A 57671-nucleotide genomic window follows, 5' to 3' on the forward strand; every position below is an offset into this window, starting at 1 on the left:
CGGACACGATCATCGCGATGACCGAGCTGTGGCGCATCGAGGATGAGGTCCGCGGTCGGGATGCCGGCAGCCGTTCCATCCTGCGTCAGGAAAAATCTGCAACCATCGTCTCCGAACTCTTTGATCTTTGGGAGAAGGAGCTGGGCAAGGTCTCTGGCAAGTCCAAGACCGCCGAAGCAATCCGTTACGCGCTCACCCGGCGCGAAGCACTGGAGCGTTTCCTGACGGACGGCCGGATCGAAATTGACTCCAATATCGTCGAGCGCGCGATCAGGCCCCAAACAATTACGAGAAAGAACAGTCTATTCGCCGGCAGCGAGGGCGGTGGACGGACTTGGGCGACGCTGGCCACGCTTCTCCAGACGGCCAAAATGAACAACGTCGATCCGCTCGACTGGCTTTCCCAGACCTTGACCCGCATCGCGAAAGGCTGGCCAGTATCCGAGCTCGAGGCACTTATGCCATGGAACTTCAAGCCTGACGCCATCGGCTAACCGCTTACTCTGGGTCTCCACCCGGCTGCGCTGGTTATAGCCGGTGGATTTCTGCCAAGGCCATCCGGCCCTTGTTTTCGCGATTTCGGCGATATGGCGGTCCCGTACCGTTGGATTGAACGGCCGATTGCGGACTTTCAACGGCCGATTGCGGACTTTCAACTGCTGTCTTGGGAGGCGGGATAATGATCTCCACGATCTCGCCGAAGCGCGTCTCCAGAAGATCACGGGTCGGCGCTCCGTCATAGGCGCCATCACCGATAAACTTGGCAACTGGGCCATCAATCTGATCCAGAAGACCTGGCAAAGCGGTCGGATCGCCAACATCATCCGTGGTTAGATCCGCGCAGACAATCTCACCGCTAGCAAGATCAAGGCCAATGTGAAGCTTGCGCCATCTTTTACGTTTCACCTTGATTGTGTGCTTGTTTTCCAGCCACTCGCCCTCACCGAAGACTTTTAACCCCGTGCTATCGACCACCAGATAAACAGGACCGGACGCTCTGGCTCCGGACTTTGTCGACGGCAACGCCAGCCCTTTGCTCCGGCGCGACAGGGTGGAGAAGTCAGGCACGGCAATATCGAACTCCATCAGCGCCGCAACGCAGGCTTTCATTATAGGCCGCCCAATTCGTCACCTTAAACTTCTGCTTGGCTATCTTGTCCCGTCGGTCTGAACTTATGCGACATCATCAAAACCCCGATCAGGAGACTGAAAACCAAAGCCCAATATCAGTCGCCGGTAATCCGCGCAACAACGCCCCGCCTGACCCACCGTTGCCATATCCTCGAAACCGGAAATGACAGCTTGCGCTTCAAAGCCAGCTCGGCGGCGGCCGCACAGAAGAGAGGAGAAAAGGCCAATGCCTTGACCAAAGCCTGATCAGAAAACCATACTCAGAAGTGACTCACTTTTCGGTGGAAAAACCGGCTCAGTTCCGCGTGGAAACCAACACGCGGCAATGCTTCGAGCCAAAAGTTTAGTCGAGGCTTTAAGCAAGCTTCTCATTCATAGCATGGATGTGTTTAATCCACACAATCAATTTTACCAATCGTCCGATATAGTCCATAGGGCAGCCGCGGGTGAGGTTCCGGTAAGTTTATCGGTTTTCTAGGTCACCTCGCAAACGAGCCTGAACATCTTCCGATGTGAGCAGCAATTTGACCGAGCCTTCTCGCGGGGCTCTTGGCTTGTCGAAATTAGGCATGATGGAAAGGAATAAAATGGCTGATCAACTTTAGAAATTATCAGTGCGATCCGAAAACGGGGAGAGAGGGCCTGGCGCAGGTCACGACATCACGGATCAGGGTAGTCAGAACTACGTGCGGCCAGAACACCGGGTACGGAGAGGTTCCTGCGACCAGACTAAGCCACGAGTTCTAGGTGGCTAGGGAAATCTGAACAGCTAGGATAAGGGGAATTTCTGCCGACTTAGATGTCCGGGACAGGAGATAGCATAACAAGACGACCGCGCCGGAACCCTGGCCCCAGCTTCTACACCCCCAAGACAGCTTTTTACGTCTTTATTGGGCCGACGAGGACTACCCAATGTTGATTTCGACGACTAGCAAACAATGACCGAGAAAGGAAAAGCTCGGTCGACGACGAACTAAGGTTCATTGGCTCGGAGCAGGTCTCAAAGTGAGAGGTTGAGGAAAATCGAAGTTGAACGACCTTCCCGATTTATACTGATGCGGAAAGAGGCTTCTATGCAGCGGATTTTAGTGATCGAAGATCAGGATTTAATGCGTTTGGCGCTGATCCAGGAACTAAAGGACCGTCTCATTGGTAGCGTTCTTCTTGGGGCTCCGACATTAGAAATTGCTAAGACTCTGCTGAAGTCGGGGGACTTTAACCTCGTTCTCATTGACCCCGGCTTGCCAGGCGTAAATCCAACGTCACAAGTCGACAGACTTTCGGTTATCAGGCAGGTCGTTGATGCGTCCCCTTCAGCGATCCACGTGGTGATCACTGGATTGGATTCGCTTGCCGAAGCTAACCACTGCCGTCGGTATGGTGTGGCTGGATACGTCAGCAAGATCGGACTGATCAGCGGACTTCTGGCTGAGGTGCTGCAGGAAATTTCTCAAAATGGGTTCTCCATTCAAATATGGGACAAGGAGCAATTGGCGGTTGATTTTCACTATTCCGGGCTTACGGGCCGCGAGCAGGAAACGTTAAATGCGATGCGCCGCCGTGAGCGTGGAGCCAAGCGAAAGGACGTTTACGAACAGATCAGCGAACGGATTGGGGTCGACCCCGCTTCAATTGAAAAATACTACAAGCAGGCTCGGGCCAAGCTGCTCCGGCGAGGCCTATCGCCCGACGGAGTGTAGGCATCGTAAACTTAACGGATGAAAGGCCAGCGAAAGACGCCATCCGCAGATATCTTTCATGCTCGGGCAATTTTCACCCACAGGCTCATCGCCGCCGTGCACAGTTCGCGATGGTGGCCGGAGGAGATGTCGTGGCGCGGGATTTGAAATAGGTTGGCGATTCGGATCATGGATGCAGACGAAGCGTTGTAGATGTCGCTGTGACTTGAAGCGCTTCATGATCCGCTCTCGCCCCCGGACTGGCTGGTGAGAATTCTCTGCCCGATTATTCAACCCTTTGTGGAAGCGATCCTCTACACCCGGCATGATCTCTGGCTTTGCTGCGCCGTAACACCCCAGCTTGTCGGTGATCATCACACGCGGCGACCGTCCCTGGCCCTTCAAGAGCTTGCGCATCAGGCGCATGGCGGCCTTTGCATCGCGGCGGCTTTGCACGAGAACCTCCAAGACGAAACCGTCCTGATCAACTGCGCGCCACAGCCAATGCTTCTTGCCGCGGATTGAAACAACGGCTTCATCGAGAAGCCATATGTGGACGGCCCCTCCTTGCAAGAACTCTTTGATGATTTGATCGGATCTCTTGCGTTCATATGTCGGGCCTTTTGTTGCGCTCACACATGAACGCTGGCCAAGATGGGTTCCGCGACGGGGGTCCCAAACACTTGATCGGGCGATGTCACGTTGTCGGCAACTTAACGGGTGGGGGATAATACGGTTGAGATGACCTCATCGATGCCGATACCGATGAAGCCGCCCCTTCGTTCCGAGATGATTGCGCCCCTTGATTCCGGGATGATCTCCCCCCCTTTTTAGTGGGGTCTGCAGGCAGTAATTGTTGTCAGTTCGTTCAAGTACGGTGTCAAGCTTTTCGAGGCAGATTTCGTCGTAGGCTTTCGCCGCTGAGTTCGATGCGGTGGGCATTGTGGACGAGGCGATCCAGGATGGCATCGGCGCAGGTGGGTCCCCGATGACGCCGTGCCAGGCCGATACGGGGAGCTGGCTGGTAATGATCGTGGAGCGACGGCCATAGCGGTCCTCGAGGATTTCCAGCAGATCGTGACGGGCTGGTTCGTTGAGCGCCCCAGTCGTCCAAGATCAGGACTTGAACATGGCCGAGTGTGCGTTGCAGTCGGGCATACCTGCCGTCGCCACGAGCGAGCACAAGTTGGGCAAACAGCCTTGGGACGCGCTGATAGAGAACGGAACGATCGTCTCGGCAAGCCTTGTGACCGAGAGCGCAAGCTAACCAACTTTTCCCGACACCTGAGGGTCCGCAAATGGCCAGATTGTCATGAGCGCTGATCCAGTCGCCGCCGAGCAGCTTCATGAAGAGCGCGCGATCGAGGCCGCGCTCGCTGCGGTAATCGACGTCCTCCGGCGTCGCCTGGTGACGCAGCTTGGCGAACCGGAAGCGTGCAGCAAGCTTGCGATCGTAGCGGGAACTTCATTCCCGTTCGAGCAGCAGTCCCAGCCACTCGGGGTGCGAGAGATGTTCGGCTTCGCCGTTGGTGACGAGCTCCCCAAAGGCCTTTGCCATGCCGGCCAGGCCCATGGAATTGAGTTTATCGAGTGTTGGATGGGCAACATTCTTCGTTCTCCTTAGTGATAATAGCGAGGTCCACGGATGTTTTCGTGATGGATAGGCTCATGCGAGGCTGGTCCATAGGTGGAGGCAGCTCGATCGAGATGATTGTCGAGAATGGAGCGTACTGAACCGTAGGTCCGGGCCCCGATCTCCAACGCACGGCTGCAAGCGGCATTCACTCTGTCGCGGCCAAAGCCTTTGTTCAGGCGGATAATTCCCTGCAGGCTCGAAAGCCCTGCTCCGGGTGCGGCCTATCGGCGAGGATCTTCTCGCACAGCAACGCAACCTCCGCCCGATGGAAGAAGCCTCAAGTTGAATGCGTTCGATCGTATTGGCGGTGATGCGCGCCTCGACCTGCTCGCGAGCGAAGCGGCAGGGGACAGAGTAATAGTGCCGCTCGATCTCGACGTGGTAATCCAACCCGGCACGCCGGATACGCCATTCCGCAAAGACATAGCGTTCCACAGGCAATAGCCTTAAAGCGCGGGTCGGTCGAGCTCTTCGAACAATTGGCGGCGCGTGATGCCAACCCGGCGAAGAACACGCTTGTCGTTAAGATCATGCAGCAAATCGGCGATCGCCGCATTGACCTCGCCCAAACTGTAGAAGGTGCGATGGCGAAGGCGGCCTTGTCGCGAGGACGGCGTGGCCGCGTCGGCAGAACGGCACTGCCATAGTGCGCTGCCATTGCACAATACGTCCTGTTGACCTGGGGATCGAAGTGGCACGCCTTGATGATCGCCACCTTGGCATTGTCGGGAACCAGCAACGCTGGCGCACCACCGAAGAACTCCAGCGCCTGAACATGGCATTCGACCCAGTCGGGAAGCGTCTCGGTCCAGCGCGCCTGCGCGAACGAAAGGCTGGATGCTCCCAGGACCGCGACAAATAAATGGGCCTGTCGTGTCTTGCCGGACAATCGGTCGACTACGACGGTAACGGTATCGCCCGCATAATCGACGAACAGCTTATCGCCGGCCGCATGATCCTGCCGCATCGTCACCGGCAGCTTCAACGCCCAGCCCCGGTACAGGTCACAGTAGCGACTGTAACGATAGCCATCCGGATGATGACCGATGTATTCATCCCATAGGATCTGCAGCGTCATATGCTTGCGCTTCAGCTCGCGATGAACCTGCGCCCAATCCGGCTCCGGAGCGCGACGGTGCCCAATCTTCGTCCCGGCCGCCCTGTAGAGCGCCGCCTCCAGGACGGCATCGCTGACCTCGTCACCCAGAGGCCACGACAGCCCGGCTACCGCCGCACGCCGTAGCGTCTCGCGCACCGTCGAGGGCGCAGTTCCAACCCGCACCGCAATCGACTTGTGCCCAAGTCCTTGCTCAAAGCGATATCTCAATATCTCGCGGACACGCCGCATCTCCAGTCTCTCCGCAGGAATCCCGTTCCTTCCTCTTCGACGTCAAAGGAAGAAACTTCACACCTGCAGACCACCCTTGCCAGATGCCTCAAAGGGGGCGGCATCATCTCGGAACAAGGGGGCGACTATTTCTCGGAATTGGGGGGCGACATCATTTCGGAATCAGGGGGCGGATTGCCTCGGAATTTGCACTCATCGACCACCAGCTACAAGAACCACCGATTTCCACCGCAGATTATCGCCCGTGCGGTCTGGCTGTATTTCCGGTTCCCGTTGAGCCTGCGGCTGGTCGAGGGAATGTTGCTGGAGCGCGGTATCGTCGTCTCTTACGAAACGATACGGCGATGGGGCCGCAAATTCGGGGCAGCCTACGTCAAGCAGCTGCCTAGAAAGAAGCCGTTGCGGAAAGATATCTGGCATCTGGACGAGGTCGTGATTTCCATAGGCGGCCGAAAGCATTGGCTGTGGCGCGCCGTTGACCAGGAGGGCTACGTTCTCGACGAGATCGTCCAGACCCGCCGCGATACCAAGGCTGCCAAGCGATTGCTGGTCAGGCTGCTGAAGAAGCAAGGTCTGTCGCCGAAGGCGCATCGTCACCGACAAACTGCGCTCATACGGCGCGGCAAAACGGGATGTAATGCCCGGCGTCGAACATCGATCGCACAAGGGCCTTAACAATCGCGCAGAGAATTCTAACGTGCCGCTTCGAAAACGAGAGCGGATGATGCAGGGCTTTCGATCCGTCGGAGGTTTGCAACGTTTCATCTCGGTCTTTTTCAGCAGTCCGAAATCTTTTCGTCGTGCCGCACCAGAGACACTCAACCCTAGCCACCCATATTCATCGGATCGCCATGGCGCAGTGGAAAGCCGTGACCGCTGCAATTGCATGAGTTTACCGACAAGCGACTTTACGGCCGTTGATCAAACAACGTGACATCGCCCCTACAGCCCTTGCCGGAAAGCACGGCCATCACGCGCGAGCTAGACCATTCATCGGGACACCGGCCCTCTGGCCAACGACCAACTAGCGCTGTGGTGGTTAGAATAGGGATGATTGCACCCCTTTTATCAAACATGAGATACGTGCATCATCTATTCTTAACACTGTGGCACGTACATCATTGCGAAAGAACGATCGTGAAAACGCTGAATCTTGCATCGATTGACTTGAACCTTTTAGTGGCATTGGAAGCCCTATTAGAATACCGGAACGTCACACATGCGGGCCACCACGTCGGCAGGAGTCAACCGGGGATGAGTCGGGCGTTGGCGACGCTTCGGAGCATTTTCAATGACGAGCTATTAGTTCGAGCCTCAACCGGCTACGTGCTTACCCCTCGCGGTCAAAGACTGGCCAAAAGACTACCAGCGGCGATGAACAACATTCGGGACATGATGACTGAAGGCAATCTCCCCACAATGGAATGGGGACCGAAAACAATCGTGGCGATGCCTGATCACCAAACGCTTGTTTTGTTACCGCACCTCCTGCAGCGGGCGCCTCACCTCGAAATCGCCCCCCATTCACTCTTCAGTGGCTTACTCGAGGGACTTGAGCAAGGCGATTTCGATTTAGCAGTTGGGCAAATCTCCTCCGCTCCGCCCGGCTATTTGCGGCGCAGCCTCTATACTGACCAGCTCGTGTATTTGCTACGACACGACCACCCGGCTTTGGCGCAGGATTGGACAGTTGAGAGCTTGAAGGCGTTGCGTCACGCTGGCACTAACTCCGACCTCCCTATACGAGACGGCCGAATTTATGACGAACTGCCATACGTGGACTTACCGGATCAGAATCCGACGCGGTTTTCGCATGTACTAACGGCCGCGATGGTGGCGGCCACGAGCGATTTGGCCTTGGCGGTGCCACGCCGGGCTGCGGCACGTATTTCCGAGATGCTGCCGCTCACGGCTGTTGACCCACCCGTGGAACACAAACCCTACGAGCTAATGTTGATTTGGCACGAGCGGTGTCATCGCGACCCTAGGCATCAATGGCTGCGCAGCGAGTTTGTCGCAGCGGCCGCGGCGGGAGCGACCTGAGACGAGCACGACGTCGCCAGCAGCAGATGTTCGCCGCGAGTGAACGGCTATCGCGAGCGAGATGAATCATTTCGAGTAACTTGATTCAGGGAGCTCCTAACAGCGAAGGTGTTGACTATGAAGGCACGCGTCCGAAGGTCACCGGAATCTCTTTTGCAACGGCTGGCTAGCTTTTATGTGCGCTTACCCGTTACGGCAGGCCTGCGTCTGGGCGGTCCCGCCGGTGGTGTCGCGAACCCTAAAAGGTTACTCAGCTCCGCAATCGCACTTTATGTCGTATTGGTGATGGCACTTTCACTGAGTTGCTGGTCAACTATTCGACTCGAATACTACCGAATTGAAACCCGACAATCATTTAATAAGGCTTTTGAAGCGGCGATTACTTCAGAAGAAACCCGCTTGAGCATCACCCGGGTTGCCGGTTGGCTTCGTCTAGCCAGCAAGACCAGTCAAATGGTGCCGGAGTACGGCCACGAAGTAGAATCTGCCGTCAACAATATCGATCTACTGCAAACCTTCGAATTCCTGAGAGGGAAGAACAGCAACCTATTAGTCCGAACGCGCGAACTCATAAAGACGCACCTTAGTCCAATCGGATTGAAAGGCGGAGACTATGATCAAGCGCTCCGTTACGCGGATCAAATTGACAGAAATTTGACAGGAATTTACGGTTCGGCGGTCGAACACCGCAGGAACTTGGTAGAGAAGGCACAAGGTGCGCGCAGCACGGAATGTAGCTTTCTTGTATTCGGATCATGTCTAGTTTTAGTCATTGTTGGCATTAATACGATTGTTCAACACCGCGAATTTGCCGCGCGCCGCGATGACTACGTTCGTTCCTTTGCATTGCTTCACGCGCACATGACCCGATCACGAGTTACTTCGCTTCGATTATTTCTGGACCGCCTTGGTGACCAACGTTCAGCTCTACCCGAAATGCTTCGGGCTGCGCTAGACGCGGTGAACGAACTCGAACGAATCAACAATGCGCTCGTGCGGATCGTTGCTTCTGAACGAGACCCCCGAACACAGGCGCTCGGCAAACTCCTTCATCGGATAGGCAGTACACCCACCAGCAATATTCGGTTGGAAATCGAAAACGATGCACAATTCCTACAAGTTCCTGGCGTTCAAGTTCACTTGATCGTCGAAGAGCTCGTTAATAACGCTATAACTGCAGTTAGCGGAAAGAAAGACGCGCAAATAACGATCCATGCGCGTCTCCTCAAGCGACGCTACTCGTTCGCCCGCAGGATCCTAATTCAAATCTCGGACACCGGCAGAGGCATGACGTCAGACGAGATGCGCAAAGCCGCAATGCCATTCTTTTCAACCGGCGCGGGCTCGCGCATTGGCCTGGGGTTAACAAGTTGCATCAAAATGGTGAACGCCATGAGTGGCGACATCAGAATCACTTCGTCGCCGGGGGTCGGCACCGTCGTCAGTGTCCTGTTGCCGGTTCTGAAAACCACACACCTCCCTGAATGAACTGGGTAATCCCCCCGTTTTTAGCGGGGCTCTGCAGTAGAATTCACGCAGCCATTTTCAATTTCTGTGCGGGTGTGATGCCGCCGATGCCCATATTGGGCCGTTCGTTGTTGTAGGTCCATAGCCACTGTGTGGCGAATTTCTGTGCCTCCTCGATGCTTTCGATGATGTTCTGGTCGAGCCATTCATGGCGGACGGTGCGGTTATAGCGCTCGACATAGGCATTCTGTTGCGGCTTTCCGGGCTGGATGTGGTTCAAGGCAATCCCTTGTTTCTCGGCCCATTCCATGAGCTTGCCGCTGACATATTCCGGGCCGTTGTCCACCCGAATGGCGTATGGTTTGCCTCGCCATTCGATGATCTGGTTCAGACTGCGGATCACGCGTTCAGACGGTAGCGAAAAGTCCACCTCGATGCCGAGCCCCTCGCGGTTGAAGTCATCCAGCACATTCAGCAGCCGAAACTGCCTGCCGTCCTCCAGGCGGTCTGCCATGAAGTCCATCGACCAGACCATGTTCGGTTGATCCGGGACGATCAGCGTATCGGGTTTGTCCCGCTTCAAGCGCTTTCTTGGCTTGATCCGCAGGTTCAATTCCAGCTCGCGGTATATCCGGTAGACCCGTTTGTGATTCCACAGATGCCCCCGGACATTGCGCAGGTAAAGGAAGCACAGGCCGAAGCCCCAGCTCTTCTTTGCTCGCGTCAGCCCGATGAGGAGATCGGCGATCTGTTCGTTCTCCTCGTTCAGCTTGGTGCTGTAACGATAGCAGGTCTCGCTGACCTCGAAGGTGCGGCAGGCGAGCGCAATGCTCACCCCGCGCAACGCCACTGCTTTCCCGGCCATCTCCCGGCGTTGAGATGGCCGCGTCACTTTTTTCCCAGAGCCTCTTTGAGCAGTTCGGCCTGCATGCTCATCTCCGCATACATCTTCTTCAGTCGACGGTTCTCGTCTTCCAGAGCCTTCATCTGACTGATCATCGATGCGTCCATGCCCCCATACTTGGCCCGCCATTTGTAAAATGAGGCCGTGCTCATCCCGTGCTCCCGGCATAGCTCGGGTACAGGGACACCACCTTCTGCCTGGCGCAGGATGGCCATTATCTGTGGTTCGCTAAATCTGCTCGTCTCATCGAAATCTCCTCGATCATAAAGCCGGAGAAAATTCCACTTTTGAAGCCCATTAATTGGCGGGGGGATTACCATTATCATGGAATACCAATCTTGCATGACGGCCAGAGACGAATCGGCCGTATCATACCCATGATAGATACCTAATGGCGAAGGAGAGACCGCGATGCGCAATACAGGTTGGGAATCGTCCGACGAATCGTCCGACTCTAGTCCCGAACAAAATCTCGAGGCTGATACTTGGATCAGGAATTTGAGAGGGGAAGATGTGGCGCAGCAGCTGAGCGACCTCCATTTAGGCCGTGGTGCAATTCGGCGTACGTCCATGGGTGGGTCGATGCGCATGCCGGTGCAGCCTTCCCTGCGAGACAACAACATCAGCGGCGCGCGCCACAGCACAGACCAGTCTTACGAAGCCTCGAGCCGCTCGCGGTCCGGGCTTTCGACCTCCTCGCAGGAGGAGCCGATAACCCGACAGCCGAAAAAAAAAGGATTCTTTGCAGCAGCCGCACATAAAGTGAAGAAGGCCTTCGCTCAAAGGAGCGGCAAGAAATCGTCGAAGGACTGGACGCGGGAGCCGGAAACGGTCGTTGAGACGACGTTTCGCGTCGATCATGCCAAGAAGCAGCCTGCGGGCTCTGCCGACGACCAGCGCCTCATTGATGAGGCGGTCGCGACGGCAACGGGGAATGATTATGCGGAGAGCTACATCGCAACTAATCGGTCCGCTCTTCGCAGATTATCCGGCGAGCTCAACTCTCGCGGATCCAGTCTAACTCAACTTAGTGACCAACAGCTGCGCGCATATGTTGACGCCGAGCTCGAGGGGGGTGCTTATTATAAAAAAGCGCTGAGAATGCTTCAGAACCACAGAGATACCCTTCCGTTGGAGGAACGGTATCAGCCAATGGATCAAGCGCCACCGCCGACGCGCACGGGAGCAGTGCGTCGTCCCTCTCCTGAAGACCTGGCCCTCATAAATAAGGCAATGGAGACGGCGCGCGGAAGGTTAGCCCCGGTGACCATTTCCCAGTATGCTACGCCTCTTCGCAGGTTAGCTGAGGCGCTCCGGTATTGCGGCCAGAGCCTTACCGGAATCGAGAACGCGACGAGGCTGAAAAACCGTGTTGCGGAGTTGGGCCTGGATAGCCCCGAAATGGCCGGCGGGTTGCGCATGCTTGAGTCACACCGCGAGGCCCAGCGGACGCAAAATTCGCAGGATGTAGGCGGAAGCCTTCAACCTTTTCCGTGGCAGGTCGTAGTTCCCCGGAGCCAGATAGATCCGTCGTCAGAGGTCCCGGCGATCGCGCCATACTCGAACACCTTCGGTTGGCCAGACGGTTCGCAGCAGAACTGGCAGGAGGATGTGGCGGCAGGGTTCTTAGGCTACGCGCCACCCCCGCCCCAGATAGATCCGTCATCGGACGGTTGGCAGCAGAACTGGCACTTTAACCCGCCCTTAACGCCGGAGTTCGGCTTGACGCAGAACGAGCTACCTCCACCGACACCAGAAGAACGCCCCTGGGACAATACGCGTCAGTCATCGGACGGTTGGCAGCAGAACTGGCACTTTGCCCCGCCCTTAACGCCGGAGTTCGGCTTGACGCAGAACGAGCTACACCCTCCGACACCGGAAGAACGCCCCTGGGACGCGGCCAATATTCCGGATTTCGGCTCTGTCGTCGGCCGTTGGCAGCACGGCCGCCAGCCTGCCCCGGACGTTCTAACCAACGCTCTAATTGCACACGGCCTCATGCCAGCCTGGAACTCACAGACACACTTGTTGATCAACCACGAGCTTTACACGGCCGAGCTGCAGTGGGACGGAGGTGTTTTTCTCACCCATCAATCCGGAGCTTGGCTCGGCGACAGAGATTGGCTGCACGACCGGCACATCGAAAGGGATTTCATTCGCCTAAGGGGTGAGTTGCAGAGAAACCACCCGCATCTCGCCGCTCGGACGACGCTGGTGGATCCCGCGGTAGTGCAACTTATGCAGACGGACCAGTTAAGGGCGTTCCAGTACATGGTCCGCGGCCAACCCGGTACCGCGCAGGAGGGTGCCGAGGATGCAGCCGACTTCGTGTTCATTCCAGTGACTGACGCCCAGGGTGGTGATCCCAATCAGCGCGGCACCCACTGGTCGCTGCTACTCCTTGATCGCCGCGATCGAAACAGCCCGATTGCCTATCACTACGACTCCGCCGACGACTACAACGCCGACGCTGCCGAACGGGTCGCAAGGGGGGTGGGAGCCAGGGTGATCCGAATGGGGATGGCCCAGCAGCCGAACAATCATGATTGCGGCGTCTTTTTGCTGGAGGCGGCGCGGGCGCTGATTGGACAATTGACACGAGGACAGCCCCCGCGGGACCTCGACAACCTCGTCGCCGATCGGCGAGCACTCCAGGCCCGATTAAGGGACTTTTAAAGGGCGAAGGGATCGAGGTTTGGGCGGCTGGGGCTTTGGTGCATGAATGGTTTCTGAACGGTTCGGCGATAGGCAAACAGGATCGCAATCAGCTTGATCCGAGTGCCATGCCGTACAAACACAACGCCAATCGTCGTCATCACATCGCAAAGATGAACTTCAGGGTGACGAATTGGCCGGAGTACGAGGCAGGCCTGCGTCGGCGTGGACAGTCTTACACTGTGGATGACGCCGGAAGCATTGGCCGGATGGCATGCACGACGGCGAAAAACGCGAGGTGGTCAACCCCGTAATTCCGATCTTGCCATCGAAACGGCCCTGACCCTGGGCTGTGTGTTCGGAATGCGGCTGCGCCAGACCGAAGGGCTCATGAATTCGGTGTTCGATCTTATGGGACTTGAGATACCCGTCCCCGATCATACGACGCTGAGCCGTCGGGCACAAACGTGGAAGCTGCCGGCCCAACGAAACCCGCCTCTGCCGGACGGCCCGCTGCATGTGCTGGTCGACAGCACGGGGTTAAAGGTGTACGGCGCCGGGCAATGGCTTGAGGAGAAACATGGCGCCAGATCACGCCGCAACTGGCGCAAATTCCATCTGGCAGTGGATGCCAATAGTGGCGAGATCATTGCCCATAGGCTGACCGATCAGGGCACGGATGATCCTTCCCAGGTGGAGCCGTTGCTCAGCCAGATCGACGGCGAGATTGACCAGTCACCGCCGACGGAGCCTATGATGGCAAGCCAACCTATCAGACGGTCCTGCAGCACAGCGCAACCGCGAACGTCGTCATTCCACCGCGTTCGACGGCGGTGGAAAGCAATGGTGATACAGGGCCACCTGATCAAAGAGACAAGCACATAGCGGCGATCGCAAAAGACGGTCGGCTGCAATGGCAGGCGGCCACCGGCTACGGCAAGCGTCCACTGATCGAAACCGCCATCGGGCGATACAAGGGGGGCTGATCGGGCGACGTGTGCGGGCTCGTTCGTTCGCCACCCAGCAGACAGAGGTCGCCATCGGTTGCATCGTCCTCAACCGCATGCTGGCATGTGGACGCCCGGAGTCTGTCCGGCGTCAAGTCAGGCAGGCATAATACCAACATGCGTTGATCAAAACCGATGGGCCCACTGGCGCAGTCCAATAGACATTATGAGCTTCGGCGTGACGTGCCATCCGGCTTGATCGAGGATGAGGACCGCGTGAGCGCCGTCATCGACTGCCTGGCTGATTTCCAGCAAATTCATGGCGTCGGTATCGCAACAGGGCAATACGAGGCCCGCGCCCTTACCTTGCTTGGGGCAGATGGCACCGAAAATGTACGCCCACATCGTCCGTTGATCCAATGGCGCTGAAGGTCGGGTACCACGGCGAGCCCATCGGCGGGTGATCTTGTTTTTCTGACCTATGCGCGCTTCGTCGGCCCACCAGAGTTCGATCTCGGTATTCTTCGGGAGGCTGTTTCTGATGGCTGCCAATGCGGCAGGGAACTCTTTTTAAAAGCGTCCACTTCGAGTTCATTCTGGGCGTAGTGGCGCGGCCGGGCAGACAGCTTGGCAAAGCCGAGAGCCTTCAATTCACGACCAACCGTGGTCTCGTCCATCGAGATCCGGAATTCCTGGAAGATCCACCTTGCGCCGCCACCGAACGACACCGTCGATAGCCGGGATCGGACCACGCTCTACAATCTTGGCCAAGGCCTGGCGCTCATCAACATTCAGCTTGGGCCGATTGCCAGGAGCCTTGCCGTTGAGGACCCCGGCAAACGCGTGTTCATTGAAACGAACGACCCAGTCGCGAACAATCTGCAAGGTCACGCCCCCGATCCGGGCCGCATCTGTACGCGAGCCACCGTCATAAATTTCCGCCAACGCCAAAAGCCGCCGCGCTTGAGCGGCATCCCTGGTCCCTTTCGCGAACTGCCGCAGAGCAGGACCATCAAAATCATCGCGCAATGCAATCGCCGAACCCATTGCAAATCTCCCGTTTGCTCGATTTTCACCGATTCGGGAATCCCAAAAGAATCGCACTCTGCGCTCGCTGGTATAACCGACAACATCAAAGGCCGATATGCGTTCGATTCATATCCGCTCACCAACGCCATTCCCAATACGACGGCGATCTCGCGGGAGCTCCTCCCGCTTCCGGCAAGCCGAAGCATTTGTCTTAATTGTCTCATGGTCAGCCTTCTCTTTGCCGGCATCAAAATGTCCTCGTTCATCGCGAGGTGATTGATGCCAAAGTTGCTGACCCAAGGGATATCTTCGGTGCCGACAACTGGCCGGTTTTTGATTGGAATGGCGGCCGGCTTCAGGTCGGAATCCGCACCACATCTAGAGCGTTCTGAGGGCACCAGCCCTAGATAGGCCATCAATTGCCGCGGGTTTGTGAAGCGGCTCAGATCGCCGAGTTCGGCAATTATCGTCGCCGCCGTCACCAGAGCCATGCCAGGTAACGATTGCAGTGCGACCACCACTGGGGCCAATGACCAGTCGCCCAGCATGGTCTCGATCTGCTTCGTCAGCCGATCTCGCCGCTCAGTGGCTGCGTCGATCGTGGCGATGTGATCCTCAAGCACGATATTGTGGATTGGCTGCTCAAAGCGAAGACCGGGCAACCAACGTCGATGCATCTGTGTCCAGGCTGGGCGGCCGTAGTGAAAGCCGTGTCGGAGTAGAAATCCGCTGAGCTGCTGTCGGGCCTGACGCAGGCTGCGGACCGCGGCAAGCCGTGCCCTTACCAAATCACGCATCGCCTCATGAGCGGCATCGGGTATCCAGTCAATTCCCCGGCGCGATGTAATCTCGCCAAATTGTTGGCGTCGCGGCGGTCCGTCTTGATACGATCGCCGGGTTTTTTGGGATCAACGACGGCGCAACGACCACCAGTCGTGCCCGGCATCCGATAGCTGTCGCTGGATACCGTAGCCGCACGGACCTGCTTCGTAGCAGAACTTTAAGGCTCGACCCGGCTGAACCAACTTGGTCAGCAGGCGCGACAGAGCCGCAGGGGTGTTGGTGATTTGGCCAAATGCACGCACGTCACCACGCTCACCGCCATCAGCAAGCGCTACCGCGATCGTATCTTTGTGAACATCCAAACCAACATATATGATAGTCTCGTTCATGCCGTCTCCTATGCATGAGGCTCTGTGCGAGGTTAACTTACGCAACCCTCGATACCTGCATATTGTGAGACGGGTCACCTGGTCCCCAGGCGAACATTTAGTCTAGCTGTTCAAATTTCCCGAGCCACCTCTGTCGGGTCATGCCTTTGCAGAAAATCCGAGCTGAATGCGCTTAGCGCGCAGGATTGCCTTAAGGACATCGATTCCAAACTTGAGGCTTTCTGCTTCAGCATCGATGGAGATACCTATCGTGGCGGTGCCCTTGGCTTCATTGAGCGCGACCTCCTCTAAATCATCAAACCACTTCTGACCTTTACCTTCTTGAATTTTCGATAAGTTCTCAATCGCCACCCAAAGTGCCGATTGAACTGCTATGAGGGCGGCGCCGAGGTTTTGTTCATTTGCGCCGGAGATAGACACGATAGGTTCTTTTCGGTATTTCATGGTGTTCCCTACATAGGATGGAAATTGGCCGAGCTGGCCCCTCAGCAACAGTGTTGTTGGGGCTGGTTCCATGTTTTTAAGAATAATGTTGCTCACGATGATGAGCTTTCGCATGGCGGCGACGATGGCAACCTTGGGCGGCGCGCCCGCGTCGCGCAGCCTTTTGTGGAAGGTCTTGATAGCCGGGTTGCAACGGATGGCCGAGAGCGTAGCCATATAGAGGGTCGCATCGGACGGTGCGCGGCCGCCGGCGATATGGCGTTGTCCACGCCATGTGCCGCTGTCGTGAGCGATGGGGGCGACGCCGACGAGGGCGGCGAGCTTCTTGTCGTCGATGGCGCCGAGTTCGGGCAGTTCGGCGATGAGCACGGCGGCACTGACCTCGCCGATGCCCGGCACGGTCAGCAGCAGATTGCGGCGTGCGGCCATGTCGGGCTCGGCCTCGATGGCGAGCGCGATGGCGGCATCGACGCGGGCGAGCTGAGCCTTGAGGGCGGCGAGGGTCTCGCCAATCAGCGCTGCGACGGCCTCAGGCGCATGCTCGAGGCGGTTCTTCTCGGCGACCGCCATGTCGATGAGTTGGCGACGGCGGGTGACAAGCGCAGCAAGCGCGATGCGGCCGTCGTCGATATGGGGGATCTGTGCCGGCCGCATCGCTCTGGCGAAGTGGAGCGTGACGCGGGCGTCGACCTGATCGGTCTTGGCCAAACGACCGCTGGCCCTGGCGAAGTCGCGCACCTGGCGGGGATTGACGACGGCGACGGCAATACCGGCGGCCATAAGCGTTCTGACGATTGCCATCTCGTAACCGCCGGTCGCCTCGACGACGACAAGCTCTGCGCCGGCCACTGCCGCAGTGAGTGCGACACAGCCTGGCGCATTGTTGTCGAAGCGGACAACGGCGCGTTTGCCCTCAACGGCAACGTCGAGATGGGCCTTCGAGACATCGATACCGACCATGAAAGATTGCTGGATATGCATGACTGCTCCTCCTTGCAACGCGGGCTCGAAGCCCAACCAACCGTTCGAGCGAAGACATGGCGACGGAGATGCTTGCTGAGGCACGAGTTCAAGACCCAGGATGACACGCATCTCCGCCGCGCAGCCCCTTAATACAGCAACGGCAACGTACAAGGTTGAGGTCGGTTTAAGCATGCGCGCCATCGACGAAAGGGGCGCGCTGCGGTGTGGGCCATGGTTGCAATCTGGGCCATCGGTCATGGCGCCGTGCTCGAAGACGACGGGCGGGTATCCCGCGCTTAAACGCTGGGGCGTACTCATGTCCCCATCACCCGACTCTGGCTGGCGGCGATGATGGGCGGACCGCCAGGGATCTGTTCTGCCGAGAGGCATAGAGCGGTAACTGGATTAATGAGGACGGGCTGACCATTGACCCGTATGCGCGTGGCGGCGGCGATCCAGCGTGTTGTCACACAGGGCTGCGGTTTGCCGTCTGGAAGCGTGAAGGCGCAGCCGGCCACCAGTCCTTGGTCAGTCAAGACCGCCACGGGCATGTACGAGACGGAGACGCGCGGCGAGGTAGTTTTTACCACAGTGAGGATGCCGCCGTGCGGGCAGCTCGCGATGGTACCTGTGTGAAGGACGGTACCAGGCATCAGGTCACCACAAGCGCTTCGTTGTTGATCATAACCGAGGGACCCAATATCTGAACCGAGGCTCCCTGGCTGTTCGTGAGAGTGATTCCGGCGGCGCCGATTTCGATGACTTGCGTACCGGTTGCGGCCTTCACTGAGAGTCGAATTTTGTCAGGGCTCAGTTCGATCCTGCTGCCGAGTGCCGCCGCAGCTGACGTCAGGAGGTATTGATTCTCGACCTCGATGGCATAGATATTCCCGACCTTGACGTTATGATCTTTCTGCGCTTTTAGAAAGACTTCCTCAAAACCTTGTCTATCCTCGAACCGCAGTTCGTTGTAATCTGCAATTGTGCCGCGATCGGTGTGCGTTCGGAAAGTGGAGCGGGTCTGGTTGGCCGGCAAGACCTCGGGCGGCAGGTTGGAGCCGTTGTAGACAACCCCGGTCACGAGTGGACGGTCAGGGTCGCCATGGACGAAATCCACCACAACCTCTTGACCTATCCTTGGAATTAGCAGGCAGCCGAAGCCCTTGCCCGCCCAGTTTTGGGCTACCCTGATCCAGCAGGAGCTACTTTCGTCCTTGTTGCCCTGGCGATCCCAGAAAAATTGGACCTTGATCCGGCCGAACTGATCTGTGGCGATTGTCTCACCCTTCGAGCCCACCACGACCGCCGTCTGCGGCCCCTTGATAATGGGCACCGGCGTGAGGCGCGGCGGGCGGTACTGGGTGCTCGCAGAGATGATCTCGACCTTACCACGATAGAGAAAGCGCTCAAGATCGCGGCCGGCGACCCCTCTCGACGGATCGTCTCCAACATCCCCCAGAACCATGAATTCGTTTGCAATCGCCAAAAAGCGCTGAGTGGCCTTCGGGCGCACACCCCCTTCGCCGTAATTAAAAGGATTGGCCGCCTTGAAGATGGATCCTGTTGTGATCTGGCGAGCCGTAGTCTCAATGCTCGCGCGATAGTAATTACACGCGAGTTCTTCCGCGCGGATCGCGGCGTAGAAATCGCCATCCCCTTTTTGCTTGTAATCTCCGGGATAGTTGAATGTCTCTTTCAATGTTGGGGAAACGACTGAAGTCAGGGACTCCGATGCCATGACAGGGGCGCCAGAACGGTTGATACCGGCATTCATTGCGGGTGGAATGCCTCCTATCCGCACGGATGGGAGGTGCGCGATAGCAGTGAGCTCTGCCATCGGCTTCTCATAATCATAGTCCTTGAGAACGACCTTGGAAGGCTGCAGTGACACGACTTCGCTCCAGTCCAAGATTAAATCATCATGATGAAGGTTTCGGGCTGGCCTAAGATTTGGATGGGTCTCCACGGTCTCAGGCATGCATGTCGCGTGGCTCGAAAGGTTGTCGACAAGAACCAGATCATGTACGTTCGCCCCGTGTTCAAAATAGTAGTATATGCCGTCCTGCTCCATTAAGCGGCTGACAAAGTTCAAATCCGACTCGCCATACTGCACGCAAAAGCTACGCCGAGGAAACCGCCCGACTGTACGGTTCTTGAAATTTTGTTTGTGTTCTTGAAGGATGGACGTAATGATTTCGATGCTGGTCTTGTTCTGGAAAATCCGACTGTTAGTACGATAGTCGAGTAAGAAGAGCGAGGGACGTACCTCTGCAACGTAGTTTAGGTGCTCGGTGGCGTGCAGCCCGAGATATTCGAACCGAGTGATTACGCCGTTGAAAAAGCGCGTTGCCGCGTCCTTCAGCTTAAGGCCGACCGTCAGGGGTTGGCCAGGAACTTTGGCGAAATTCTGAATCGGAGTCGGGGCGGCGAGCATGACTTTGTAAAGGAAGGGTTGCGACAGGCGTTCGGTGCCTTTGAGCCAGCGAATAGTGACATCTCCCGGTTGGAATGCGGCCGATGTAATCGCGACAAATCGATTGTGCTTCAGAAGATTTTTGATTTTAGACTGGGCCATAATGGATTTCCGCTAGTTTTGCTGCTAGAGCGCCGCAGCGCTTCGTTCACTTGGCTGAAGAGACACGGCCGGAGCCGCAGATGAAAATATGAAAGGCGGCACGAGGGACTTCGTTGATGAGCCCCGCCGATTGGCCTCCACCGCCGCCGCCGTTCAGTTGCGTTGACTTGATAATCCCCAGGGCGCCAACCTATCTTATGCTGCAGCACCTTCGTTCCTTGATGAAGAAGGTGGATTTCGGGTTTGAGATAACTGCAGTTGGCGGCTGATGGTGAGTTGGGTGCGGGGGAGGTCCAACAGGGTCAGCAACTTGTTCGGCAATTGGCCAACGGGCATATGCTATTGCGGCGGCAAGACTAGGGGCGATATGTTTTGGCCGGACCGCGCCATATGGATGGCGCTCTCGCAACGAAACCGTCCGCATCCTGTTCTTCTGATCACGCGGTACCGTTATCGGTGGGCTGTAGGTGCTCACTGGCGTCAAGGTCTTAATAGTCTTAGTAAAGGTCGCTCGCCCTGCGAGAATGCCTTGGTCAACGCCACGATTTGGTATAGTCCGCCACAAATCTTGCTTGGCCGTGCTATTGAGCGGTTCGGGCTTCAATTCAAAATAAGTTGAATAGTGCGCCCCGCTAAATGTTGTCGCACTTTTGACTGTGACCTCGCGAAGGACACTCGACTTGCTGTTGAGACTCGTGCAGCTCAAATATTCCACTCCATGAGATTACTTCGAAGGTTGAACATCCGCGCCGGTCGGCAGACGCACGATTGGCGTCAGGGTCAGGTCGGCGGCATCATGAAGGATCCTGCGTTTGCCCACCCAACTGGTCCAGCCGAGCCTACCGCTATGTCCTAAAAGAACTTTCGGCACCTCTTTGTGGTCGAGAACAAGGTTGAGCTCCCAGTCCAGTTCATCACTCAGGTAGTTACGAATAATCGTGGCGAAAGTCTCGAGGTCACGTGCTCCTGGCAGTAGCCGCTCGTACTGAGCCAAGCCGAGCGGACCAATGACGATGCGGAAGCGGTGGTGGTAGACTTTGATCCTGCCACCAACAGTAGCTGTGCTTCCAACTGTGCCGGTGCGTGGATCACGACCCAGAAGGCAGAGCGAGCTGATAGGCAACTCAACCCATTTCGGAATAAATTCACGGATTTCGATGGGAGCCGCAAAGAAGCCGGCGAGAATGGCGGCTAGCCCGTCGGCATTGCGGGTTAGCGAGGCGAACCGTCCGATAAAGTGTAATTTAGCCAGATCGGGCATGGCGTCACGCCTATGAAGAGAGGTCATTCCAAAGCCTGCGAGGGCGCCGAGCTGCAGGGCAAAGCGATCTGCATGTGGCCGGTCATGGCTGACCGTGGGCTCGCTCTCCGCCCAGGCGCGGAAGAAGAGCGAGGCTAGTCGATGGTGAAATATATCGGTGAAGCGTACGAATGTTTCATCGGCAGCATTGCGCTGTCGAAATAGAGCAAACTCGGTCAGATGCAGAGGCAGCGGGCCGTTGGGGCCGAACAGGCCAAAGGTGTAGGTGGAGATACTGGCGGGACGGTTCCCTAAAGCCTCTGTCACGTGCGCGATAGACCGCGTCGGAAAGGCCAGCGTGGGCTGCTGTCCAAGTCGCACCCTATCTAAGTTCGGCCGGCTCGATTCCCCAAGCCGAGGGCCATCCCAACAAATTACATCGATGAGCCGCATAACCTGAAAGAAATCGTAGGCATGCGGCTCGGCCGCCACCGCACCAAGAAGGTGGTCGAGCTTGCTCTGCATCACAGGGCCGTCCGGCGACCAAGCATTGTGGGCCATCGCATCACCTTACCGCGTTGCAATGTCGAGACGACCATCTCCGTGAAGCTGTTGATTGATACATATCTCGCGAAGAACTGGTTGAGCACAGAAGTGAGAGGAAAAATACCCACGCCTTCGAAAGCCGCTTCGTCCAGGATAACGCTGATTTCGGTACCGCGTGCGACAGCTGCTTGTCCGCCGCCTGGCAGTCGCCGATCTATCGGTCGCGACTGGATTTCTCGTATGCCGTCGATCTGCCGTGCGGCAAGAGCATCTTCGGGATCGACGTAAAGGCGCAAGAGTTCGCGCAGCGCCTCTGCGCCCCCGTGACTGTTATTGTTAGAATTGGTGATCGAGAGATAGTTCAGCGACAGGTGGCTGATTAGCTTCCACGCCACATCTCCGCTCGCGGAGGAATGACGCGGCCTGCTTGGCAACGACAGGCACCGCGTGGCGGTAATCGGAGCTCCGATTTCGAGAGTGAAATCTGTTTCGTTTTGACCGATCGGAAGTAGCAGGGGAAGATGTCTATTCGAGCAAAGACAGCGCACCGACAACCATGAGATATCCACCGAATTGGGCGCCGCCCGCCGGTCGACCAGTGAGAGAAATGTTTCGCTGCCGACATAGCCAGTCCTGGCGCCGTTCAGATGCTGGTGCTCCGGCAGCAGTCGATGCTGTCGCCTAACGGTGTAATAGCTGTTGTTCTGCACCTCCCGTCCATGGGCGCTAATGCTGTAGAAAGGAAAAAACTGAACGGGGCCTGCTTCGCTTCTCTCTCCTTTTCCACTCATCTCGAGTATCGACTGAACTTCGAAATCAAGTGGCCTCATTCGGTCGACAACCAAATGATGCTCGTAATTCTGGTTACTCAAGTGGATGCGATCTGCTTGGCGCTCGAAGAGATTGATAGCCGGTGTCGCGAAGAGAGCGATGTTATGAGTTCCGACGTGACGTTCCAGCCGTGGCTCGGCACGGCCGAGCGCGAACACGATCTCGAGAGTATCTGTCGCCGACAGGCCCACCGCGTCGGCTAGCCCGCTGAGCTCGATGAACAAGGTTCGCTCCGCAAGCGCGAAATATTCCTGCAGCAGTCGATAACCGTCAAAGGAGCGCGGAACCGCCGGCAAAAGCGCAAAGTTGTCGTCCAGACCGCACTGCCGCAGTTCGCTGAGTGGGATTGTCTCCTGCCATGGGGGTGGCCGGCCAACTGGCCGAGCGACAATGGCGCGAGGATCGGCGACAAGCTGTTCGGCGACTGCCGCGCCGATGCCGCCGGGTCCAGCAAGGAAGAATGTCAGGGCACGAAGCGCGAGCTTGTTGAAGGGAATTCCATTCGTTGTCCGAAGGCGAAGTCGCAGCGCAGCCTTCACGTCTTGCAGGGGTGGGAGATTTAGAGCCGAAAGTTGCGACGGCGTGGTATAGTAGTCTACAGCACTCACCTCGATCGGCCAGAGATGGACGTCGTGAGCAGTGCGGAACTCGCAATGGGTGACTGCGTCTGAAGCGAGTTGGCCGAGCAGCTTCGTTCCGCGCGGCACCACATATCCCTGTTCAAACCGCCCGGCCAAGGGATCCGGTTCGAATCGGACGATCGTCGTCGATGGGATCGGAGACAGAAAATGTGGATAGACCAGTTCCAGCAGGTGCTGCGTGAAATCAGGAAAACGAGCCTGCAGCTTCAATTGGACACGCGCCGCCAGGAAAGCAAACCCTTCTAACAACCTTTCGACATAGGGGTCGGCAACTTCGGCTGATTCCATTCCGAGCCGACCAGCGACCTTTGGGAATGAACGAGCAAACTCTGCTCCCATCTCCCGGATATATGCAAGCTCATCATTGTATAATTGGAGAAGCCTCGGGTCCATCAGTTCCGCTCCGAGGTAGTTTCGACAATGCGAACGATCCCACGTCCTCCATCAACGTCAGTACGCATTACGATCCGCAGCGGCACTGGCTGCGCCCAGAGGTCAGCCTCAATTCTAAACCCAAAAGGGCCGCTACTATGAGCGTCAGGCAGCGGTGTAACCTTGACGGTTTCCGCGAGGAGACGAGGTTCGAAAAGTTGCAAACTATAGGCGATCTCCTGTCCTAAGTCGTTTGCGTCGAGACTTTCGACCGCGGCAAGAGCGCGGACTCCGTAATTGAGGGTGCTGGCTTCAACGTGGGGATAAGACCGGAGGTCTATGGTTGCGGCCAACTGAGTTGCGTTAAGCAGCCAGGACACGTCACGCAGGATCAGCGCTTGCATCTTGCTGAGCGAGAAATTGTAAAAGTTTGCCGATTCGAACGTAGCGCGCGGCGCGTCGTCCGTTAGCCGGTCGAGAAGCGATGGCTGAATCAAATTCCACTTGGCAATGACCATATTCAATCTCCATATGGAGTGCAAGAAGCCGGACGCGCAAAGCGCAACCCCTAGGGTGCGCTTGCCTCATGCGACAAGCCTGTTGAAGTCCGTACTGTTGGCGATTTGATTCCAAATACCCTCCCCAGATTTCGTAAGAACACCTTTATCGTCCTGCCCGTAGTAGATGATCTTGCAGGCGCCGAATCGGAAGGTAATCGTCTCCTCCGGGGCGTCCTCCGCATGTGCCCACTCGACCTTCTCGATCGCCAGCATGTTGAAACTCCAGTGCAGGAATAGGTTCGACGAGGCCGTCGCCCGTCCGGCGCCAGTCGACTTGAATAGCTTTAGATCAACGTTGTTGAAATGGGCACCGCGGCCACATGCTACATACAGGGGGGCAGAGGAGTTATCCACCTGCTTCTTAATGGTGAAGACTTCAAACTCGGCCTTACCGGACCCAGCGCCCGAGGTGTGTGGACCGATATTGAGCTTGTTCTCGAGCGAGAAGCTCCATTGGTCGCCAAGCGTGATGCCATCCTTTAGGATAATGGACTCCCCCTTCGGCTGGATTCCGTCTTTAGACGCTTGCGTGAAGCTCATGACTGCATCGAATGCCATTCTGAATGTCCTCTATTTGCCGTTTCGGATCGGTGGCCGAAATGGTCACCGATCAGCGTCGTCTTCGGAGGCGGTGTTTAGACTCAGGCCGAGCGAGCCGACGGGAGCCGCGATACCAGCCTCAGCGAGATAGTGAGGCCCTCTAGCTGATAGTGCGGTCGCAGATAGAATATCGCGGTGTAATAGCCAGGATTATCCTGGGTTTCCTCGACCTTGACCTCAGCGGATGAGAGCGGCTGTTGCGCTTTGCTTTCTTCGCTCCCCAACTCTGGCGAGGGGTGGACAAAGCCTTGGATCCACTGATTCAGCCACTCCTCGACCTCGTAACGTTCTTTAAAGGCGCCAATCTTGTCCCGGACCATGCACTTCAGATAATGGGCGAAACGGCAGGTCGCAAAAATATAGGGTAGCCTGGCGCTAAGCTCAGCATTCGCCGAGGCGTCTTGATCGTCGTATCTGATCGGCTTATTGACCGTCTGGGCTCCGACGAATACGCCCAGCTGCGTGTTCTTGCGGTGCAACAGTGGCAAAAGGCCATTCTTAGAGAGCTCTGACTCTCGCCGATCGCTGATTGCGATCTCAGTTGGGCATTTGAGGTCGACACCACCGTCGTCGCTTGGGAAAGTATGCACCGGCAGGTCCTCAACGAGGCCGCCCGATTCGAATCCACGGATTCTGGACAGCCAGCCGTAGAGCTTGAACGATCGCGTGATGTTGACACCCATAGCATAGGACGCGTTCGTCCATAGATATTTTGCACTGTCACTACCGTCAGCGTCCTCTTCAAAGGAAAATTCATCGACGGGATTGGTCTTAGCGCCATAAGGCAGCCGCCCGAGTATACGTGGTAGAGTCAGCGCCACATACCGGGAGTCCTCACTCTCGCGAAAAGCTCGCCAAGCAGCGTGCTCAGGCGTCAGAAAGATCTTCGAGATGTCGCGCGGGTTGGCAAGTTCACGCCAAGAATCCATTTGCATAAGATGCGGCGAGGCAGCCGAGATAAACGGCGAGTGGCTTGCCGCAGCAATTTGCGCAATGCCAGTGAGCAGATCAATATCGTGAGGGCTGTGAGCAAAGTAGTAGTCCCCAATCAAGCAGCCATAGGGGTCGCCCCCTACTTGCCCGTACTCCTCTTCATAGATCTTCTTGAACAGCGGGCTCTGATCCCAGGCGATTCCCTTGAATTTTCGCAGTGTTCGAGATATATCTTTCTTCGAGATGGAAAGAACGCGAATTTTTAACGTCTCGTCAGTCTCGGTATTGAACGTGAGGTGATGCAAGCCTCGCCAAGCTGATTCCAGCGCTTGAAAATCCGGGTGATGGAGTATTTCGTTGATCTGTTTTGATAGTTTCTGATCGATCGATGCTATAATCGACTGGATTGTCTCAACAGCATCATCACTAATCAGCGGTGTATGTCGAAGTGCCTGATGAGCCAACGTCCTAATCGCATTCTCCACCGCCTCGCGGCTTTGAACGGAACGGGGCTTGAATTCGCGCTGCACAAGAACGACGAAATCATCGAGACCAACGACACCCGGGGGATGTATCTGCTCATGCACTGGGGTTGTTACGGTCATACTCACCGCTCCTTCGTATCCGGAGATGGCGGTGGCGTCTCGGGGGATTTAATGGGGTCCAGAGACTCGGAAGGTGCACTAAGGGCACCGAGCAGCGCGGGATTGTTTAGGAAGCGGACGATCAACTCTTCTGCGCCGACCTTGCCGTCCAGGTACGCCAGGAGATTAGAAAGCTCCATCCGCGCCTCCAACAGCACCCTCAGGCTTTCAACTTTCCGCGCCACGGCTGCTGGTGAGAAATCGTCCATAGATTCGAAAGTCAAGTCGACAGCGAGTTGACCTTCGTTAGTGAGACGGTTCGGTACACGCATGGCCACCCTAGGTTTTAATGACCTGAGCCGGTCATCGAAATTATCGATGTCGATCTCCATCATTTTGCGTTCGGCCACGGGCGGCAGTGGCTTGGCGGGATTGCCGGCGAGGTCGGACATGACGCCTACCACGAACGGAAGCTCCACCTTTTTTCTGGAACCATAGGTCTCCAGGTCGTATTCGATCTGGACTCGAGGGGGACGATTCCGATTGATGAATTTCTGACTGCTTGCCTTTGCCATTGTTCCATTTATCCTGATGTTAGTCGCGTTTGGAGGTTGGTACTTCATGCACCAGAGTCAGCTGCCGCACCCGCAATCGTGCGGTATTGAGCAGCTCCGTCCGGAGCGAGATCTGTGAGCAAAGCCATGAAGTCCTTGGATACAAGTCGCTTTGCCCGCTCAAGCAGGGCTGGCACGGGACTGGCTGGCTCATTCACGTGATACCATCGGCAGATCCAGTCGAGTATGCTGATAACATCGTTGCGGCCGCGGATCTCTTCCGGATTTCGTATCTGGTCGTGGGATAGCGGTGGCCGCATGATGGCGGACTGCGGCAATTGCTGGTATCTATTTACCACATCTTTTCCCTGGCGGAGAACCGAGATGAGCGGCTCAAAGCGGACAGCATCGATGACATCGACGCGCTCCTTTACACTGGCATCCAAGCGCAAAGCAGCCGCGAGACTAGCGTCGAGTTCCTCACTGAGTTGGCAGAGATGGGCTGGGTCGGTGTCGCCGAAAGCCATTTCGATAGGCGCTGAATTGATCTCGCTCGATCGAGGTCGCTGAGTCTCCATCCAGTCATGGAGGGTAAAGTTTCCAAACTGTCTGGACGCGGTGACGGGGACTTGGCAAATCTCTGCAATAAGCCTGGAGGGATCGCAGAGATTTGCCAAGGCATTAAGTCGCACAGTCTGGTCGCCGCAATCCTCTGTGTCTGGCCGCGGATGCAGCTCCGGCCAATAGAATTCGACATAGCCGGCAAGCAACTCAAATCCCTGACGGAGGCCAGGGTATCCAAATTGGCTGAGAGCGGAGCGTGTTAACATAACACCGACGCGCAAATCCTTCGTGCGGGCAGCGAGGCCCAGGCTCAACTGCCACACTTGGTGCCAGTCGGGAGCCACTCCGGCTACAACGGAATCTCCCATCTGCTGACCGGGCCTGCCCTGCGCGGCCATCTCAAGTTCAAGAAAACTCAAATCGTAGTCGAGAGCATCACCGCATGGGTTGCCGTCGCTGACCGCCTTTAATAAATGATCTATATCGAGCATAGCCAAATTCCCGTTTGCCCTTCACAGCGTCACGCTGCCCGAAGGCCCGATCAGTCTGAGGTCATGTCTGACTGTCTAGCTGATGATCGACGGCCAGTGGCATGCGAGAGGCATATGCGGTCATCGTCAAAGCGGACCGGAATTCCTTTCGTTGATGGGCAAATACCAGCTGCGCATGCGAGGGTGTTAGAAAAGCACTCTAAGCTCCCCTTCAGCTTCGATTTTTCGAACAACGTGGAGCCAGCGGATGTCTTTGGACAATAAGGTCGTTTGGTCGGAGGGATTGTTTCTCCGGCCGCAGCATTTTCAGCAAAACGATCACTACTTCGAAAAGCTGATGCGCAGTAGAACGGCCGTTTTGCATAGCTATGCCTGGGGCGTGACCCACCTCAGGCTCAACCAGGAGCTGCTTGGTTTGGGAAAGATTGTTATCGATTCAGCGCATGGAGTGCTGCCAGATGGCACTCCTTTTAGCATTCCCGACGACGCGGACCAGCCAGGCCCGTACGAGGTGCCCAGCAATGCCCGCGATTCGCTTATCTATCTCGCAGTTTCACTTTATCAGCCAGGAGCAGTGGAAACAGATGCGCGAGCAGAGATAGATGTCCCGACCCGCTTTAAGGTTGCTGTTCAGGACATTGTCGACACAAATGCCGGCGAACGCAGCAACGCTTCCATCGAAGTGGCGAGGCTACATTTTCAGCTCTTACCGGACACTGCAGATCGCGCTGGATTCACCTGTCTTCCTATAGCGCGCGTAATAGAGGTTCGAGCCGACCGGCAGATCGTTCTCGACGAGGATTACATCTCGCCAACTCCTGACTGTGGCAGTTCCCGTGTTCTCTCTAATTACATGATCGAAATAAGCGGCTTGCTTCACCATCGGGGTGAGGCGCTGGCTGCGCGGGTTTCGCAATCGGGCGGGGGCGGGGTGGCGGAGATCGCTGATTTCCTTCTTCTTCAGGCAATCAATCGTTACGAGCCGTACTTCCACCACCTTTCCAAAGCGGCAGGCGTGAATCCAGTGAGACTTTATGGCCTCATGGTCCAATTGGCCGGTGAACTGGCGACATTTTCTCGAACCGAGAAGCGTCCTCCAACTTTCGTCAACTACAGGCACGACGCTTTGTCGCACACTTTTGTGCCAGTGATCCGGTCGATTCGATCCTCGCTGAGCACAGTGCTAGAGCAGACGGCGATATCGTTGCCGTTGCAGCAGCATAAGTATGGTGTCCATGTCGCGGAGGTGCAAGACCGCTCGCTGCTCACAACGGCGAGCTTCGTGCTAGCCGTGCGTGCCGACGTAGAGACCGAACGGCTGCAACGCGAGTTCCCCACTCAAATTAAGATTGGTCCGGCTGAGAAGATCAAAGAGCTAGTCAACGTCGCGCTGCAGGGGATTGTCATCAATCCTCTGCCGGTCGCCCCACGGCAGATCCCTTTCCAGGTCGGCGTCACCTACTTTGAGATCGACCAGCACAGCCGGCTTTGGAAGGACATGCCTCACTCCGCGGGCTTGGCGCTGCATGTGGCGGGTGATTTCCCGAATCTCCAAATGGCTCTCTGGGCCATCCGCGGTCATAGCGACCGTTCGACTAGCTCAGGCTAAAATACTCGCGACGAAGACGAAAGCCAATTCATCGGTGAACTGCAGGCATAATCCAGGCGATTGGATCGGGCGATAGAATATCGAAAGTCTATTCGAGGATCGTGGTCTTATTCTGTCTAACGACCACCATGACCATGTCAAAGCACCGCTGCGCGATCGAGCGAGCGGATAGGATTCGCAATGATCAAGCCCAACGACAACAGCGTATTTCTGAACGGCCAGGCGAAACCGCTGCCGTCGGAGGTGTCAACTACCTTGAGTGGCAGTGATGTCACTCGAACCGGCTGCTACACGATCAATATCGACGCTTTTTCAAGAGAGCATGTTAGCGAGCCCTGTTGGCACATTGGAGGCTCCCTTGATGAGTCGAGGTTGGTGGACGTCGTCGAAGTGGCTTCTGAGCTGTCTGTTTGCAGGGTTACGCGACTCGGGGAGCTGCTCGATCGAGACTGTAATCTTCCGCCGTTTTTGGATGTAAAACAATGCCAATCGCTAGCCAGCGTAGATATCCGGCAGGCGGACATTCTCTCAGATCATATCCCGGACCATGCGTGTGTCTTCGTTCACCCGAGGCAATCGGTTGAGACCATTCCAGACGATTGGGATCTCGCGACAGAACTAAGGATAACACAGGCGGTTGGGAAGGTCGGTTGTGGCGACGAAAAACATGTGGCCGTAGCGGCCTTACCTGCCGCCTGTGGTCTATCTTCAGCAGCTATTGAACAAGGCGATGTTTTAGCCGTTACGGACCGTGCGGAGCTGACGCTACTGAATTCCGCCGCCGGTCTCGGCACCACGTTCTCGCCATGCGAAGCCGCCGCCGGGTGCACGGTGACCAAGCAGCCCGTTGGAGGCCGCCTAGAAGTCATGGCGGGCGCCAGGAAGGCGTTGCAGGCGGCTCTGTGCTCCGACGCTTCGCCACTCCTTCAAGGGGACATCGGCGTCGAGCCAGCCTTAGCTGACATCAATGCGCATGAGGCTTTCATGCTTACCTCACTGCTGAAACCTCTACTGAGCGTCCGCGAACGACTCTGCCCGGCAGCGATCGAGGCGTCGGTTGTGCGGACCAGTTGGCTCTGGAGTGGCAGGGGGAAGGCCAGACTTTGGGATGAGTACTGTCGTGTCTTCAATGATGTCGTCTCGGACATCGAGAGTGACATCCTTCGGAGCTTTGCCGCCGACGTTGGATCGTCGCCCCGCGTGGGCACGCCAACCCAGAAAGAACCACCGGTTGCGGTGAAGGTTCAAAGGGATCACAGCCGTGTTGACTGAAGAAACCGTATCAAGTCCCCCCGAGTCTGCCGCCGCCCCTGAGCCCTCGGCCTTGACGTCGCCAGCGATAGACCAACAGTTCTGGGAATCGCTAACGCTCCACAGGCTCAATCCACTTGTCGCGGCCGCTGCAGCGCTGCTGAGCCTTTGTGCTCAACTCAAGAGCAATACGGAACATAAGAATGTCGAGGAGCTTCGGCTGCAGGTCTTGCGAGAGATTGATGTGTTCGATCGCCGGATAGTACAGCTTAGACTACCGGCAGGGGCGATCAAGATTAGCAAATATGCTCTCTGCGCTACTATTGACGACATCGTTCTGAATACCGCGTGGGGTAACCAGAGCATATGGACAACGCGGAGTATGGTCGGGACGTTGTTCGGCGAGACCTGGGGCGGGGACCGATTCTTCGACCTTCTGGAGCGCTTAAAAAGGGGCCCGGCAATCAATATCGAATTGCTGGAGTTGCTCTACTACTGCATGCGGATTGGCTTCGAAGGCCGCTTCCGGGTGGCTGCTAGAGGTGCGTCCGAACTCAGCCTGCTGTGCGAGGATGCGTACCGCCTGATCCGAGCAGCGCGGGGTGACTTCGAGGGTGACATATCCCCGCGCCGGAAAGAACGCGCAGACGCGCGTAGACCGCTTCGCCGATTCGTTCCCACGTGGGCCATCGCCGCATTCGGCGTAACCTCCGTCCTATCGCTTTATGGGGGGCTCCAGTACATATTCGCCAACCGTTCTGATGTGGTCCTCGCGGAGCTCGCCGCTCTGCCACCGAGCGGTGCAGTAAGGATGGTGAGGGCCACCACAAAAGCCACAGGTGCTACTGACAGCAATAGACTACGTCATTTTCTAGAGACTGAGATCCGCGATGGGTCCGTCACTGTCACCGAGGATGCGCAACAGATTTTAGTTACCATCCGCGGCTCCGGGATGTTCGACCCGGCAAGTTCGATCGTGAATGTATCATTCGTGCCGCTTTTTCTGCGGATTGGTCGAGCACTGAACGAGCAGCCGGGGCCAGTTATTTTAACCGGACACACCGATTCGGTGCCAATCCAATCTCTTGTCTATCCTTCCAACAAAGATCTCTCTCTGGCGCGTGCCAAAGCAGCGGGTGAGACGATCAAATCAACAATGAGAGAACCCGGGCAGGTGAGAGAACAGGGCAGGGGCAGCGGTGAACCGATCGCTTCCAATGCGACGCGAGAAGGGCGCGCCAAGAACCGGCGGATCGAAATCATAATCCGAAAGTCAAATTGAGAATTAGATCATGCAGTCAATAAACAAAGCGCTTCAGTCAAAATGGCTTCATATCGGACTAGTTGGTCTCGTAATTGCAGGAATCTTTCTGTTTGGACGGAACCTCTCATTTGGTGGCATCGGCCCATTTGACACCCTCAGCGAGCAGCTCCTGGCGTCAACGTTGATTCCCATCGCGTATGTCGTGATCTATATGATCCAAGGCAACTTCGAAGACTTTTTCCTTGACCGAGTGTCCGGTATGCTGGACGGCCATGGGGTAAAACAAAAGGAGGACGGCGCGGGATCTTCTTCTTCCAACTCGGGGAAAACGCCCGCCAACGCCGCTACGAGAGCAGAGTTGGAGACGATGTCAGCTCGTTTCCGTGAAGCCCGTACCACGCTCAAGGGTCTCCGTCGTGACGGCGTCCTCGACAGGCGGTGGCTCTATAAATTTCCATGGTACGCAATTATCGGTGCGCCCCGGTCTGGAAAAACCACCGCGATTGCTAATTCGGGCCTCGGTTTCCCTCTGGCACAAAGACTCAGCCGGAAATCCGCGAGCAAGGTCAAAGAAGCGCGAAATTGTGATTGGTGGTTCACCGACCATGCCGTGCTCATCGATACTCCGGGACACTACATAGTCCACGAGCCCAATCCTGACCAGAGCAAAGAGGTCTGGCATGGCTTCCTTCGACTGCTCAGCCGCACACGCCGCCGACAGCCACTGAACGGGGTGTTGGTATCAATCGCGATCAACGAGCTGAGTTCGTTATCCGAGGACGAGTTCCTCCATCATGCCGGATGTATCCGACAACGGATTCTTGAGCTTTACAGAGAACTCGGAGTGCGACTGCCGATCTATGTGCTACTCACCAAGAGCGACCTGATTGCTGGATTTAACGAATTCTTTGACGACCTCGGAGGCGAGGGGCGTGAAGCCGCTTGGGGATTCACCCTCGCTCAGGTGCCATCGGAGAGGGAAAGCAATCCGATGGAAAGTTACGCAACGGAATATGATGCACTCGTTGGGCGTCTCAACGACAGGCTGCTCGAACGGATACACCAAGAGAGCGATATTCAACGTCGCGCACTTGTGTTCCGATTCCCACAGCAGGTCGCAAGTCTGAAGCATCCGTCACAAAACTTTCTGGAGGAAGTCTTCGCTCCCAATTCGTTCGAGGATCCGATCATGCTCCGGGGCGTCTACTTCGTGAGCGGGACGCAGGTGGGCACGCCGATTGACCGCGTCGTGACGGCGACCTCGCGGACTTTCGGTATCACTGAGCCGGCCAGACCTATTTCGCCGGACCAGAAGCGTAGTTATTTTATTGCTCGTTTGCTTCGAGAACGAGTTATCGCCGACGTTGGGCTTGTCGAGACCCACCCCCATGCCGAACGGCGTCAGCGTTGGCGTCGATATTGCCTCTGCGCGATGATCAGCGCACTTGTGGTCGTTGTGTCCGTCTTCTCGATCGTCAGCCTCGCCCGCGAAGTCCATATGATCGAAAGGGTTCGTCAACCGCTGAGTAGCTATGCCCAGGAGGCGGAGAAGCTCAGGATCGACGTGGTGGACAATAGCGATCTTCGACGGGTCTTGCCGCTGATCAAGCGACTGCGCGACATGAGGACCGACTATGATGAAGGCATCAGATCGAGCCATCCCCTCCAAAGAATTGAGTTTGACAAGAGCAAAGAGATCCGCATTCAAACCCGTGCGGCCTACGGTCGTGGTCTTGAAACGATCTTGCTGCCGCGTCTGATTTTGCGACTGGAAACACTACTGGCGGAACGACAGGATGATCCTCCTTTCCTTTATCAAGCGCTGAAAATATATTTGATGCTTGGGGGACAAGGTCCTTTTGAGCCCAAGGCCGTCAAAGACTGGATGACCCTAGACTGGCAAGTGCAGTTTCCAACTGAGGCCGATGCCAGCCTTCGCCACGCGTTGGCCGAACACCTAGATGCTCTTTGTGAGAACCCTCGGTTAAATATTGGTCTCGACAGCCATTTAATTGAAAAGACCCGCGCGAAGCTCAGGACCATCTCACTATCCCGCCGAGTCCTCAACATCATCACAACCACTCCTCAGGCCATCCAATTACCAACATGGCGTCTATCCGACCACGCTGGACCGACGGCGGAGGACGTCCTGATCCGCAAATCAGGACAACCGCTCAACACTGGGGTCGCAGGCATTTACACCCGAGCCGGGTTCTATGGCCCTGTCCTGCAACTTTTGCCACGGATAGCAGATGCGGTTGTTGCAGAAGGTTGGGTGCTCGGTGATCAGGTGATCACTCCGGGCGATAAAGCGAGTCAGAAGCTGCAAGAGGCGGCTTTGGATCTCTACTTTCAGGATTTTGCGTTTTATTGGGATCAACTCATTAACGACATCTCCATCCGTTCGATCGCAAGTGTTGACGACATGCTGCGAACGTTGAATGCCCTTTCCGCGCCGACGTCGCCTATGCGTTTGTTCCTCGCCGCAGCGGCACGCGAGACCAAGCTCGGCGAACCACCGGCACCCGAAACGCCGACTAAAGGTAACAGCACTGCCCAGGGGGAGCCTTGGCGAAGCGACCTCCAGGCACTCTTCCATCCGAGGATTGTCTCCCGCGATCCAGAAAGCCAACCCCGGCTCTATACCGATGAGCATTTCCACTGGTTGCACCAGCTTGTCGATGTGGCGCCAAACAGCCCGGCGGGCGCCCAAGCGCCGATCGACAGCGCAATCCGCGACCTTAGCACTCTCTATCAGTCGCTCAGCGATGTGCAGAGCCCGGCGCTTGAGAAGGGTGATCAAACCACTGTCGCCATCCGCAAAATTGAAGCCGGAGCAGCCAATTTGCCGCCACCCATCCAGCAGTGGGTTGGTGGCGTGGGCCACCTAAGCTCGAAACTCTCGATCGGCGACACAAAACGCCGTCTCGCGAAGATGTGGACGGTTGGTGCTGGTGATTTGTGTCGACGCGCGACCGCGGGACGGTACCCCTTCGCACGCGGATCCCGTCGCGATATTCCTTTGGGAGATTTCGCTCGGCTGTTTCGCCGACATGGCATAATAGACGCATTTTTCTCAGAGCACTTGGCGAGCATTGTTGATCGTTCCGAGGGGTCGTGGAAGTTTCAGTCGACGGGAAATGCCGATATACAAATTAACCGAGATGCCTTGGCGCAGTTCAAACGAGCGGCTGCAATTGGGGACTCCATGTTCAAGGATGGCGGCAATCAGCCGTCCTTTGACTTCCTGCTAACTGTCGCTGACACCGATCCGTGGACCGACGAGGTGGGGGTCGAGATCGACGGCCAGCAACTCACGCAGCGCCGAGGAGCATACAAACCTGTGCGTTTCCACTGGCCCACGGATGGTGGCGTCGGTGGCGCTTCAGTTACTTTCGACGCCTTCGACCGTACGGCGCTTTCTGAGGTGGGGCCCTGGGCGTTGCTCCGGCTATTGGATAAGGGGAAAACGCTTCCCCAAGCAGACTCCGACCGCATTTACGTGCGGATGGAGGCTGGCCGCCGATGGGCGACATTCATCCTGCAATCCGACAACCTGATCAACCCGCTATCTCGCAGCCTCTTATCGCAATTCCGATGTCCACAACTCTAACGGAAAACTGCCATTGATCCGAGTGAGGCTGCAGTCGGAAGTTGCCAAAGATCAATGCCGGTGGACGGGATAGGCTTACCATCGGGTCGCGGAGAAACCCGATAGGGGCTTCCACTTGCCTGAGGGGCGATCTCTTTGATCGACGTCGTCGCTGGCTCGGGCTAGGGAAAGGCCACACTACGTCCATCTTTCAGCGAAATTGAAACTACGCCAACCAAAATGGAGACATACAATGAGCCAAGTACACAGTTCGCAAATGGCCCAGCGCTTCTTGTCCGTGATCAGGAGCACTCAAGCCAAAGAAGGACTCGAATTCTGCTTTGCTGTTGGCACCATCGTCATCGCCGGCGATAAGAAGCCAGTGGTTTTGGTGCGGAAAAAAGGCCTGACGAGCCTGCGGAGAGCATTGGAGGATATGCATTATAAAACTGTCAAAGGTGTTCAAGAGCCCGATGACTTTAAATTTCTGAGGTCCGGCACAGGGAGAATGAACAAAGAGGGCATCATTGTCGTACGGCTTGCCAAAGGAGGTATGGCCAAATTTATGGCGGTTAAGACAAATATGAGGCGTTATTTCAAAGACCTGAGAGTAAGCCTTCCGGATCTACAGGAAGCTGAACTCCTGAATGAAGAAGACCTCAATCGATTTGAGATAGCGGCTCAGGCGAACGCCGATGAGCTGCCGTCAGACAATCAGGAGGTCGCCGAAGCGAACCCCGAGGAAGGTGCTGAAGAAGCTTTGCCGGAAGGGCTGAAGGAAGTCGTTGCCATTTCGGCAGAGGCAATAGCAAGCCACTCCATTCGTATCAGTCGGCAAACGGGGTCATTGCAAACCGCTGAGCTCGGCCCCTTGACAAATAAAATCGATGATTGGCTCAAGGCTATGTTGGCCGCCACGCCGTTGGAAGAGCAGGAGGATGCCTTACACAATTTCACCTGCCGGCTGCTATTGATGCTGGCCTACGACGACCATCGGAGAAATCTTCAGTATGTGGACGAGGCGCCCGATGGCGACGCGGTGAAGACGGATGGTTCCGGCGATGGCGTTGAGCGCGAGGCGTTCATGATAGGTGGGGTTGACTTGGACCACGTTGGGAGACACCCCGTTGAGAAAGGAGAGGTTGTGGAAACCCTATTCCGAATGACCAAGGCCGCTGCTCAAGCGCGACGGCTTCCCTATCATTTGGAAAACTCGAACTCCGACAGAATCACCATGATGGTCTCATCACAATGGCCAAGCCAGTCAGCTGGCAGGCGTGAGGTTTTCGAGCGCCTTATGGCCGTGGTAGAGCAGCGCCTCGGCAACGATGATCAGTTGATTGCCCTGCTTGGCCTCAGCAAGAGCGACAAGCTTGAAGATTTCGACGCAATCGTTCGGACCATTGAAAATAAATGGCGAGCAGACCTCGATGCAGCACTCGTGCATTGGGAGGAGACGAAGAGCAAGATCGAGACGTACAATGAGCAAGCCCGCGGTGGAACCTGGGAGCCTGTCGTTGAGCTTTTTCAGGAGATCAAGGATGTGGTTTCGGACGAATTTGCTGACCTCGTTGAGCAAGGAGGCGGAGTAAATTTTGACGTGATCGAGCGCGCCGAAGCAGTCTTCGAAGCACTCCTCCAACACCTCGACGAAAACGATGTCGTCCAGATGCTGGACAACCCTCCGACGGTCTTTGGTCCAAACTCGATCGGGAAGACGCTGCGGGAAGGACTCTCCACTGTCGGCGGTGAACTGAACCGCGTCAGAACCTTCCTCGTTGCAGCCAATGCATAATCGAAGGGGTGAAATGGGGCGTTGGTGCACGAAACGTTTAGCGTTCTGAGCCAGGCAGAAGGCTTGTTGGAATCGGTGCTGCAATTGATGGGCTTAGCGCTTGCCGTTCCCGATCACACCACGCTGAGCCGTCGGGCGCGCGCATGGCGATCTGCCGGGAAGCGGCCCGGAAATCAGGTTCCACCTGCCGGACCGTTAAATGTTCTGGTGGACAGCACCGGCCTGCAGGTTTACGGCGCGGGCCAGTGGCTGGAGGAGAAGCATGGAGCCAGATCCCGCCGAGGTTGGCAAAAGCTGCATCTGGCACTGGATGCCGATAGCGGCGAGATCGTTGCCCATACCCTGACGGATCAGGATGCTGGCGATGTCTCTCAAGTTGCGCCACTCCTCGACCAGATTGGCGGTCTGATCGGACAGTTCACAGCCGACGGTGCCTGTGATGGAAAACCTACATACGACGCAGTCATCGATCATAGCGCGGCGGCTATCGTCATTCCGCCTCGCGGCAACGCGGTCGAGCCAAGCGACGATAGAAGCGCAAGCAGGGATACATCCGTGGACGTCGCAGTGGATACTGCTGCAGCCGTCGCCTCCGGCGACCGGTGCACAGTGTGACTAAAATACTTGGAGAAGCAGAAGTGTTCTTTGATACCCATTGGATTACCGGAGTCATGGTCGGCATCGAGATTATAGAGGATCCCGATTATATTCAAGTTATTGTTGATTTAGGAATTCTTCGCATAGCTATTACTAAGGAGCGGTAGTGTCTCTACGGCACTGAATCGCGCTCGCTAGTCTACCGGCTATCATCGCAAGCATGCGATCCGGGTGCTCCGCCGTCGAGCGACCGGTTCCTCACCCACTAGATGCTGTAATGGGCCGACGCTTCCGAGAATGTAGCCAGATTGGTGGCTGTCCCTCAGAATGACGATGTTGAGACGGGGTCCGAGCTGGTCGGCCCCAAACATCAAGCGAGGAACAGCCATGGAGTACTTTGCCGGAATTGATGTTTCTTTGGAAGCGAGCAGCGTGTCTTGCTCAACAGGTGGAAGAGCAGCGCTCGGCCTGAGACACTGAACGGAAGGTAGCCCAATTCGTCCAGGATCAGTAGGTCGAGGCGGACCAGCGTTTCGGCAATCTGACCTGCCTTGCCTTTAGCCTTCTCCTGTTCGAGAGCGTTGACCAATTCGATCGTCGAGAAGAAGCGGACTTTTCGGCGGTGATGCTCGATGGCCTGGATGCCGAGGGCTGTCGCGACATGTGTCTTTGCTGTTCCCGGCCCACCGACGAGCACGATATTCTGCGCTCCGTCCATGAACTCGCACCGGTGCAATTGGCGCACCGTCGCTTCGTTGATTTCGCTGGCGGCGAAGTCGTATCCGGAGATGTCTTTGTAGGCCGGGAAGCGAGCCGCCTTCATGTGGTAGGCGATCGAGCGAACCTCGCACTCGGCCATCTCGGCTTTCAGCAGTTGGGATAGGATGGGTACGGCCGCATCAAAGGCTGGAGCACCTTGCTCGATCAGGTCCGTGACCGCTTGGGCCATGCCATACATCTTCAGGCTACGCAGCATGATGACGACGGCGGCGCTGGCAGGATCATGACGCATTGCGGCCTCCTGCTATCCGGACGCGCAGGCCATCATAGCGCTCTACGTTTGCCTTGGGTTCACGCAGCAAGGTCAGCGCATGTGGCGTGTCGATGTCGGGACCGTCGGTGGTCTTGCCGTCGATCAGGCGGTGCAGAAGATTCAGCACATGCGTCTTGGTCGCCACGCCCGCATCCAGGGGGACGTGTTGCAGGGATCAGATTCTGTGCGAGATAATCCCACCCATGGGATTTTTCATACAACACGCCGGAATTCTGGACGACCAAGTTCAGTCATCCGGTTGAGAACGTGGATGCCGATCTTGGCTTCTGTTCTGATTGTCGAAATTCCTCGCTTTGAGTTTTGGCCCAATGACCGGTCTTCCATCTACCCATCTGGGTCTCCACCCGGCTGCGCTGGTTATAGCCGGTGGATTTCTGCCAAGGCCATCCGGCCCTTGTTTTCGCGATTTCGGCGATATGGCGGTCCCGTACCGTTGGATTGAACGGCCGATTGCGGACTTTCAACGGCCGATTGCGGACTTTCAACGGCCGATTGCGGACTTTCAACTGCTGTCTTGGGAGGCGGGATAATGATCTCCACGATCTCGCCGAAGCGCGTCTCCAGAAGATCACGGGTCGGCGCTCCGTCATAGGCGCCATCACCGATAAACTTGGCAACTGGGCCATCAATCTGATCCAGAAGACCTGGCAAAGCGGTCGGATCGCCAACATCATCCGTGGTTAGATCCGCGCAGACAATCTCACCGCTAGCAAGATCAAGGCCAATGTGAAGCTTGCGCCATCTTTTACGTTTCACCTTGATTGTGTGCTTGTTTTCCAGCCACTCGCCCTCACCGAAGACTTTTAACCCCGTGCTATCGACCACCAGATAAACAGGACCGGACGCTCTGGCTCCGGACTTTGTCGACGGCAACGCCAGCCCTTTGCTCCGGCGCGACAGGGTGGAGAAGTCAGGCACGGCAATATCGAACTCCATCAGCGCCGCAACGCAGGCTTTCATTATAGGCCGCCCAATTCGTCACCTTAAACTTCTGCTTGGCTATCTTGTCCCGTCGGTCTGAACTTATGCGACATCATCAAAACCCCGATCAGGAGACTGAAAACCAAAGCCCAATATCAGTCGCCGGGTGATCCGCGCAACAACGCCGTCGCTGCAATGCATATGCTTGAGAAGAAAGTGTGGGCGTAGCAATCATATCACGGTTTGCTCTCGAAGGAATACAGGCGGCGATCTTGCGCTCCGCCAGATCCTATGAGGAAGGTGGATGGCGACCTGCACTGTGGCAAAGTGACGTTGCTTAAACACCCTACCTCGGAGGCAAGCATGCCCGTTGCAGCTCACCGATCTTAAGCGCTGACCGCTATCCGTACCGATCTTCGCGCAATTTTCAACTCATCGGAATTGGGTCGCCCGAAATGGCTAATCACCTCTGTCGCCGGGTGGGGGCGACAAGACGTCAAAGCTGCGGTGGCGGCCGGTGATGTCGCAGGCATGCTGGACTGGTTTGCCGAGCTCAAGAGAAAGGCTAAGGCGCGGAGCGGGCGATGCTTTCTCATCATCGTGATCCAGGAGGCCGGGGTTCGACGGCTTCTGGATTCATCGCGCGGACTGCAGGCCGAAGAGATCGAAAGCTACGTCGTCGATCCGGCGTCGATTGCGACAGGAGACGATGAGGCATGAAGGTCCTCCTGACGCTCGGTCTATCAGTGTAGCTTATCCTATGTCATGGAGCAGGATGATCCGGCAAAGATCGGCAATCCTCTCGTCAGTTTGACTTGTGTCAAAGACCACAAGCATACGAGCCGTTAGTAGTTGGCTGGTCGAGGACGTGCCAGCCGTGTCTCTCCTCGGCAGCTCCTGCGGGCCACGCCCTCTGTCCAGGGCGTGGCCTTTTCCTTTTCGTGAAGATTGCTTTCCCACGAGATTGCCTTTTGGCATTTCTTGATCTGCATCAATAACGGATGCGCGGCAGATGGGACAAGGACGGGTGAAATCGGATAGGTCCTATGAACCTCTACACTGCACCTGATCGCGATAACATCGCGGCTCAATGTCGAGCCGGTCAATGCCCGTCGCAACCGGCAGAGCCGCTCTGCATCGACCAGCGACGGTGTCATGGACAAGCTAGGAAAGCCTCGCGGCCTGATTGCCTACGCCACGGTGGCGAATACTCGAGCAACATGTCGCTTGCCACGTAGGGTGGAGGAAGGTGTAGATAAGCAACTGATAAGGCTCGTAAACGTCCTAGTTCCATAATTGTGTTTATGCCACTTTTGCATGTAAGGGGGGTACATTCTATTTCCAAGTGCGACATGCCAATGATTTCAATGGCTTCACTTTGGAGATTTTGGCATGTCCCGATGCTATACGCAGCTTGCCCTCGCCGATCGCCGACGCCTGCATCACTTGGTGGCGGCGAAAGTTCCGGTCAACGAGATGGCCCGTCAGCTTGGCCGTCACCGCTCGACGATTTACCGCGAGATCAAGCGCAACACGTTTCGCGATCGTGACCTTCCGGACTACGACGGCTACTACAGCACGGTTGCGAACGACATTGCGCAGGACCGACGTCGCCGGCTGAAAAAGCTGCGGCGTCACCCGAATTTGCGAACACAGATCATCAACCTGTTGGAGGCTCGCTGGTCTCCGGAACAGATTGCCGGACGCCTGCTGTCGGACGGCCTCAGTCGTGTTCGCGTTTGCAAGGAGACAATCTATCGCTTTATCTACAGCAAGGAAGATTATGGGCTTGGTCTCTATCAGTATCTACCGGAAGCGCGCCGCAAACGTCGTCCACTCCGCTCCAGGAAGCCGCGCGACGGTGTTTTTCCAGCCACGCACCGCATATCCCAACGTCCTGATTCTATTGGAGATAGATCGCAGTTTGGGCATTGGGAGGGCGACCTCCTCATCTTCGAACGTCCACTCGGCCATGCCAATGTCACCTCCCTCGTCGAGCGCAAGAGCCGCTATACCGTTCTCATCAAGAATCCGAGCCGGCACTCGCGCCCGATCATGGACAAGATCATCAGAGCGTTTTCGCCTTTACCGGCCTTCGCGCGTCAAAGCTTCACCTTTGATCGCGGTACCGAGTTTGCCGGATTCAGGGCTTTGGAAGAAGGGATCGGTGCGCGTAGTTGGTTTTGCGACCCAAGTGCGCCTTGGCAAAAAGGAACCGTCGAGAACACCAACAAGCGCATTCGACGTTTCCTGCCAGGCACGACAGACTTGGCAGTTGTGTCGCAACACGACCTTCTCAACCTGACGCGCCATATCAACGATCAGCCGCGCAAATGCCTCGGATACAGGACACCGACCGAGGTATTTATGGCGCATTTGCGCGAAGATGGGTGATCCCCTATCCTGCAAAACAGGCATGATGCACTTGGGTTAGCTTCTCCAGGGGGGCTATTTAGTAATGCGACAGTTGGGCCAGTTAGAGATGCGACAGTCTCGCCTCTCGACGCGCTGGTCAATGTCAACGTTGGGAGCAAGGATGACGACCTTCAGCCTGGTCGAGACCATGAGCGGTCGGAGTCGTCATGTCCTTTATGATCACCATGTCGCAGAAAGAGTTGCATCGCCTCGAAGTCATCCAGAAGATCCGTGACCAACGCCTGAGCGTCGTCCAGGCCGGCGAACTGCTTGGGCTTAGCCGAAGTCAGGTCCATCGGCTGCTGCAGGCCTATGACCGAGATGGTCCAGCCGGACTTGTTTCCAAGAAGCGATCACAGCCGAGCAATCGGCGCCATAGCGAGGAGTTTCGCAATGCGGCGCTCGACCTGATCCGCGAACGTTATCTGGATTTCGGTCCGACGCTGGCGCGCGAGAAGCTGATCGAACTGCATCGCATCTCGGTCGCCAAGGAGACGCTACGGCAATGGATGACAGAGGCCGGCATCTGGATCTCGCGGCGTGAGCGAAAGAAGCGGGTTTTCCAACCGCGCGGCCGACGCGACTGCTTTGGCGAACTCGTGCAGATCGATGGTTCGCATCACTGGTGGTTCGAGAACCGCGGCCCCAAATGCGCCCTGCTCGTCTATATCGATGACGCCACCGGCAAGCTTTTGCATTTGCGCTTTGCCGGATCGGAGAACACGTTCGACTATCTGCATGCGACGAAGGCCTATCTGCAGCAATGGGGCAAGCCGCTGGCCTTCTACAGCGACAAGCACGGCGTTTTTCGCTCCACCCATGCGTCGGAGAAAGACCGCACGAGCGGCCTGACGCAGTTCGGTCGGGCGCTCTATGAGCTGAACATCGATATCATCTGCGCCAACACCCCGCAGGCCAAGGGCCGGGTGGAGCGTGCCAACCAGACACTGCAGGATCGGCTGGTCAAGGAGATGCGGCTTCGCGGCATCGATACGATCGAAGCTGCCAATGCCTATGCGCCTGAGTTCATTGCGGATTTCAATTCTCGTTTCGGCAAGCAACCGCGCAATCCGAAGGACATGCACCGGTCGCTGGCCGACCATGAGAACCTCGATGGTGCCATGTGCCGGAAGGAAGTGCGCACGCTGTCGCAATCCCTGACGCTACGCTACGACAAGGTGCTGTTCATTCTTGATCCGACGGACCTTTCTAGGCCGCTGGCGGGAAAGAAGGTCGTTGTCTGCGACTACCCGGATGGCCGCCTCGAGATCATGCACGAGAACTTCACCCTCCCCTACAGAACCTTCGACAAGTTGCGATCGGTCCATCGAGCCGAGGTCGTTGAGAACAAACGTTTGGACGACGTGCTGTCGATCGTCGCCGAGCTGCAGGCCGGGCGCGAACAGCAGCGTAGCAAGAGCGGCCCTCGCCGCACTGGCCAGACGGATCATATGTTCGGTATTCCCGATGGCAGCCAGGGCAATGGTTATCAGAAGCGTGGCCGCAAGCCTGGCCGGCGGACGGACTTCATGAATGATCCAAAGGTCATCGCAAAAAGGCAGAAGGCGCTGGCACGAATGGAGGCAGCAGAATAAATGGGGCACTCATAATCTCAAAGCTAAAGCCGAAGTGCTGCTCCTCACCCGCCCCCGCTCCGCCCTTGCAACCCGGCCCAGCCGGTCGGATCGTGGGCTGATCGGCGGAGCCGGTGTCGCGTTTCTAACTGGCTGACAGCGTCGCGCATCTAATCAGCTTTGACATTGCATGTAAGGGCAGATCGATGGGTCGCATCACCGGTGGTTCGAGAAACCGCGGCCCCAAATGCGCCCTGCTCGTCTATATCGATGACGCCACCGGCAAGCTGCTGCATCTGCGCTTTGCCGGATCGGAGAACACGTTCGACTACCGACACGTTACGCTCAGTGCATCGAGCCGAAGTCGTTGAGAACAAGCGTTTGGACGACGTGCTGTCGATCGTCGCCGAGCTGCAGGCCGGGCGGGAACAGCAGCGTAGCAAGAGCGGCCCTCGCCGTACTGGCCAGACGGATCATATGTTCGGTATTCCCGATGGCAGCCAGGGCAATGGTTATCAGAAGCGTGGCCGCAAGCCTGGCCGGCGGACGGACTTCATGAATGATCCGGAGGTCATCGCAAAAAGGCAGAAGGCGCTGGCACGAATGGAGGCAGCAGAATAAATGGTGGCGAGCATATCTCAAAGCTCACATGAGGATTTCTGCGTCAAGACCAATCATTGATGCATAGAACGTTTCCTTTGGATGTTTGTTTCGAACCCATAGTCTGAGCCAGATTGCATGACGCGGCACGTTTCCGTCGCCCTTTCAAACTCACATACGGTTGCCGTTCGTTCGGCAGCACCACCATCCCGCTGGCGTTGCGGCTAGGCTCAGGAGAACGGGACCATTCTAAAGCGCGGCATCTGAAGCCAGACTTTGAGTCGGTTCGCTCACCTGGATCCGCGAGGATTGATCAGTCCTGGAAGATTTCGATATTTGGTCCAACGTCATGCAGACTTCATGACCGCGCCTTCAATGACAACACCCGCGGTGACATACTTCCACAGCGCAATAAGGAGCTTCCGCGCTAGTGCCACGATTGCAGCCTTTTTCAAGCCGGCAAATGCGACGCCGATCTTCGTCCTCTGGGCTCGGCGCTTTGACCATTGCGCATACGCGTGGTTCGCCGCGCTTGAACGCAAGCAGTGCACGGACCAGTGCTTCACCATCAATCTTATCGGTCTTCGCGCGCCGGCGCCGACGTGAAGTAGCGATCGAAGCAGCATCGACCACGTAACTCTCGATCCCGTTTGCTTCCAGCACGCGATGTATCCAAAAGCCGTCCAGTCCCGCCTCCTGGATCGTGACGATGGGAAACGATCTTCCCGTTCGGAGCCGGCCTTATGTTGTAACTGCGCAAACCGATCCAACAGCCCGGCAACGTCGCCGCCCTCTACCACATGCTTTGACATCGTCTCGCCGTTGCCCGGCGACAACGAAGTCACCAGCCAGGTCGATCTGCTCAGTTCCTAAGACACAAAAATTGCGCTTCGCCGGCTGAGAAAGCTGCGGCGCCACTTGACTTTGCGCACAGAGATCACCAACCAGTTGGAGGCTCGCTGGTCGCCGGACGCCTGCTGTCGGACGGCCTCAGTCGTATTCGCGTTTGCAAGGAGACAATCTATCGCTTCATCTACAGCAAGCAAGATTATGGGCTTGGTCTCTATCAGTATCTACCAGAGGCACGCCGAAAACGTCGTCCAATGCGCTCCAGGAAGCCGCGCGACGGTGCGTTTTAAGCCACGACCGCATATCCCAACGGCCTGATTTTGTTGGAGATAGACCACGGTTTGGCCATTGGGAGGGCGACCTCCTCATCTTCGATCGCCCACTCGGGCATGCCAATGTCACCACTCTCGTGTAGCGCAAGAGCCACTATACCGTTCTCATCAAGAATCCGAGCCGGCACTCGCGCCCAATCATGGACGAGATCATCAGAGCGTTTTCTCCTTTACCGGCGTTCGCGCGCCAAAGCTTCACATTCGATTGCGGTACCGAGTTTGCCGGGTTTAGGGCTTTGGAAGAAGGGATCGGTGCGTGCAGTTGGTTTTGCGACCCAAGTGCGCCTTGGCAAAAAGCGACCGTCGAGAACACCAACAAGCGCATCCGACGCTTCATGCCAGTCACCACAGATCTGGCAGTTGTGTCGCAACGCGACCTTCTCCACCTCACGCGTCATGTCAACGATCAACCGCGCAAATGCCTCGGATACAGGACGCCAACCGAGGTGTTTATGGCGCATTTGCACGAAGATAGGTGATCCCCTACTCTGCAAAACAGGCGTGATGCACTTGGGTTAGCTTCTCCACCGCAAAGTCGAAATGTCCTGTTTCTGCAAAGTTGGAATGTCACACTCCCCTTGTTTGATGACGGTGGGGATTGCGGATGGGACTGATAGCGATGAGCGAGCGCGACCTGCAACGGATCGAGATTTTATCGAAAGTGATCGCCGGCCGGATGACGATGGTGTTGGCGGCGCATGTGCTTGATCTGAGTACACGCCAAGTGCGACGGCTGTTGGATCGGATCAGAACGGCCGGTGCGGCGTCGATCCGGCACAAGGCGATCGGCCGACCGTCACTGGATCAGCGATGGTGTTCGGGATTACGCCGTGACGTTGGTTCGCGAACGCTATGCAGACTTCGGACCAACCTTGGCGGCCGAGAAGCTTGCCGAGCGCGATGGGTTGCGGGTGTCGCGTGAGACGTTGCGCAGCTGGATGGTGGATGCGGGCCTGTGGCTCTCGCGCAAGCAGCGGCGGACGTTTCATCAGCCGCGCTTGCGGCGTGAAGCCTATGGCGAGTTGGTGCAGATTGACGGGTCCGAGCATCGCTGGTTCGAGGACCGCGGTGATCCATGCTCGCTGCTGGTGTTCGTCGACGATGCGACGGGCAAGCTGATGCAGTTGCGGTTCGTGCGCTCGGAAAGCGCCTTCAGCTATTTCGAGGCGCTGGAGCTTTATTTGAAGGATCACGGCGCGCCCGTTGCCTTTTGTTCCGACAAGCATTCGGTGTTTCGGGTGGCGAAGAAGGATGCCAAGGGTGGCCAGGGCATGACCCAGTTCGGGCGTGAGCTCTCAGAGCTAAATATCGAGATTCTTTGCGCAAATTCGAGCCAGGCGAAGGGTCGCGTCCAGCGGATGAACCGGCGATGTCACGTTGTTTGATCAACGGCCGTAAAGTCGCTTGTCGGTAAACTCATGCAATTGCAGCGGTCACGGCTTTCCACTGGGCCATGGCGCGGATGCGATGAATATGGGTGGCTAGGGCTGAGTGTCTCTGGTGCGGCGCGCCGAAAAGATTTCGGACTGCTGAAAAGACCGAGATGAAACGTTGCAAACCTCCGACGGATCGAAAGCCCTGCATCATCCGCTCTCGTTTTCGAAGCGGCACGTGAGAATTCTCTGCGCGATGTTAAGGCCCTTGTGCGATCGATGTTCGACAGCGGACATCACGTCCCGTTTTGCCGCTCCGTATGAGCGCAGTTTGTCGGTGATGATGCGCTTCGGCGACAGACCTTGCTTCTTCAGCAGCCTGACCAGCAATCGCTTGGCAGCCTTGGTATCGCGGCGGGTCGGGACGATCTCGTCGAGAGCGTAGCCGTCTTGGTCGACAGCACGCCACAGCCAATGTTTTCGGCCGCCTATGGAAATCACGACCTCGTCCAGATGCCAGATATCTTTCCGCGACGGCTTCTTTCTAGGCAGCTGCTTGACTAGGCTGCCCCGAATTTGCGGCCCCATCGCGGTATAGTTTCGTAAGAGACGACGATACCGCGCTCCAGCAACATTTCCTCGACCAGCCGCAGGCTCAACGGGAACCGGAAATACAGCCAGACCGCACGGGCGATATTCTGCGGTGGAAATCGGTGGTTCTTGCAGCTGATGGTCGATGAGGTCATCTCAACCGTATTATCCGCCACCCGTTAAGTTGCCGACAACGTGACATCGCCAGGTCAGCGCCTGTGGTGTGTCGATATCGGGACCATCAGTGGTTTTGCCGTCGATCAGTCGATGCAGTAGGTTCAGCACATGCGTTTTGGTTGCCACGCCGCATCCAGGGCCAGTTCCACAGCGCGGAGGAAGACCTGTTCGTCATGATGGAGGACGAGAGCAAGGATATCGGCCATCTCACGATCACCGCCGGGGCGGCGAAGCATCTGGTCCTGCAACCGCCGAAACGCCAACGATAATTCCAGGAAGGGCGCACCATTGCGCAAGGCACCGGGCTTGCGCTGGATGACGGCAAGGCAATGCCGCCAGTAAATCGTTCGCGGTGGTTTGTCGTGACTGCGCTCGATCACCCGCGTCTGTTCGTAGAGGATATTGCCCTCGGCCGCAACGACCAGCCGCTTGGGATAGATCCGCAGGCTGACGGGCCGGTTCGCAAAAGACGCAGGCACGCTGTAGCGGTTCCGCTCGAAGGTGATCAGGCAGGTGGGGGGGACGCGCTTTGGTCAACGCCGACAGTGCACAAAATTCGCAGACGGCAACCCTTGCAATACAGTCATTGCAAGCAACCTATAACTTGTTTGCCAAGCAAAAAGTCGACGCCTGATTGGTAGGGCGACAGGAGTGGGCCTTATGGCCTACTCCTGCTACAGCGAAAAATGCTCCAGTTGAGATGGATCAAGGTAGGAACTAAAGTTATCAGCGGATTGATGCAGCGATAGCTGGCCGGGACGGCTGTCAGGCTGCGGCGACACACGCGATTTTGTTCCAGATTTGCATGGCGGCGTTACGCAGGTCTCGATGTTGAGCCAATCACAGCGTATTGCGGGGAAAGTGGAACAGGTTGGCAATCGGATCATCGATGGAAACGAACCGCTGAAGCTGGCGTGCCGACTTGAAGCGTTTCATGGTCCTTTCGCGTCGCCGGGTCGGCTGGTGCGAATTTCCGCTCGATTATTGAGGCCTTTGTGCAACCGGTGCTCGACACCGGGCATGAGGTCGCGCGTGGCGGCATCAAAGGACCGGAGCTTGTCGGTGATCATGACCCGTGGTGTCGGCCCTTGAGCCTTCAGCAACTTGGGTAAAGACCAATATTTAGGCGGATTTGCGAGCGAACTGCGCGCGGCGCTCCTCGGCTGGCTGGTCCTTGGTCAGGGCGAGGATTTTGCGCATGCGCGGGCTGAGCACCATACGTTCGACAGCACTGATCTTTTCGGCACGCGCCTGGGTAAGGCGGCCGGTCTTTGCGTCGCGGGTCAGCTGGGGTGTATTGCTCGTGCTCATGAATCAGAACCTCTCAGGACCTCATGGCGGCCGGCAAAAGAATTCCGCTTGGCAATACCTGACTGGCGTGATTCACTGTGGCTACGGTAGGCTGGGAAGCCGATGACCGTAAAGGGTAGATGCCACCATGGAAACGTGGTGGCATTCGCCGTTCAGGCGCCCTTTAAACGCGTTTTGCGTCCCCAGCCGACCTACCCCTCGTTTCCTCTGCAAAACCTACCCAACCGCCCTTCGCTAACCCTTTGGCAAGTATCCTCTGTCTGGGGGCAGACGGCCCCCAGGGTTGCTTCATTTTTGGCGTCGGCTAAATACGGAGCTTCGACAAATCTGGTTCTCTTGCACTGCTAACGCCCTTTTTAAAAATCCGAAAAATTTAAAAAATGTCAGCGTCAGCGTTTTCTCTGAGTTTTGATAGTTTTAAAAGAAAAGTTTCATCCTAGTTTTAGGGGAAAAAAAGCTTCCCATATCAGTAGCTTATAAGGCGATTTGGAATTGAAGTACGGTTTTGACGGAACGATGTACGGGAGTTGACGGAATGATGTACGGCGCCGACAGAACGAAGTACGGTTATCGTGGACCGAAGTACGGTGGACTTCGACATATCCACAGCCACCGGGGATAACTCCTCAACATCGTGCCCCAGCCATTTTTGTCCAAAAGAGGCGGATTGAAGTACGGTTTTGTGACAAATATCGCCTGCGAATCGCGCGCTGATATTTTTGTCAAAAATGGGCGGATCGAAGTACGTCGCTTGCCAAAATTAGGCGATCGCTGCGAGATCCTTCTCCGCGGGAAGGCTCTTGTTGCGCTTGCGCATGTGCAAGATCTGATCGTGACCGCGATCCTCAAGGTTGAGGTCATAGTCAGGTAGCGGGGTAGTCTGGGGGCAGAACAAGAGCAGTCCGAAATCGTACGCTAAGGGCGAACGGAATGAGAACTTATGCGACCCACCGCAGCCCGGCTGGCAGACGGAGCGATCGAAATCCGTTCGGCATCTGATGTTCGGCATCCCAAGTGTAGATGCCGGTAAGGTTGATATGCTCCCAACTGAGCGGCGAGATATGCTTCGATAGAGTATCAGGAATATCTCGACCCGCTCGCTTCAGCTGTGTGATTGCACGGTCGAGATAGACAGTATTCCAATGGACGATCGCACTGACGACGAGGTTGAGACCCGAGGCGCGGAACGCCTGGCTTTCGAACGACCGATCACGGATCTCGCCTCGCTCGTGGAAGAAAACAGCACGTTTCAGCTTATGGGCGGCCTCGCCCTTGTTGAGACCGGCTTGGCATCTCCGCCGTAGTGCCGGGCTTGAGTACCATTCGATCATGAAGAGCGACCTTTCGATACGCCCGAGTTCGCGGAGCGCCCTCGCGAGATGGCTTTGCTTCGGAGATGCGGACAGTTTCTTGAGGATCGTAGACGGCACCACGGACCGCGTCGTGATCGACGCGGCGAGATGGAGCAGATCGTCCCAATGATCGAGGATCAGAGTGGTGTTGATCTGCGCCCCGATATGGTTCGACAGGGTCGGATATGCATCGCTCTTCTCGAACGTGTGGAACTTCCGGTCTTTGAGATTGCGCAGTCGCGGTGAGAACCGCTTTCCGATCAAGGCAAACAGCCCGAAGATATGATCACTCGCCCCGCCTGTGTCGGTAAAGTGTTCATGGATGTCGAGGACCGTGTCTTGATCGAAGAGCCCATCGAGCACATAGGCCGCCTCGCTCTCGGTCGGACTGATGGGCAAAATGCTGAAGTAGCCGTACTGATCAGACAGATGGCTATAGAATTTCGAACCGGGCTCGCTGCCGTAATGCAAATTGATGTCGCCGCGCTTCGCGGCTCGGTCGCTCGCACGGAAGAATTGGCCATCGGACGATGACGTTGTGCCATTGCCCCACAGGCGGGAATGCGGATGGCGGGTGTGGGCATCGGTGATGCACGCTTGTGCCGCGCGGTAGGTCTCCGATCGAGCATGGAATGTGCGCATCCACCCAATCTGGTGAGCGCTGATCCCCTTGGATGCGCCCGCCATTCGCTTGGGGCCGAGGTTAGTCGCATCGGCCAGTACACCAGCGAGCATGGCAGAGACATTTTTCGGGACGTCGCCGGTGCGAACATGCGTGAAGTGATCCGCAAAGCCGGTCCATTCATGCACTTCCCTTAACAAGTCGGGAACCTCGACCAACGGATACATGTCGCTGATCTCGGCATTCAGTTCCTCGGCTGCCACGGGGACTTCGCCGACGGTTGGTGTGACGATCAACGTTCCGGCCTCAAGACGAACTCCTTCGAGCTTTCCGGATCGTGCTCTGTACGCGAGACGCTGCAGGTTGAAGTCGAGCATCTGATGCGCTTCGGCAAGCCACTGCGCGCCGTCGCCCTGGACCCCCAAACCGAGACGATCTTCTTCCTTCATCGTGATGAATGTCGACCTCGGCATCAGATGCTCGTCAATCGGCCGGAAAGATCGGCTGCCGTCGACCCAAATGTCCGCAGATCTAAGCCGGTCTCGCAAAACCGCTAGCGTGGCGATCTCGTAGAGACGGCGATCGGGTTTCCCCTGTTCGAAGATATGCCGCCGATCAGTTTGGCTAAGGTGGGTGAGCGGCACGCGATCCGGGAGTGTCCGCCGCTTCTCGGCATAAAGCCTTTTCAGCAGCGCGATTGCTGCGAGAAGCGGGTCGTGGCGATGCGCCGAGCGGAACGTGAAGGCCTGAAGGAACGCACCAATGTATTTGTGGACGGTCGCATATTGCTCGGCTGCCACGGTCAACGGCGGTGCCTCGTTGTCGTCGACCATCAATTCAAGCTCAGGCTTCATCCGAAGCAGCCGGTCCCAGCCGACTCTTTGGTCGAGAATATCCAATGCGTTCCGACCATAGTCGTTGGCGGACTGCAGGGCGGTGATCGTATCTAGAAACATGCGCAGCGCTTTGGCGGTATTCGCTCTGCAGTCCATCTGTCGCTGCTTCTTTCGATTGTTGGCTTGCGAGAACAACTTGCCCATCAGCTTGATGAACATCGTCACCGCATCGTCCGTGAGCTTCTGGCAAAGCTTGATGACTTGAGCCACGATCAGAGCGTGGCGACGGCTGGCGTTGAAGTCGCTGGCAAGCCAGGCCGGCGTTGCGTTGCCCTCCCGTATCATCTGGTCCCACCGTCCAGATGATACGCGCGCCTGCAGTTCCGGATCGATCTCCAGCCGCCGCAGAAAAGCTATCCGCTCGGTCAGCCCGACGAGGTTCGACGCAGCCGGCGCTTCTGGCGCGGAACGCAGCCAATGAAAGCGCGTCTGGCCGATCGACGGGTCAACCTCTAAGAGCCTATCCAGTGATTGAAGCCTATCGAGTGGGATGTCTTCAATCAGAGTTCTTTCTGCCCGGCGCCGGGCTATGGCACGGCCGGCAAGGCCGATGCGTTCGATCGTGTCGATCGCCGGCAAAAGAGCTCCGCGTTCGCGAAACGTTGCGACAAGCGAACTGGCTATCGCAGCACCGTCGTCGGACATGGTCGCCGCTTGAATTGCCGCCAATAGCGCGGCGCGGCGATCTTGCACCGTCGCGCTTCTCGTATCCAGATAGACCATTAGTCGCGCCGTGTGATCCCGACGGGTTTCTTCGCGGCGTGCATAGAGGGCAAATTCGTCTGGGGTGGCGCCGATCTGATCAGCAACATACTTCAGCATGGCGCGAGGCGGAGTTTCTTCTGCTCCAAGCACTCGACCCGGGTATCGCATCAGACATAGCTGGATGGCAAAGCCGAGCCGATTGTGATTACGTCTCCGCAGTTCGATCTCCAGGCGATCCGCTAATGACAACGAATAGTGGCGAATTAAGCTGTCCTCGTCGACTGGGATATCGACAAGCTTCCGGCGATCTTGATCTTTGAGAAGCTTGCGCTTTGCCATCGCCCGACTCCATTCATGACCAATCTGCGTGAAGCGTTGTCGAGTCGGGCCGGACAGAGAAATCAAAACTGGCGCATGTCGATGGCAATCCACAGAGATCGGATGTTGCAGATCCGAACTACGACATCGTTCCTGTTCCGTTCGGCCTTAGCGTACGATTTCGGACTGCTCTTGTTCTGACCCCAACCCTGCGATAGTTCGACGCGCGGTTTTGAAGGATTGGAATCCGCCGATCTTCGGCATGTTCTTCTTCACGCGGAAATGGTCACTCTCAATGGCGTTGGTGCACGGATGTGGAACAGAACGGATGGGGATCTTTGAAACGGCTGACTGTGACGTGGCTGCCTTGCGGCGGACGGCTTCGGGCGTGCGCAAGCAAGCATGCGGTTGAGGACGGCGCAGCCGATGGCGACTTCGGTCTGCTGACACCGCAGACGCCGCCCAAATGGACTTGTATCGCCCGATTGCCGTCTTCCGCTTCCGATCGCCATGCGCGCGCCCGACGGCTCAGCGTGGTGTGATCGGGGACGGCAAGCGCTAAGCCCATCAATTGCAGCACCGATTCCACCAAGCCTTCTGCCTGGCGAAGCCGCAAGCCAAACACCAGGCCCAGCGTCAAGGTGGTCTCGATTGCCAGATCTGAATAACGGTGCTGGCCGCGGCGCCACGGCCAGGCGCAGCGTGGGGAAGCGCTGGAGATCGTACCGAACACCGCCTTGAGTTCCAGGCTGGCGAGCGCCAAGCCGATGCAGTAGTGCGGCCAGTAGGAGAACGCCAGGTGCGGCTTTAGGGCGCGTCCGATTTCGAAAATTTCAGGGTCGTCCAAATGGCGTGGATCGACCGACGTCGCCGGTAGGCCGACCAGCACCTTGCTCTCCGCGGGAATAAGCACGCCCGCGATGGTCACGGCCGTCCCTTGGATAGCGCATGATGCCATCCCAGCCCGCGCCCGGCCAACGCCTTGTCCACCAGGGATGGATCGCCGACCAGGGTTCGGCTTAAGAGAGCGCGCGTATTCGTCCGGTCATCGCAGGCGCTCGGGCTGTTTCAGGTTCCGCAACCAGCAATCGGTTAATGATACTAGTGGATATACAACTAAAAGTGCAGAAAAGGTCCGACCCTACTCTCGACTAAGAGACGCATCAGCGGTTAAACATCCATCGGGTGGAAGCAAATTTCGCACGGCAACGCCGCTTTACTTCGGCGGAGTGAACACCTGTTGCCGTTCAGGGGGGTCTTATGAAAGTAATCTATTCGCTCTTTCTTGCCTTTACGCTATCAGCAAGTTCGGCTACCGGACACGGCGGCGGAACTGACGGGAACGGGTGCCATACCAATCACAAGACCGGGGGCTACCATTGCCATTGAGAACTCTTGCACTGATTGGAATGTTTTTCGCCTCGACCAATATTTGCCTTGGCTGGGATGGCTTCGATAACGAAACGGGCGCCTCAGTCGAGATCGGTAAAGGTAATCTTGTTAGATCCGGCCAGACTATTGAGATCTACGACCACGGGTCCGGTGAATACCGCGACGTTGACGTCCAAAGCATTCAACGTTCCGGTGGATCCGTTGAAGTGGAAGTCTACGACAGTGAGAGCGGCGAATATCGCACTCTCGAGATGGATGATTGAAACCATGAGCAGGCGTCATGATGGCGCCTGCTTCATCTCGTTGTGCAGGGTTGAATCTAATTTGTTCCTCTTCCGGGGAGTCAGGTTTGCAACGCGCGATCAGAATTGACGATCCGCTCCCAACCGGAGTGCGAAATCGCGCGAGCGCATCACTTTAATCGCATTCACTCATTGCCAGATGAAAGCGGCTGGTCTTGGAACGGCTCCTTTGCAGGTATAGCGGGCAAGGCTAAGTGCGAAGCGTTCGCCTTGGAAACGGGTCGATGCGCCTGTATGAGAGCTTTGATCTCTCCCGAAGGATCCCACTCAAGCGCCTCCTCCGCGAGGCTGAGGTACTGCGACGACAGCGCGAAGTCCTCTGGCTTTTCAGCCATGATCCGCAGCAGACGGAAGCTGCCATCTGGCTGCGCGATACTCAATAGAATGCATGCGTGTGCATCCTTAAAATCCGACAGGTGCAAGACCGCTACGGCATAGCCAAGACGTCAAAATCGAAATCCGATCAAACCAGGACTGGTGCACCAACACCTCGTCTACCGTGAATAAGACTATCTGTCGGCCAGACCATGCCGAGTACCATCCGTTGGCCTCGATCGACAATAGTTCAAGCTCAATGTTTGAGGATCTGGCTGAGAAAAAGCTTCGTACGCTCATGCTGGGGATTGGTGAAGAACGCCTCCGGACTACCTTCTTCGACGATCTGGCCGGAGTTCATGAAGATGACCCGGTCGGCGACCGCGCGGGCAAAGCCCATTTCATGGGTGACGCAGACCATCGTCATGCCGTCACGGGCAAGGCTTGTCATCGTGTCGAGAACTTCCGAGACCATTTCCGGGTCGAGCGCCGAAGTCGGCTCGTCGAACAGCATGACGGCTGGTTCCATGCAAAGGCTGCGGGCGATCGCGACGCGTTGTTGCTGGCCGCCGGAAAGCTGGGCCGGATATTTGTTGGCCTGCTCGGGGATCCTGACACGCTCCAGGAATTGCAGGGCCGTTTTCTTTGCCTCGGCGGCGGACACGTCCTTGATCCACATCGGCCCGACCATGCAGTTCATCAGCACTGTCATGTGGGGAAACAGGTTGAAATGTTGGAATACCATGCCGACATTCTTGCGGACCTCTGCAACGTTGCGCATCTTGTCGTGCAGCGTGATCCCATTGACGGTAATCTTCCCCTCCTGATGCGCCTCGAGCCGGTTGAAACAGCGGATGAGGGTCGACTTACCCGACCCCGACGGTCCGCAGACGACGATGCGCTCGCCCTTCCTCACCGTCAGGTTGATGTCCTTCAGTACCTGGAACGCGCCATACCATTTGGCGACATCCTTCGCCTCGATGATCAGGTCCATGCTCATCTGACTTTACTCCTGGCATAGTGGCGCTCGATGCGGGACTGGATAAGTTCGAGGCAGATCGACATGCCCCAGTAGATAAGCGCGGTCGAAATCAGCATTTCCATGTGCTGGAAAGTCTTTTGGCCGAGCGTGCGGGCAAGGAACATCAGTTCCCAGACACCGATGACGGACACCAGCGAACTATCCTTCAGCATGGAAATGAACTGGTTTCCGGTCGGCGGAATGATGACGGGCAGCGCCTGCGGCAGGATAATGCGGCGCATGGTGATTCCGAAGCCGAAACCCATGGAGCGGGATGCCTCCCACTGGCCGCGATCGATGCTCTGGATGCCGGAGCGGAAGATCTCGGTCATGTAGGCGCCATAGCAGAGCGACAGAGCGAGGATGCCGGCCGGCACCGCGTCAATGACGAACCCAAGCTGCGGCAGGCCGAGATAGATCAAGTAGACCTGCATCAAGAGCGGTAGGCCACGAAAGAAGGACGTGTAGAAGCTGGCGATCGCATAGGCGAAACCGTTGGTCGACAGCTTGGCGACAGCGCCGAGGATAGCGATAACCGAAGCGATGACGATCGAGATCGCCGACACATAGAGCGTCGTCACGGCACCTTGTGTGATCAGGAAGGGCAGCTTTTCCCAGATGAATGGCAGGCTGAGATGAAAGGTCTCGAAGAAAGCCAGAAACAGCATCAGCAGCTCCAGCCAGACAATGGCGATCTGTATCTTCAGTGAGGCAAAGCCGATCAACACCACGTTCAGGGAAAAGATCACCGCGACGACGAAGGCGACCGCGAAACGTCCGTAGAGCCCGCTTTGCAAGGGATCGCCGATCACCGGACGCATCAGCTCGCCCATCGTCGTGCCGGTCAGGTTGAATGCGAGGAAGACTGCCAGAATGATGGCGAACATGGTGGCGACGAACCACGGCTTGTGTACCAGAATTTCAGCGTCGACTGTATCCGGATAGAGCATCTCTTGTCCTTCGGACGGTTTGGCGGCCCGTGTTTGCGGACCGCCAGAGAGGGTGGTTATTTCACAACGGTGTAGTCGACCCCGTACCACTTGACCGACAGTTTGCTGAGCGTGCCGTCGTTCTGCATGGCTTTCACGGCCTCGGAGATCTTGGCGTCGAATTCCGCGTCGCCATGCTCGGTTGCGACAGCCAACGGCTCGTAGAATACAGGGTCGCCGAGCTGTTTGATCGGGTACCCGGCCTTCTCCGCATCGATGATGCTCGGCAGTGAGGAGACGACTGCATCGAGCCGAGTGCCGTCACCCAGGCGCAGATCGTCGAACGCCGTCGTCGAATTGCTGTAGGACTTCACGTCCTTCGGTTTGAATTCATACTTGAAGGCCGGCGCGCCGGCGGCATCCAGCGTCAGGTCCTGCTTGGCATAGGCCTCGAAAGTGGAAGTCGCCGTCGTGCCGACGGCCTTGTCGTTGAGGTCGGCAAGCGTCGTCGCCTTGCTGTCCTTGTGAACGGCAACGGCGGCCGGCGTGTAATAGTAGACGCCGGGGAAATCGAAGATCTCGGCCCGCTTCTTGGTGGGGGTCAT

At 56.8% G+C, this 57671-nt stretch carries 32 protein-coding genes and 23 pseudogenes (2 of these 55 only partly in view); 24 read left to right on the forward strand and 31 right to left on the reverse strand.

Annotation, left to right across the window (positions count from 1 at the left end; translation table 11 throughout):
- Positions 1-494, forward strand: partial view of an IS66 family transposase gene (gene tnpC / locus J2J99_RS32390; RefSeq protein WP_168302355.1) — the 3' end only. Its footprint begins 1126 nt before the window's first position; the window shows 494 of its 1620 coding nt (coding positions 1127-1620); the start codon falls outside the window, past its left edge; its stop codon occupies positions 492-494.
- A 34-nt stretch (positions 495-528) separates the two neighbouring features.
- On the opposite strand, the gene J2J99_RS32395 is transcribed toward tnpC, so the two are convergent.
- A complete protein-coding gene (locus tag J2J99_RS32395; RefSeq protein WP_246735442.1) occupies positions 529-1110 on the reverse strand; it encodes a transposase in 582 nt (193 codons plus the stop codon).
- Between the two features lie 135 nt (positions 1111-1245).
- Here J2J99_RS32395 and J2J99_RS32400 point away from each other — a divergent pair.
- Together J2J99_RS32400 and J2J99_RS32405 are read left to right on the forward strand one after the other, a co-directional pair.
- A pseudogene (locus J2J99_RS32400) lies at positions 1246-1377 on the forward strand (ATP-binding protein); the annotation flags it as partial.
- An 827-nt stretch (positions 1378-2204) separates the two neighbouring features.
- The gene (locus J2J99_RS32405; protein WP_168301598.1) at positions 2205-2831 is read left to right on the forward strand and encodes a response regulator; all 627 of its coding nucleotides are present in this window, start codon (positions 2205-2207) and stop codon (positions 2829-2831) included.
- Positions 2832-2887: 56 nt separating this feature from the next.
- Here the strand turns inward: J2J99_RS32405 and J2J99_RS32410 are convergent.
- From J2J99_RS32410 to istA, 3 pseudogenes are all read right to left on the reverse strand, one after another.
- A pseudogene (locus J2J99_RS32410) lies at positions 2888-3359 on the reverse strand (IS6 family transposase); the annotation flags it as partial.
- 331 nt (positions 3360-3690) lie between these two features.
- Positions 3691-4383: pseudogene (istB, locus tag J2J99_RS32415) on the reverse strand (IS21-like element helper ATPase IstB).
- Positions 4384-4430: 47 nt separating this feature from the next.
- A pseudogene (gene istA, locus J2J99_RS32420) lies at positions 4431-5794 on the reverse strand (IS21 family transposase).
- Positions 5795-5980: 186 nt separating this feature from the next.
- Here istA and J2J99_RS32425 point away from each other — a divergent pair.
- The 3 genes and pseudogenes from J2J99_RS32425 (at position 5981) to J2J99_RS32435 (ending at position 9325) form a co-directional block, all read left to right on the forward strand.
- Positions 5981-6684, forward strand: a pseudogene (locus J2J99_RS32425) (IS6 family transposase).
- Between the two features lie 247 nt (positions 6685-6931).
- Positions 6932-7837, forward strand: a complete 906-nt coding sequence (locus J2J99_RS32430) for a LysR family transcriptional regulator (protein WP_246763176.1) — start codon at positions 6932-6934, stop codon at positions 7835-7837.
- Between the two features lie 117 nt (positions 7838-7954).
- A complete protein-coding gene (locus tag J2J99_RS32435) occupies positions 7955-9325 on the forward strand; it encodes a sensor histidine kinase (protein WP_168301600.1) in 1371 nt (456 codons plus the stop codon).
- Positions 9326-9368: 43 nt separating this feature from the next.
- Here the strand turns inward: J2J99_RS32435 and J2J99_RS32440 are convergent.
- A protein-coding gene (locus J2J99_RS32440; protein WP_168301601.1) for an IS3 family transposase occupies positions 9369-10423 on the reverse strand; the annotation gives its coding sequence in 2 pieces (ribosomal slippage) (positions 9369-10195 and positions 10195-10423; 1056 coding nt in all).
- A 196-nt stretch (positions 10424-10619) separates the two neighbouring features.
- Here J2J99_RS32440 and J2J99_RS32445 point away from each other — a divergent pair.
- Together J2J99_RS32445 and J2J99_RS32450 are read left to right on the forward strand one after the other, a co-directional pair.
- Complete coding sequence (locus J2J99_RS32445) at positions 10620-12884, forward strand: Ulp1 family isopeptidase (RefSeq protein WP_168301602.1); 2265 nt, start codon at positions 10620-10622, stop codon at positions 12882-12884.
- Between the two features lie 107 nt (positions 12885-12991).
- Positions 12992-13980: pseudogene (locus tag J2J99_RS32450) on the forward strand (IS5 family transposase).
- A gap of 52 nt (positions 13981-14032) precedes the next feature.
- Here J2J99_RS32450 and J2J99_RS34415 read toward each other — a convergent pair.
- From J2J99_RS34415 to tssA, 11 genes and pseudogenes are all read right to left on the reverse strand, one after another.
- Positions 14033-14857, reverse strand: a pseudogene (locus J2J99_RS34415) (IS630 family transposase); the annotation flags it as partial.
- A gap of 362 nt (positions 14858-15219) precedes the next feature.
- A pseudogene (locus tag J2J99_RS32470) lies at positions 15220-16011 on the reverse strand (IS110 family RNA-guided transposase); the annotation flags it as partial.
- Between the two features lie 498 nt (positions 16012-16509).
- Positions 16510-17415: pseudogene (locus J2J99_RS32475) on the reverse strand (IS110 family RNA-guided transposase); the annotation flags it as partial.
- A gap of 655 nt (positions 17416-18070) precedes the next feature.
- On the reverse strand, positions 18071-19993 hold the full coding sequence (gene tssI / locus J2J99_RS32480) for a type VI secretion system tip protein TssI/VgrG (RefSeq protein ID WP_168301606.1): 1923 nt from the start codon (positions 19991-19993) through the stop codon (positions 18071-18073).
- Positions 19994-20717: 724 nt separating this feature from the next.
- A complete protein-coding gene (gene tssG / locus J2J99_RS32485) occupies positions 20718-21758 on the reverse strand; it encodes a type VI secretion system baseplate subunit TssG (protein WP_246763177.1) in 1041 nt (346 codons plus the stop codon).
- Entirely contained in the window at positions 21758-23644 is a 1887-nt protein-coding gene (gene tssF / locus J2J99_RS32490) for a type VI secretion system baseplate subunit TssF (protein WP_168301608.1), read from the reverse strand. The genes tssG and tssF overlap by 1 nt, the downstream gene beginning before the upstream one ends.
- Positions 23644-24141 carry a type VI secretion system baseplate subunit TssE gene (gene tssE, locus J2J99_RS32495; protein ID WP_246735443.1) on the reverse strand — a complete coding sequence of 166 codons (498 nt, stop codon included), beginning with the start codon at positions 24139-24141 and terminating at the stop codon, positions 23644-23646. The genes tssF and tssE overlap by 1 nt, the downstream gene beginning before the upstream one ends.
- A gap of 66 nt (positions 24142-24207) precedes the next feature.
- Complete coding sequence (locus J2J99_RS32500; RefSeq protein WP_168301610.1) at positions 24208-24741, reverse strand: type VI secretion system tube protein Hcp; 534 nt, start codon at positions 24739-24741, stop codon at positions 24208-24210.
- An 83-nt stretch (positions 24742-24824) separates the two neighbouring features.
- A complete protein-coding gene (gene tssC / locus J2J99_RS32505; protein WP_168301611.1) occupies positions 24825-26321 on the reverse strand; it encodes a type VI secretion system contractile sheath large subunit in 1497 nt (498 codons plus the stop codon).
- A 2-nt stretch (positions 26322-26323) separates the two neighbouring features.
- Positions 26324-26875, reverse strand: coding sequence for a type VI secretion system contractile sheath small subunit (tssB, locus tag J2J99_RS32510; protein WP_168301612.1), 552 nt, complete (start codon positions 26873-26875; stop codon positions 26324-26326).
- A gap of 44 nt (positions 26876-26919) precedes the next feature.
- On the reverse strand, positions 26920-27909 hold the full coding sequence (gene tssA / locus J2J99_RS32515; RefSeq protein ID WP_168301613.1) for a type VI secretion system protein TssA: 990 nt from the start codon (positions 27907-27909) through the stop codon (positions 26920-26922).
- Between the two features lie 247 nt (positions 27910-28156).
- Here tssA and tssK point away from each other — a divergent pair, with 247 nt between their 5' ends.
- The 6 genes and pseudogenes from tssK to J2J99_RS32545 all read left to right on the forward strand — a co-directional run.
- Positions 28157-29518 carry a type VI secretion system baseplate subunit TssK gene (gene tssK, locus J2J99_RS32520; protein ID WP_168301614.1) on the forward strand — a complete coding sequence of 454 codons (1362 nt, stop codon included), beginning with the start codon at positions 28157-28159 and terminating at the stop codon, positions 29516-29518.
- 180 nt (positions 29519-29698) lie between these two features.
- Positions 29699-30790 carry a type VI secretion system-associated FHA domain protein gene (locus tag J2J99_RS32525; RefSeq protein WP_168301615.1) on the forward strand — a complete coding sequence of 364 codons (1092 nt, stop codon included), beginning with the start codon at positions 29699-29701 and terminating at the stop codon, positions 30788-30790.
- 52 nt (positions 30791-30842) lie between these two features.
- Complete coding sequence (icmH, locus tag J2J99_RS32530; RefSeq protein WP_281410855.1) at positions 30843-32051, forward strand: type IVB secretion system protein IcmH/DotU; 1209 nt, start codon at positions 30843-30845, stop codon at positions 32049-32051.
- A 10-nt stretch (positions 32052-32061) separates the two neighbouring features.
- Complete coding sequence (tssM, locus tag J2J99_RS32535) at positions 32062-35646, forward strand: type VI secretion system membrane subunit TssM (protein WP_168301616.1); 3585 nt, start codon at positions 32062-32064, stop codon at positions 35644-35646.
- A gap of 232 nt (positions 35647-35878) precedes the next feature.
- A complete protein-coding gene (locus tag J2J99_RS32540) occupies positions 35879-37420 on the forward strand; it encodes a hypothetical protein (protein WP_168301617.1) in 1542 nt (513 codons plus the stop codon).
- A 45-nt stretch (positions 37421-37465) separates the two neighbouring features.
- Positions 37466-37969, forward strand: a pseudogene (locus tag J2J99_RS32545) (transposase); the annotation flags it as partial.
- A 484-nt stretch (positions 37970-38453) separates the two neighbouring features.
- Here the strand turns inward: J2J99_RS32545 and J2J99_RS32550 are convergent.
- From J2J99_RS32550 to J2J99_RS32560, 3 genes and pseudogenes are all read right to left on the reverse strand, one after another.
- A pseudogene (locus tag J2J99_RS32550) lies at positions 38454-39029 on the reverse strand (ATP-binding protein); the annotation flags it as partial.
- Positions 39019-39207: pseudogene (locus J2J99_RS32555) on the reverse strand (IS21 family transposase); the annotation flags it as partial. The pseudogenes J2J99_RS32555 and J2J99_RS32550, both read right to left, overlap by 11 nt.
- Positions 39208-39428: 221 nt before the next feature.
- On the reverse strand, positions 39429-40031 hold the full coding sequence (locus tag J2J99_RS32560) for a transposase (RefSeq protein ID WP_246763178.1): 603 nt from the start codon (positions 40029-40031) through the stop codon (positions 39429-39431).
- Between the two features lie 354 nt (positions 40032-40385).
- Here J2J99_RS32560 and J2J99_RS34420 point away from each other — a divergent pair.
- The 5 genes and pseudogenes from J2J99_RS34420 to J2J99_RS32585 all read left to right on the forward strand — a co-directional run.
- Positions 40386-40694, forward strand: a pseudogene (locus J2J99_RS34420) (IS110 family transposase); the annotation flags it as partial.
- 690 nt (positions 40695-41384) lie between these two features.
- Complete coding sequence (locus J2J99_RS32570) at positions 41385-42386, forward strand: IS30 family transposase (RefSeq protein WP_168302442.1); 1002 nt, start codon at positions 41385-41387, stop codon at positions 42384-42386.
- Positions 42387-42574: 188 nt separating this feature from the next.
- A complete protein-coding gene (locus J2J99_RS32575; protein WP_017956550.1) occupies positions 42575-44002 on the forward strand; it encodes an ISNCY family transposase in 1428 nt (475 codons plus the stop codon).
- Between the two features lie 178 nt (positions 44003-44180).
- A pseudogene (locus J2J99_RS32580) lies at positions 44181-44313 on the forward strand (ISNCY family transposase); the annotation flags it as partial.
- Positions 44282-44602 (forward strand): annotated as a pseudogene (locus J2J99_RS32585) (ISNCY family transposase); the annotation flags it as partial. The pseudogenes J2J99_RS32580 and J2J99_RS32585, both read left to right, overlap by 32 nt.
- Positions 44603-45028: 426 nt before the next feature.
- Here J2J99_RS32585 and J2J99_RS32590 read toward each other — a convergent pair.
- Positions 45029-45447: pseudogene (locus tag J2J99_RS32590) on the reverse strand (transposase); the annotation flags it as partial.
- 25 nt (positions 45448-45472) lie between these two features.
- Here J2J99_RS32590 and J2J99_RS32595 point away from each other — a divergent pair.
- Positions 45473-46241 (forward strand): annotated as a pseudogene (locus tag J2J99_RS32595) (IS30 family transposase); the annotation flags it as partial.
- A gap of 125 nt (positions 46242-46366) precedes the next feature.
- A pseudogene (locus tag J2J99_RS32600) lies at positions 46367-47129 on the forward strand (ISNCY family transposase); the annotation flags it as partial.
- A 49-nt stretch (positions 47130-47178) separates the two neighbouring features.
- Here the strand turns inward: J2J99_RS32600 and J2J99_RS32605 are convergent.
- The 4 genes and pseudogenes from J2J99_RS32605 to J2J99_RS32620 all read right to left on the reverse strand — a co-directional run bounded on the left by J2J99_RS32605 (position 47179) and on the right by J2J99_RS32620 (position 49214).
- A pseudogene (locus J2J99_RS32605) lies at positions 47179-47928 on the reverse strand (IS6 family transposase).
- Positions 47892-48433, reverse strand: a pseudogene (locus J2J99_RS32610) (Mu transposase domain-containing protein); the annotation flags it as partial. The pseudogenes J2J99_RS32610 and J2J99_RS32605, both read right to left, overlap by 37 nt.
- Before the next feature lie 235 nt (positions 48434-48668).
- A pseudogene (locus J2J99_RS32615) lies at positions 48669-49015 on the reverse strand (DDE-type integrase/transposase/recombinase); the annotation flags it as partial.
- 10 nt (positions 49016-49025) lie between these two features.
- Positions 49026-49214: a hypothetical protein gene (locus tag J2J99_RS32620; protein WP_138396830.1), complete on the reverse strand. Its 189-nt coding sequence runs from the start codon at positions 49212-49214 to the stop codon at positions 49026-49028.
- A 667-nt stretch (positions 49215-49881) separates the two neighbouring features.
- Between J2J99_RS32620 and J2J99_RS32625 the strand changes: the two genes are divergently transcribed.
- Complete coding sequence (locus J2J99_RS32625; protein ID WP_168301655.1) at positions 49882-50085, forward strand: hypothetical protein; 204 nt, start codon at positions 49882-49884, stop codon at positions 50083-50085.
- A gap of 67 nt (positions 50086-50152) precedes the next feature.
- On the opposite strand, the gene J2J99_RS32630 is transcribed toward J2J99_RS32625, so the two are convergent.
- The 3 genes and pseudogenes from J2J99_RS32630 to J2J99_RS34825 all read right to left on the reverse strand — a co-directional run.
- Complete coding sequence (locus J2J99_RS32630; RefSeq protein WP_168301656.1) at positions 50153-53128, reverse strand: Tn3 family transposase; 2976 nt, start codon at positions 53126-53128, stop codon at positions 50153-50155.
- 186 nt (positions 53129-53314) lie between these two features.
- A pseudogene (locus tag J2J99_RS32635) lies at positions 53315-53407 on the reverse strand (DDE-type integrase/transposase/recombinase); the annotation flags it as partial.
- A gap of 196 nt (positions 53408-53603) precedes the next feature.
- Positions 53604-54065: pseudogene (locus J2J99_RS34825) on the reverse strand (cytochrome P450); the annotation flags it as partial.
- Positions 54066-54367: 302 nt separating this feature from the next.
- On the opposite strand from J2J99_RS34825, the gene J2J99_RS32650 reads away from it, so the two are divergent.
- Both J2J99_RS32650 and J2J99_RS32655 read left to right on the forward strand, forming a co-directional pair.
- A complete protein-coding gene (locus tag J2J99_RS32650; RefSeq protein ID WP_168301657.1) occupies positions 54368-54496 on the forward strand; it encodes a YHYH domain-containing protein in 129 nt (42 codons plus the stop codon).
- Positions 54487-54762, forward strand: coding sequence for a DUF5334 family protein (locus J2J99_RS32655; protein WP_246622700.1), 276 nt, complete (start codon positions 54487-54489; stop codon positions 54760-54762). Before J2J99_RS32650 ends, J2J99_RS32655 begins: the two co-directional genes overlap by 10 nt.
- A 164-nt stretch (positions 54763-54926) precedes the next feature.
- On the opposite strand, the gene J2J99_RS32660 is transcribed toward J2J99_RS32655, so the two are convergent.
- From J2J99_RS32660 to J2J99_RS32675, 4 genes are all read right to left on the reverse strand, one after another.
- Positions 54927-55181 (reverse strand): hypothetical protein, encoded by a 255-nt coding sequence (locus J2J99_RS32660; RefSeq protein ID WP_168301658.1) that lies wholly within the window; start codon positions 55179-55181, stop codon positions 54927-54929.
- Between the two features lie 191 nt (positions 55182-55372).
- Positions 55373-56116 (reverse strand): amino acid ABC transporter ATP-binding protein, encoded by a 744-nt coding sequence (locus tag J2J99_RS32665; RefSeq protein ID WP_168301659.1) that lies wholly within the window; start codon positions 56114-56116, stop codon positions 55373-55375.
- Entirely contained in the window at positions 56113-57087 is a 975-nt protein-coding gene (locus J2J99_RS32670; protein WP_168301660.1) for an amino acid ABC transporter permease, read from the reverse strand. Before J2J99_RS32670 ends, J2J99_RS32665 begins: the two co-directional genes overlap by 4 nt.
- 56 nt (positions 57088-57143) lie before the next feature.
- Positions 57144-57671, reverse strand: partial view of a transporter substrate-binding domain-containing protein gene (locus J2J99_RS32675; RefSeq protein WP_168301661.1) — the 3' portion only. 306 nt of this gene lie beyond the right edge of the window; only the last 528 of its 834 coding nucleotides appear in the window; the start codon falls outside the window, past its right edge; its stop codon occupies positions 57144-57146.

The sequence above is a fragment of the Rhizobium binae genome, from assembly GCF_017357225.1.
Classification (GTDB): Bacteria; Pseudomonadota; Alphaproteobacteria; order Rhizobiales; family Rhizobiaceae; genus Rhizobium; species Rhizobium binae.

Coding starts and splice junctions, on each gene's coding strand:
- J2J99_RS32500 (WP_168301610.1), bottom strand. CDS start 24,741: ATGGCATTCGATGCAGTCATGAGCTTCACGCAAGCGTCTAAAGACGGA.
- tssG (WP_246763177.1), bottom strand. CDS start 21,758: ATGCAGAGCAAGCTCGACCACCTTCTTGGTGCGGTGGCGGCCGAGCCG.
- J2J99_RS32665 (WP_168301659.1), bottom strand. CDS start 56,116: ATGAGCATGGACCTGATCATCGAGGCGAAGGATGTCGCCAAATGGTAT.
- tssF (WP_168301608.1), bottom strand. CDS start 23,644: ATGGACCCGAGGCTTCTCCAATTATACAATGATGAGCTTGCATATATC.
- J2J99_RS32630 (WP_168301656.1), bottom strand. CDS start 53,128: ATGGCAAAGCGCAAGCTTCTCAAAGATCAAGATCGCCGGAAGCTTGTC.
- J2J99_RS32570 (WP_168302442.1), top strand. CDS start 41,385: ATGTCCCGATGCTATACGCAGCTTGCCCTCGCCGATCGCCGACGCCTG.
- tssC (WP_168301611.1), bottom strand. CDS start 26,321: ATGACCGTAACAACCCCAGTGCATGAGCAGATACATCCCCCGGGTGTC.
- J2J99_RS32405 (WP_168301598.1), top strand. CDS start 2,205: ATGCAGCGGATTTTAGTGATCGAAGATCAGGATTTAATGCGTTTGGCG.
- J2J99_RS32525 (WP_168301615.1), top strand. CDS start 29,699: ATGATCAAGCCCAACGACAACAGCGTATTTCTGAACGGCCAGGCGAAA.
- tssB (WP_168301612.1), bottom strand. CDS start 26,875: ATGGCAAAGGCAAGCAGTCAGAAATTCATCAATCGGAATCGTCCCCCT.
- J2J99_RS32445 (WP_168301602.1), top strand. CDS start 10,620: ATGCGCAATACAGGTTGGGAATCGTCCGACGAATCGTCCGACTCTAGT.
- tssI (WP_168301606.1), bottom strand. CDS start 19,993: ATGGCCCAGTCTAAAATCAAAAATCTTCTGAAGCACAATCGATTTGTC.
- J2J99_RS32575 (WP_017956550.1), top strand. CDS start 42,575: ATGTCCTTTATGATCACCATGTCGCAGAAAGAGTTGCATCGCCTCGAA.
- tssE (WP_246735443.1), bottom strand. CDS start 24,141: ATGGTCATTGCCAAGTGGAATTTGATTCAGCCATCGCTTCTCGACCGG.
- tssA (WP_168301613.1), bottom strand. CDS start 27,909: ATGCTCGATATAGATCATTTATTAAAGGCGGTCAGCGACGGCAACCCA.
- J2J99_RS32560 (WP_246763178.1), bottom strand. CDS start 40,031: ATGAAAGCCTGCGTTGCGGCGCTGATGGAGTTCGATATTGCCGTGCCT.
- J2J99_RS32670 (WP_168301660.1), bottom strand. CDS start 57,087: ATGCTCTATCCGGATACAGTCGACGCTGAAATTCTGGTACACAAGCCG.
- J2J99_RS32395 (WP_246735442.1), bottom strand. CDS start 1,110: ATGAAAGCCTGCGTTGCGGCGCTGATGGAGTTCGATATTGCCGTGCCT.
- J2J99_RS32620 (WP_138396830.1), bottom strand. CDS start 49,214: ATGAGCACGAGCAATACACCCCAGCTGACCCGCGACGCAAAGACCGGC.
- J2J99_RS32650 (WP_168301657.1), top strand. CDS start 54,368: ATGAAAGTAATCTATTCGCTCTTTCTTGCCTTTACGCTATCAGCAAGT.
- J2J99_RS32435 (WP_168301600.1), top strand. CDS start 7,955: ATGAAGGCACGCGTCCGAAGGTCACCGGAATCTCTTTTGCAACGGCTG.
- J2J99_RS32540 (WP_168301617.1), top strand. CDS start 35,879: ATGAGCCAAGTACACAGTTCGCAAATGGCCCAGCGCTTCTTGTCCGTG.
- tssK (WP_168301614.1), top strand. CDS start 28,157: ATGTCTTTGGACAATAAGGTCGTTTGGTCGGAGGGATTGTTTCTCCGG.
- tssM (WP_168301616.1), top strand. CDS start 32,062: ATGCAGTCAATAAACAAAGCGCTTCAGTCAAAATGGCTTCATATCGGA.